Genomic DNA, 54,518 nt, shown 5'->3' with positions numbered 1-54,518 from the left:
GCTTTACTCCTGGACAATTTTGGTCGCCTCGCGCGACCTGTTCTGAGACAGGTCCTGGCGGGCATGAGTTCTGTAGTGTAACGGCAGCGGCCACAAAAAAGGGCGGCCAAAGCCACCCTTTTTATACTTGCTGCGACGGATTAATCGAGCGTTAACATTGTGCGAGACAACTGCCCTGCACAACGCTCGATCCGTGGGCCTTAGTGCAGACCCTGGATGTAGCTGGAGACCGCGGCGATGTCTTCGTCGCTCAGCCGTTTGGCGATGGTCTGCATGGTCATGGTGTCGCCGTCGTTGGTACGGCCGCCTTCTTCCTTGCGGAAATCGGTCAGTTGTTTTGCGATGTATTGAGCGTGCTGGCCACCCAGATGCGGGAAGCCGGCGGCTGCGTTGCCGGCGCCGTTCGGCGAGTGGCAGCCGATGCAGGCTGGCAGGCCCTTGGCCAGGTTGCCGCCACGGAACAAGTCTTCACCGCGCTTGACGATCTTCGGATCGGCGGCGCCGACGCTGCCTTTCTGGCTGGCGAAGTAGGCGGCGATGTCGGCCAGATCCTGGTCGCTCAGGTTGGTCAGCAGGCCGGTCATTTCCAGAACGGTGCGCTTGCCCGACTTGATGTCATGCAGTTGCTTGGTCAGGTAGCGTTCACCCTGACCCGCCAGTTTTGGAAAGTTTGGCGCCATGCTATTACCATCCGGGCCATGGCAGGCTCCGCATACGGCGGCTTTCGCCTGGCCTGCTGCTGCATCACCTGCAGCATGGGCCATGCCGGATATTCCCACGGTCAACAGCAGACTCACGATCAATTTGTTCATCAGCTAATCCAACTACGGCTAAGGGTTAAGAGTTATGGACCGGGCTTACTCGCTCATCCAAAGGATGATGGCTTGGTAATCCTCGGCACTGCAGTCCATGCACAAACCACGCGGCGGCATCGCCTTGAAACCCTGGGTCACGTGTTGCACCAGCGTCTCCATACCTTTCGCCAACCTCGGCGTCCAGGCTTCCTGATCGCCTCTTTCGGGCGCCGTAGGGAGCTGGCCGGAATGACAGGCACCACAAACACGGTTGTACACGGCTTCCGGTTCTTGTGTAGCCTGCACGCCATAAAGTGGCATCAAGAGTCCGGCAGCCAGCAGCCATTTCGTCATAAAACGACCTTTTCAGGGTTGAGAGCGTTCTGCGTTCTAGTGCGCAATGAAGGTCTGTCGCTCTCGTGTACTTCATCCTTCGCTGGGACAAAGCACACACAAAATCTGCGGCATTATATACTGGCGTCACTGAAACGGAAGCGACACCGCGTTCCGCGCCCAATCCCGGCGCCGCCCACATCGGAAATCCCATGCAACTCAAGAATCCCATCCTCGGCCTGTGCCAACAGTCCACATTCATGCTCAGTGCCGCCAAAGTCGATCAATGCCCTGACGACGAAGGCTTCGAAGTGGCGTTCGCCGGTCGCTCCAACGCCGGTAAATCCAGCGCACTGAACACCCTGACTCACGCCAGCCTGGCGCGCACCTCGAAAACTCCGGGTCGCACACAGCTGTTGAACTTCTTCAAGCTAGACGATGAACGGCGTCTGGTCGACCTGCCGGGCTACGGTTATGCAAAAGTACCGATCCCGCTGAAGATGCACTGGCAGCGTCACCTTGAGGCTTACCTCGGTGGCCGCGAGAGTTTGAAGGGTTTGATTCTGATGATGGACATCCGTCATCCAATGACCGACTTCGACCTGCTGATGCTTGATTGGGCTGTTGCAGCCGGCATGCCGATGCACATCCTGCTGACCAAAGCGGACAAGCTGACTTACGGCGCAGCCAAGAACACGCTGCTGAAAGTGCAGTCGGAAATCCGCAAGGGTTGGGGTGATCACGTCACCATCCAGTTGTTCTCGGCGCCGAAACGCATGGGCCTGGAAGACGCCTACACTGTGTTGGCGGACTGGATGGAATTGGCTGACAAGGGCACCGAGGCGGCAGCCGAGTAAATCGGGATATGGAAATTTGTTTGTAGTGTGTTCAGGCAAGGCGAAAGCGCAGTGAAAAGCGGAGTTTAGGGAACCTAAATGAGCATTTGAGCTGTGCTTTCAACGCAGCATGAACGCGCTACAGACAAATTTTGGGCAAAAAAAGCCCCGGATTTCATTGGGGAGGGAGAAATTCCGGGGTTCAAGTTCCGAACCGCTAGGGCGGGGTTCAGATATCTGCCAACACTTAACACAACATAGGAGCATCGAAGGGCTTCACCAGCCATTCAGTAACTCTGAGTAGTGGGTTGTCAGATTAGTTCAGAATTTTTTCAAAAAGCTTTGGAATAACCTCAAGAGCGTTTCAATCTAAGGTCGTTTCAAAGGGTTTGCCGCGACACCGTGTCGCGGCAAAATCCCGTGCCAGACGCCTTAGTGCGCCTCATCCCAGTTGTTGCCGACGCCGACTTCCACCAGCAACGGCACATCCAGTTGCGCCGCTTCGCTCATGTGCTGGCGAATTTCTTTGCTCACCTGCTCGACCAGGTCTTCGCGAACTTCCAGTACCAATTCATCGTGCACCTGCAGGATGACTTTGGCGTCCAGCCCGGACGTGCTCAGCCAGTTATCCACAGCCACCATGGCTTTCTTGATGATGTCCGCAGCGGTGCCCTGCATCGGCGCGTTGATCGCGGTGCGTTCGGCGGCGGCGCGTTCCTGCGGCTTGTTGGAATTGATTTCCGGCAGATACAGGCGACGACCGAAGAAGGTTTCCACGTAGCCCTGATCCGCTGCCTGAGCGCGGGTGCGGTCCATGTACTCACGAACACCCGGGTAACGGGCGAAGTAGGTATCGATGTAGGCCTTGGCGGTCTTGGTATCGACGCCGATGTCCTTGCCGAGTTTCTGCGCGCCCATGCCGTAGATCAGGCCGAAGTTGATCGCCTTGGCGCCGCGGCGCTGGTCGGAGGTCACTTCGTTGAGCTCGACCTTGAACACTTCGGCTGCGGTGGCGGTGTGCACGTCCAGATTGTTGCGGAAGGCATTCATCAGGCCTTCGTCCTTGGACAGGTGCGCCATGATCCGCAGTTCAATCTGCGAATAGTCCGCCGCCAGCAGTTTGTAGCCTTTCGGCGCGACGAACGCCTGACGAATGCGGCGACCCTCGGCGGTGCGCACCGGGATGTTCTGCAGGTTTGGATCGCTGGAAGACAAGCGCCCGGTCGAAGCCACCGCCTGATGGTACGAGGTGTGGATGCGCCCGGTGCGCGGATTGATCTGCTCCGGCAAACGGTCGGTGTAGGTGCTTTTCAGCTTGCTCATGGAGCGGTGCTCCATAAGCACTTTCGGCAAGCGGTGATCGTCTTCGGCGAGTTTCGCCAGCACTTCTTCGGCAGTCGACGGCTGGCCCTTGGCGGTCTTTTTCAGCACCGGCAGACCAAGTTTTTCGTAGAGGATCACGCCGAGCTGCTTCGGTGAGCCGAGGTTGAACTCTTCCCCGGCGATTTCGAACGCTTCGCGCTCCAGTGCGACCATTTTCTCGCCCAGTTCAATGCTCTGCACGCCGAGCAATGCGGCATCGACGAACGCGCCCTGACGCTCGATGCGTGCCAGCACCGGCACCAGCGGGATCTCGATGTCGGTCAGCACGCTGGCCAAGGTCGGGATTTCGCTGAGTTTCGCGAACAGGGTCTGATGCAGACGCAGGGTAATGTCGGCATCTTCGGCGGCATACGGACCGGCCTGCTCCAGAGCGATCTGGTCGAAGGTCAGCTGTTTGGCGCCTTTGCCGGCGATGTCCTGGAAGCTCACGGTGGTGTGATCCAGGTACTTCTGCGCGAGGCTGTCCATGTCATGCCGAGTTGCGGTGGAATTGAGCACGTAGGACTCAAGCATGGTGTCGAAGGCGACGCCGCGCACGGTGATGCCATTGCTCTGATCACCACCGATGGCGCAGTTGGCCAGAATGTTCATGTCGAACTTGGCGTGCTGACCGACCTTGAGCTTGCTCGGGTCTTCCATAATCGGCTTGAGCGCGCGCAGCACGGTGTCGCGATCCAGTTGCTCCGGCACGCCGATGTAGGAGTGGGTCAACGGGATGTAGGCGGCTTCGTTGGCCTGTACGGCGAACGACAGGCCGACCAGTTGCGCCTGTTGCGCGTCGATCCCGGTGGTTTCGGTGTCGAAAGCGAACAACTTGGCGTTGTTGAGTTTCTCCAGCCAGACGTCGAAGCGTGCCTGATCGAGGATGGTTTCGTAAGCGGCTTCAGCGGGGGCGGCAGGAGCTTCGGCTTCAGGTGCGCTGAACAGATCGGCGGCTGGCGCGGGCGCGGCGGCGCTGCTCAGTTCCAGACGTTTGGCGTCGCGATCCAGATCGTTGATCCAGCTTTTGAATTCGAGCAGGGTGTAGAGCTCGTAAAGCTTGGCCGGGTCTTCCGCACCCATCTGCAAGTCGTCGAGTTCGACGTCCAGCGGCACGTCGATCTTGATCGTCGCCAACTGATAGGAGAGGAACGCCATCTCCTTGTGTTCTTCAAGCTTCGCCGGCAGGTTCTTGGCGCCGCGAATTGGCAGGGTCGGGACGATGTCGAGCTGCTCGTAAAGCTCCTTCAGGCCGCCGTTGACGCCCACCAGCAGGCCGGAAGCAGTCTTCGGGCCGATTCCCGGAACGCCCGGAATGTTGTCGGAAGAGTCGCCCATGAGGGCCAGATAATCGATGATCTGCTCCGGTGCGACGCCGAATTTCTCCTTCACGCCTTCCACGTCCATCGAACTACCGGACATGGTGTTGACCAAGGTAATGTGGCCATCGACCAGTTGCGCCATGTCCTTGTCGCCGGTGGAGATGATTACCGGACGGTCAGCGGCGGCACTACTGCGCGCCAGGGTGCCGATCACGTCATCGGCCTCGACGCCTTCGACGCACAGCAGCGGGAAGCCGAGGGCGATCACGCTCTGGTGCAGAGGCTCGATCTGCACGCGCATGTCGTCGGGCATGCTTGGGCGGTTGGCTTTGTATTCGGCGTACATCTCATCGCGAAACGTCCCGCCCTTGGCGTCGAACACCACGGCGAACGGGCTGTCCGGGTACTGCTTGCGCAGACTCTTGAGCATGTTCAGCACGCCTTTGACCGCACCGGTCGGCAGGCCTTTGGAAGTGGTCAGTGGTGGCAGTGCATGAAAGGCGCGGTACAGGTAAGACGAACCGTCCACCAGGACGAGGGGGGCTTGGCTCATGAGCAGGATCAACCTTTTCGGCGGGTCCGGCGCTAGAATAGCGGGACCGTTGACGACAAAGGGACAAGGTTATCATGCGTACGTTAAATCGCTTGCTGCTGGTCAGTTTGATTGCAGTCTCACCATTGGCCGCGTTCGCTGCCGACGGTGCGCCGTCATCAGAGCCGGAAGTTACCATTAACACGCACACGGAAGGCGACAAGGTCATTCAGGAATACAGCCGCAGTGGCTTCGTGTATGCGATCAAGGTCACACCGAAGGGCGGCAAACCGTATTTCCTGGTGCGCGCTGATGGTACGGATGCGAACTACATCCGCTCCGACCAGCCGGATATGTTGATTCCGTCGTGGGAAATTTTTACCTGGAAGTAAGTTTCCCGACTTTTAATCGGCGCCGCGCGCAAGCGGCGCCCGAACTGAGCAGTTTTTAACCATGTCTGTGTTCACTCCCCTGGCTCGGCCCGAGCTGGAAACCTTTCTCGCCCCATACGGGCTTGGCCGTCTGCTTGATTTCCAGGGGATTGCCGCTGGCAGCGAAAACACCAATTTCTTTATCAGCCTGGAGCAGGGCGAGTTTGTTCTGACCTTGGTCGAGCGCGGGCCAGTGCAGGAGATGCCGTTCTTCATCGAGCTGCTCGATGTACTGCACGAAGCCGATCTGCCAGTACCTTACGCGCTGCGCACCACCGACGGCGTGGCTCTGCGTGAACTGAAAGGCAAACCGGCGCTGCTGCAACCGAAACTCGCCGGCAAACACATCAAGCAGGCCAACGCGCAGCATTGCGCGCAAGTCGGTGAGTTGCAGGCGCACCTGCACCTGGCGACCCAGGGCGAGAACATGATCAAGCGCAAGACCGATCGTGGTCTGGACTGGATGCTGGAAGAGGGCACGCAGTTGCTCTCGCACCTGGCGGATCAGCCGCGTGCCTTGCTGCAAAAGGCTTTGGACGAAATCACCGAGAAGAAAGACAAGATCCTCGCGCTGCCACGGGCGAACATCCATGCTGACCTGTTCCGCGACAATGCGATGTTCGAAGGCACGCACCTGACCGGGCTGATCGACTTCTACAACGCCTGCTCGGGGCCGATGCTCTACGACGTGGCGATTGCCTTGAACGATTGGTGCTCGGACGATGACGGCCTGATCGACGGGCCACGCGCCCGGGCATTCCTCGGCGCTTATGCGGCGTTGCGGCCGTTCACTGCGGCGGAGGCTGAGTTGTGGCCGACGATGCTGCGCGTGGCGTGTGTGCGGTTCTGGTTGTCGCGATTGATTGCAGCCGAATCGTTTGCCGGGCAGGACGTGTTGATTCACGATCCGATGGAGTTCGAGCAGCGGTTGGCGCAGCGGCAGACGGTTCATACGCCTTTGCCTTTCGCTCTTTAGAAGCATCGCGAGCAGGCTCACTCCTACAAGGGATCACCTAACCCCTGTAGGAGTGAGCCTGCTCGCGATTGAGGCGAAGCCGAATTGCCTTAAAGCGATTCCAGGCACCCGGCCAGATCATTACCCAACTTTTCCAATACCTGCTCATAGCCCTGAGCCGTCGCCGGGGTGTAACCGCCCAGCGCATCCAGCTCGGCGAGTTTCACCGGCAGCCCGGACACCAGCGTTTCCGCCAGGCGCGGACGCAGTGGTGGTTCGCTGAATACACACGTCTTGCCGACTTCCTGCAAACGCTTGCGCATTGCAGCGACGTGCTGCGCACCCGGCTGCACTTCGGCCGCCACGCTGAACACGCCGGTATGTTTCAGGCCGTAAGCGTCTTCGAAGTAATCAAACGCCTCGTGAAACACGAAGTAGGGTTTGCCCTCAACGCCCGCCAGACGCTTCTTCAAGCGCAGATCCAGTGCATCCAGACGCTCATCGAACGCTTTGGCGTTGCTTTGATAGCGCTCGGCATTCGCTGGGTCGGCCGCGCTCAGGTCAGCAGCCATTTTGTCGGCAATAACCCGCGCGTTGACCGGCGATAGCCACAAATGCGCATCAAGTGTGCCCGGGCGGTGATCGTGATCATGCTCGTCGGCGTCTTCTGCGTGGGACTGGCTGTCTTCAGCGAAATGGCGCAGCTTCATGCCCGGCAGATCCTGCACCGCGACGCTCGGCAGCGTACGACCGTTCAGCACGCGCGGCAGGAAGCCTTCCATGTCCGGACCGATCCAGTACAGCAAATCGACCGATTGCACCTTGCGCACGTCGGAGGGGCGCAGCGCGTAGTTATGCGGTGATGCTCCCGGCGGCAGCAGCACCTCGGGAATTGCCACGCCGTCCTGCACGGCCGCGGCAATCAACTGCAACGGTTTGATGCTGGTGAGGACTTTGACCTCGGCCTGAGCCGAACCGATCAGCAGAAAACTGGCGACAAAAGCCACAGAAACAGAAAAAAGTCGGGACACGATGAGCACTCAAGGAGGCGAGAACGGGTAACATAATAACGTCTCTATCAAAACTCGTCGCCGCCCATGCCTAATACACCGATTGCCAGCCGTCCCCACGACCACTCTCATTGCGTGCACAGCGCTCTGTCCGAGGCCGATGTCCTGTGTGCCCAGAAAGGCCTGCGCCTGACTGCGTTGCGCCGTCGGGTGCTGGAACTGGTGTGGCAAAGCCATAAGCCGCTGGGCGCCTACGACATTCTGGCGGTGCTCAGCGAGCAAGACGGCCGCCGCGCCGCACCACCGACCGTGTACCGCGCGCTGGATTTCCTGCTGGAAAACGGCCTCGTGCATCGGATTTCCTCGCTCAACGCCTTCGTCGGCTGCAATCACCCGGAACACGCGCATCAGGGCCAGTTCCTGATCTGCCGCGAATGCCATGCCGCCATCGAGCTTGAGCAAAAGAACATCAGCGACGCGATCGTCTTCAGCGCCCGCGACGTCGGTTTCATTGTCGAAGCGCAGACCGTCGAAGTGGTCGGCCTGTGCTCCGGTTGCCAGGGGGCTTGATGAGCAACGCGCTGATCCGACTGGAGCAGGTCGCCGTCACGTTCGCCGGGCAGAAGGTGCTGGACAACATCGACCTGAGCGTCGAGCCGGGGCAGATCGTCACCCTGATCGGCCCCAACGGCGCGGGCAAGACCACGCTGGTACGCGCGGTGCTCGGCCTGTTGAAACCGGACAGCGGCAGCGTCTGGCGCAAGCCGAAGCTGCGCGTCGGCTACATGCCGCAAAAACTCCATGTCGATCCGACCTTGCCGCTGTCGGTGCTGCGCTTCCTGCGTCTGGTGCCGGGTGTCGACCGTCCTCGTGCACTGGCTGCACTGAAGGAAGTCGGCGCCGAGCACGTCATCGACAGCCCGGTGCAAAGCGTTTCCGGCGGCGAGATGCAGCGCGTGCTGCTGGCCCGCGCTCTGCTGCGCGAGCCGGAACTGCTGGTGCTCGACGAGCCCGTGCAAGGCGTCGATGTCGCCGGGCAGGCCGAGCTCTACAGCCTGATCACCCGTTTGCGTGACCGCCATGGTTGCGGCGTATTGATGGTGTCCCACGATCTGCATCTGGTGATGAGCACTACCGATCAAGTGGTGTGCCTCAACCGCCACGTCTGCTGCTCCGGGCATCCCGAGCAGGTCAGCGGCGATCCGGCATTCGTCGAGTTGTTCGGCAAGAACGCGCAGAGTCTGGCGATTTATCACCACCACCATGACCACGCCCACGATCTGCACGGGTCGGTGGTCAAGGCGCCCGTTGCGGGCCAACCCCACGTTCATGGAGATAGCTGCAAGCATGGCTGATTTTCTGTTGTATGCCCTGCTTGCAGGTCTGGCGCTGGCGATAGTCGCGGGGCCGTTGGGCTCGTTCGTGGTCTGGCGGCGCATGGCGTATTTCGGCGACACCCTGTCCCACGCCGCATTGCTCGGCGTAGCGCTGGGCTTTCTGCTGGATGTAAGCCCGACCGTTGCGGTGACCGTCGGCTGCCTGCTGCTAGCGGTGTTGCTGGTGACGCTGCAACAGCGCCAGCCACTGGCTTCCGACACTCTTTTGGGGATTCTCGCGCCAAGTACCCTCTCTCTCGGGCTGGTGGTACTAAGCTTCATGCATGAAGTACGGATCGACCTGATGGCCTATCTGTTCGGCGACTTGCTGGCGATCAGTCCGACCGATCTGGCGTGGATTCTCGGCGGCAGCGCGGCGGTGCTGGTATTGCTGGTGACGCTGTGGCGGCCGCTGCTGGCGATCACCGTGCATGAAGAGTTGGCCAGAGTCGAAGGCCTGCCGGTGGCCGGTCTGCGCATGGCGCTGATGTTGCTGATTGCGGTGGTGATCGCGGTGGCGATGAAAATCGTCGGGGTTTTGCTGATTACTTCGCTGTTGATCATCCCGGCGGCTGCGGCACAACGTCACGCCCGTTCGCCGGAGCAGATGGCACTGGGCGCGAGCCTGCTGGGCATGCTCGCGGTGTGTGGTGGCTTGGCGCTGTCGTGGTTCAAGGACACCCCGGCCGGGCCGTCAATCGTTGTGACGGCAGCCGCACTGTTTCTCCTGAGTTTTGTTCTGCCCCGTCGAGGGGTGTAGACTTGCTCGTTTTTTGCGCAAATAGAGAGTCGCAGGAATGAAGCCGTTCGCCTCCCGTTATCTGCTCCTTGTCGCATTTTCAGTGCTGCTGGGCGCCTGCCAAAGCACGCCGCCGGTGGTTGAAACCCCCGACGCCCGCGCTACGGCCATCGCGCAGCTGGAGCAAAGTCTGGCCAGCAGCGAACTGGCCACCGCCGAAGATCAATTGGCGGCATTGCAGACCGAAACACCTAACGATCAGTCCCTTGAGCAATACCAGCGGCAACTCGCCGAAGCCTATCTGCGCCGCAGCCAGATCGTGTTGCAGAAGGGTGATGTGAATGCTGCCGCTACCGCGCTGAGCCGTGCCCGCGCCCTGATGCCCAAGGCTCCGGCGCTGACCGGTGGCGTCAACGGCGCAATCTCCGAAGCGCGCAAGGCTGAACTTGAGAAGGCCGAAGCGGCGTTACTTGCGGCGGAAGCCAAGCCTAAAGCCAAGGTGATCGACCCGACTGCCGAGAGCACCACCGTTGCGCTGAATATCACCGATAGTCGTAAATTACGTCGACAACTGGATGCGATCGCCGCCGATGTGGTGAATTACGATTGTGCCGTGAGCATTCAGGCGCCGCGTACCAATGATTATCCTTGGCTGGCGACTTTGCTGACCAAGCGGGTGAAAAAGCTGAATCCGGATTTCGATCTGAAAATCGAAAGGCAGATTCTGCGCACAGTGCCGGCGCAGATGGTTCTTATCCCGGCTAAACCCTAAAAAGCATCGAGAGCAGGCTCACTCCTACAGGTACAGCGTGATCTCTGTAGGAGTGAGCCTGCTCGCGATAGCGTCTTCTCAGTCAGAGCAGATCCTTAAGCCGGAATTGCCTTGGCCTTCGGCTCCCGATCCCAAACCCGATGCTGCCCAATCGCGGCAATAAACGCCTTGGCCAACTTCGCGTCGGCACCCACGATCAACCCGGCATCCGCCTCAAGCTTCAACACATCGAGCAACTGCTTCGCTTCTCCCTGCAAGGCAATCGCCTTCAAGTGCTTGTACGCCTCAAGCAGGTAGTGCAACGCCACGCCATCGCCACTCAATGCCTTGATCGACGCCGCACCACCCGGCACAAACACCGCGTCGAACGCCACCGAAGGCAGGCCTTCCATCGATGCATCCACCGCCAGGCTCTTGCCGTCAGCGGTTTTCACTGGCGCCGAAGTCGGGCCGAGCAATTTCGCGTGCGCTCCTTCGGCCATGAGGGCCTTCTTCATCGCATCAATCGCCGCACCATCGACGCCGTTCGCCGCAAGAATGGCTACTTTTCGCGTCTTGATGTTTTCCGGCAACAGATTCGCCTGACTCAGTGCCGGTGAGTGATCCGGCGAAGTTTTGCGCACTTCGACCGTGCCTTTGGTCGGCACCGGCAAGCCCAGGTTCTGCGCCACGCGTTTGGCCAGTTCCAGGTCAATGTTGGCCAGGATCTCATTCACCTGACGAGCGCGGATGAACTCTCGCTCGACCTTGCCCAGCTCGAAGCTATAGGCCGAGATGATGTGTTCCTGCTCGTGCTTGCTCATGCTGTGGAAAAACAGTCGCGCCTGAGAGAAGTGATCGCTGAACGACTCGCTGCGTTGACGGATCTTGTTGGCGTCGATGCGTTCCGGATAGCTCTCGAAACCGCCGTCCTGTGCCGCTGGCGGGGTTTCCTTCGGCCAGCCACCGTCAATCGAGTTCGGCTCGTAAGACGCACGGCCCTTGTCGATCACCGTTCGGTGCTGAGCATCGCGCTGGCCGTTGTGAAATGGCGCTACAGGGCGATTGATCGGCAGCTCATGAAAGTTCGGCCCGCCGAGTCGGCTGATTTGCGTATCGGTGTAGGAAAACAGCCGACCTTGCAGCAGCGGGTCATTGGAGAAGTCGATGCCCGGCACGATGTGGCCAGGGCAGAACGCAACCTGCTCGGTCTCGGCAAAGAAATTGTCCGGGTTACGGTTGAGGGTCATTTTGCCCAACGGGGTGATCGGCACGATTTCTTCAGGGATCAGCTTGGTCGGGTCGAGGATGTCGAAATCGAAGTCGTGCTCGTTTTCCTCCTCGATGATCTGTACGCCGAGTTCCCATTCCGGGTAATCGCCCATCTCGATGGCTTCCCAGAGATCGCGGCGGTGGTAATCGGTGTCTTTACCGGCAAGCTTCTGCGCCTCGTCCCACACCAGCGAGCAGGTGCCTGCGGTCGGGCGCCAGTGGAATTTGACGAAGCGCGATTTGCCCTCGGCGTTGATCAGCCGGAAGGTGTGAATCCCGAAGCCCTGCATGCTGCGCAGGCTTTTCGGGATCGCCCGGTCGGACATTGCCCAGATCACCATGTGCGCCGATTCCGGCACCAGCGAAACGAAATCCCAGAAAGTGTCGTGGGCCGAGCCGCCAGTAGGAATCTCGTTATGTGGTTCGGGTTTTACCGCGTGGACGAAGTCGGGAAACTTGATCGCGTCCTGAATGAAAAACACCGGCATGTTGTTGCCGACCAGATCGAAGTTGCCCTCGTCGGTAAAGAACTTCACGGCGAAACCACGCACGTCACGCACGGTGTCCCCGGAACCGCGTGGCCCCTGCACCGTGGAAAAGCGCACGAACACCGGGGTCTTTTTCCCCGGGTCCTGCAGGAAACCGGCTTTGGTCAGCGCCGCGTGATTCTCGTAGCTCTGGAAGAAGCCGTGGGCGCCGGTGCCGCGAGCGTGGACGATGCGCTCCGGAATCCGCTCATGGTCAAAGTGCGTGATTTTCTCACGCATGATGAAGTCTTCCAGCAGCGAAGGCCCGCGGGCGCCGGCCTTGAGGGTGTTCTGGTTATCGGCGACCTTCACACCTTGATTGGTGCGCAGGGCCTGGCCGGTGGCGTCGGAGCGAAACTTCTCCAGACTGTCGAGTTTGGCATTGCTGTTGGCGCGATCCGGGGTGTCGGTTCCGGCCATCTGGCTCTTGTCGGTGACGGGTTTCTTGGTACTCATCAGACGTAAACTCCTCGTTTGACCCCTTTACCTTCCGGGGCTCCTGGGCATTTCCCGGGCACGGCACCCAGGGTTTTCAAGTCGCTTACTTAGTGACTGATGAGGCTTTTGGGCGTTCCTTTTTTATGACCTTTGATCTTGTTATTGCCAAATCGAAGGTTAATTGCGAAATAAATGCTAAGAACCTCTATACGGACAGGCTAAAATGCGCGCCCGGCTAACCGCTGATCCTTTTCTAACGCGCCCCACAAGGTTCGCTACGTGATCGAGTTTCAAAACGTCCACAAGACTTACCGCGTCGCCGGTAAGGACATCCCCGCTCTGCACCCGACCAGTCTCTCGATTGAGAACGGTCAGGTCTTCGGCCTCATCGGCCATTCCGGTGCGGGAAAAAGTACCCTGCTGCGTCTGATCAATCGCCTGGAGCAGTCCTCTGGCGGCAAGATCATCGTCGATGGCGAAGAAGTCACCGCGCTGGACGCCAACGGCCTGCGCCGTTTCCGTCAGCAGGTCGGGATGATCTTCCAGCACTTCAACCTGCTGGCCTCGAAGACCGTTGCCGACAACGTCGCGTTGCCGCTGACTCTGGCTGGCGAGCTGTCGAGCAGCGAGATCAATCAGCGCGTGGCCGAGTTGCTGGCCCGCGTGGGTCTGGCCGACCACGCGAAGAAATACCCGGCGCAATTGTCCGGTGGCCAGAAGCAGCGCGTCGGCATCGCCCGCGCCTTGGCGACCAAGCCGAAAATCCTGCTGTGCGACGAGGCCACCAGCGCTCTCGACCCGCAAACCACGGCATCGGTCTTGCAACTGCTGGCCGAGATCAATCGCGAATTGAAACTGACCATCGTCCTGATCACCCACGAGATGGACGTGATTCGTCGCGTTTGCGATCAAGTGGCGGTGATGGATGCCGGCGTGATCGTCGAGCAAGGTCCGGTGGCCGATGTGTTCCTGCATCCAAAACACCCGACCACCAAGCGTTTCGTGCAGGAAAGCGAGCAGGTCGACGAAGGCGAACAGCGTGATGACTTCGCCCACGTCCCAGGCCGCATCGTGCGTCTGACCTTCCAGGGCGAAGCGACCTACGCGCCGCTGCTCGGCACTGTCGCCCGGGAAACCGGCGTCGACTACAGCATCCTTGCCGGTCGCATCGACCGCATCAAAGACGTTCCTTATGGGCAATTGACCCTCGCCGTCACCGGTGGCGACATGGAGGCGGCCTTCGCCCGCTTCACCGCCGCTGACGTTCACATGGAGGTATTGCGCTAATGGAAGACCTGATCAGTTTCTTCACCAATATCGACTGGTACGAAATCTGGCTGGCCACCGGCGACACCATGCTGATGCTCGGCGGTTCGTTGCTGTTCACCGTGTTGCTCGGCCTGCCGCTGGGCGTGTTGCTGTTTCTCTGCAGCCCGCGTCAGTTGCTGGAAAACCGTGGCCTGTACGCGGTCATGTCGCTGGCGGTGAACATTCTGCGTTCGTTGCCGTTCATCATTTTGTTGATCGTGATGATCCCGTTCACCGTGCTGATCACTGGCACGTCGCTGGGCGTGGCCGGTGCGATTCCACCACTGGTGGTCGGGGCTACGCCGTTCTTTGCGCGTCTGGTGGAAACCGCACTGCGTGAAGTCGATCGCGGCATCATCGAAGCGACCCAGTCGATGGGCGCGACCACGCGACAGATCATCGTCAACGCCTTGCTGCCGGAAGCCCGCCCGGGCATCTTCGCAGCGATTACGGTGACGGCGATTACACTGGTGTCCTACACGGCGATGGCCGGTGTGGTCGGCGCCGGTGGTCTGGGTGACCTGGCGATTCGTTTCGGTTACCAGCGTTTCCAGACCGACGTGATGATCGTGACCGTGGTGTTGCTGTTGATTCTGGTGCAGGTGTTGCAAATGGTCGGTGATCGACTGGTCGTGCACTTCTCGCGCAAGTAATCCGGATTTGTAAAAAGACATGAGCCGGCCATTCGCTGGCAGGCGCCAGACGGGCGCCTCAAAAGGAGTTAGCTGAATGAAAAAACTGATCGTTGCCCTGGCTGCAGTTGCAGCTTTTTCGGCCCACGCCGACGAAACCCTGACCGTTGCTGCCACTCCGGTGCCGCACGCGGAAATCCTCGAATTCGTGAAGCCGGCACTGGCTAAAGAAGGCGTGGATCTGAAGGTCAAGGTATTCACCGACTACATTCAGCCGAACGTACAGGTCGCTGAAAAGCGTCTGGACGCCAACTTCTTCCAGCATCAGCCGTACCTTGATGAGTTCAACAAGGCCAAGGGCACCAGTCTGGTGGCGGTGACCGGCGTGCATCTGGAACCATTGGGCGCGTATTCGAGCAAGTACAAGAAGCTCGATGAGCTGCCAGGCGGCGCCAATGTAGTGATTCCGAACGACGCCACCAACGGCGGTCGTGCGCTGTTGCTGCTGGCCAAGGCTGGCGTGATCACCCTGAAGGACCCGACCAACATCCTGTCGACTGTCAAAGACATCGCGCAGAACCCGAAAGACCTGAAAATCCGTGAACTGGAAGCCGCGACCATCCCGCGCGTGCTGACCCAGGTCGATCTGGCGCTGATCAACACCAACTACGCGCTGGAAGCCAAGCTCGATCCGTCCAAGGATGCGCTGGTCATCGAAGGCAATGACTCGCCGTACGTGAACATCCTCGTGTCCCGTGCGGACAACAAGGACAGCGACGCGATGCAGAAACTGGCTGCTGCCCTGCACAGCCCGGAAGTGAAGAAATTCATTCTCGAGAAGTACAAAGGCGCGGTACTGCCGGCGTTCTGATTGATTGCTGCAATGAAAAAGGGGACGCCATGGGCGTCCCCTTTTTTTGTACCCGAAACACCTCGGTAGGAGCGCGGTTTTGTGGTGAGGGGATTTATCCCCGTTGGGCTGCGAAGCAGCCCCAAAACCTGCAATCGGGATTTATCAGGTAGACCGCGTGCGCTGGGTTTACGACTGCTGCGCAGCCGAACGGGGATAAATCCCCTCGCCACGATGGGTTTTCCGGTGCTATCAGGGTGGTTACTTGCGGTTAAGCATCACCGGCAACTGCGCAATCAACTTGGCGTTATTCAACGGCGCCCGAATAAACCCGCGCTGCGTGCCGTCCGGCCCGATCACCGCCAGATTACCGCTGTGATCAACCGTGTAATTCGGCTTGCTGGTATCGGCCGGAATAAACGGAATGCTCACCGCGTTGGCGACTTTCTGCAGCTCTTCAATCGACTTCGGCGTCAGGCCGATGAATTGCGGATCGAAGTAACCCAGGTACTGCTTCAACTGCTTGGGGTTATCGCGGTTCGGGTCAACGCTGACCAGCACGATCTGCAACTTGTCCACAGCGTCCTTCGGCAGTTCACTCTTGATCTGCCGCAGTTGCGCGAGGGTGGTCGGGCAGATGTCCGGGCAGAAGGTGTAGCCGAAGAACAACAGACTCCACTTACCCTTCAACTCATTGATCGTGACCGGTTGGCCGTCCTGGTCGGTCATCGTCACGTCCGGCAGATTGCGGCTCTGCGGCAGCAGGATGATGCCGGCGTCGATCAGCGCGGTCGGGTCGCCCTGGCCCTTGCCGCTCAGCACTTTGTTGACGGTCAGGCCGAGGATCAGCGCGATCACGGCGACGAGGATGAAGACGGTTTTCTGGGTTCGAGTCATAGGTTCAACAGTAAGTAGTGGTCTACGAGCAGGGCGATGAACAGCAGGAACAAGTAGTAAATAGAGTACTTGAAGGTGTTGATCGCCGCGTGCGGCCGAGTGCCACGGTACAGCACCACGGCCCATTGCAGAAACCTTGCGCCCAGCGCGAGGGCACAAATCAGGTAGAGCACGCCGCTCATGTGGATCACATACGGCAGCAGACTCACCGCCAGCAGCGCGAAGGTGTACAGCAGAATATGCACCTTGGTGTAGTGCTCGCCGTGGGTCACCGGCAGCATCGGAATGTCGGCCTTGGCGTATTCCTCTTTGCGATGGATCGCCAGCGCCCAGAAGTGTGGCGGGGTCCAGGCGAAGATGATCAGCACCAGCAGCAACGGTTCGGCGCTGACGTGGCCGGTCGCAGCGGTCCAGCCGAGCAGCGGTGGCGCGGCGCCGGCGAGGCCACCGATGACGATGTTTTGCGGCGTCGCGCGTTTGAGGAAACCGGTGTAGACCACCGCGTAGCCGAGCAGCGAGGCCAGGGTCAGCCACGCGGTCAGTTGATTGGTGAAAGTCAGTAGCAACGCTTGGCCGAGCAGCGCCAGCACCAGTGCAAAGGTCAGCGCCGCAGCGGGCGACACCCGGCCCTCGGCCAGCGGTCGTTTGTGGGTGCGCGCCATCACCGCATCGATACGCCGGTCCACCACATGGTTGACTGCCGCCGCGCCGCCGGCGCACAGGGCAATCCCCAGATTGCCGAACACCAGCACCGTCCACGGCACCCCGGCGCGGGTCGCGAGAAACATCCCGACCAGCGAGGTGATCAGCATCAGCACCACGACTTTCGGTTTGGTCAGTTCCAGATAATCGCGCCACAGCGCCTGTGCGGGACGTTCGCCGGTCAGAATCGCCATGGCGTTTCTCCTTTTATTGTTATGGGCGCGGCGGAATGTTTACGCGGGCTCAGGCGCCAGCGGGTGAGCATCGGCTGTTTCACCCGCACCAGACTGGTCCGTGCGTGGTAATTGACCAGCACCATGGTCAGCAACAGCGCGGCGCCGCCCGCGTTATGCGCGACGGCCACCGGCAGCGGCAGATGGAACAGCACGTTGCTGATGCCCAGCGTGATCTGGGCGGCGAGGGCGATCAGCACCAGCCCGGCCAGTCGGGTCATGCCGACCACTTTCAGTTGCCAGGCCAGACCGAGCAGCACCAGCGTCACCAGCAGCGCGCCGATGCGGTGAGTCAGATGAATCGCCGTGCGTGCATCGCTGTCGAGTTGGCCGCCGAGGTAATTGGGGCCGATGTGTTGGGTCAGGTGAAAACCGTTGGCGAAGTCTGCCGCTGGCAGCCATTGGCCGTGGCAGGTCGGGAAGTCGATGCAGGCGACAGCCGCGTAGTTGGAACTGACCCAACCGCCCAAGGCGATCTGGCCGATCACCAGCAACAGGCCGGCAGTCGCCCAATATTGCAGACGTTTGGGCACGGTCAGCGCCGGCAGCACGCCGGACAATCTCAACGTCAGCAGAAACAGCAGACTCAAGGTCGCAAAACCACCGAGCAAATGCCCCGTCACCACTTGCGGCCAGAGCTTGAGCGTCACCGTCCACATGCCGAACGCCGCTTGCGCGAACACCACCGCCAGCAGAAACAGCGGCAGCTTCAACGGCTGCCCCGGATCGCGGCGATTGACCCACGCCCGCCCGGCCAACACGGCGATGAGCATGCCGAGGGTGCCGGCGAAGTAACGGTGGATCATCTCGTTCCAGCCTTTGTGCGCAACCACTGGCGAGTCGGGGTAATGCAGTTCGGCATGGGCCAGTTGGGCTTCGCTTTTCGGCACGCTGATAAACCCGTAGCACCCCGGCCAGTCTGGACAGCCGAGGCCGGCGTGGGTCAGGCGCGTATAGGCGCCGAGCAACACGACAATCAGTGCCAGCAGGGTGGCAAACAGCGCGAGGCGAAATCCAGGTTTGGCCATGACGATGCCCTTATCCGATGTTCGACAGTTTCAGCAGATGGCGCAGGTCGTTAAGCAGATCCTTGCCTTTGACGTTCGGGTCGTAACGCAGCACCAGATTGCCGTGAGGGTCGATGATCCACAGTTGCGGCGTGGCTTTGTCGCCGGTGGTCTTGCTGAACGTGGTGACATCCAGTGGATAGCGTTGCAGTTGCGGGTATTCGCGGGTCAGTTTGGCATCGTAATCCGCGGCCAAAGGCTGTGCGGCGGCCAAGGCGTGGCTGGCGCGACTGGCATCCCGACCGAGGCCGATCTGAATCTGTCGCGCCAGATACACCAACTGCTGGCAATCGACGGCGCAATCCTTGGGCGCAGTCACCAGCATCTGCCAGCGATCTTCATCGGCGACCACACCGAGGTCGGCGCGGGACTGACCGTTGCCAATCAATTCGCCGTGGTAGCTGCGGCCGTCCGGCACCCAGAACTGCAATTTGTACATGCCGGTGGCGAGGATCATCGGACCGATCACGCCGAGCAGGATCAGCAGCAGTTGAATGCGTCCGCGACGGCGACTGGCGACGGGTTTCGCTTCAGACATGCTGGGTGGATTCATGGCCGTTCCCATGGTGTTTCTCCTTTGCGTTGTGCCAGCCGAGATAGACATAAAGACCGAACAGGGCGATGGCCATGGCGAACCACTGCACGGCGTAACCGAGGTGTTTTTCCGGGCCCATGGCGACCACTGGCCAGTCGGCCTCGTAGCTGGCCGGGCCTTGTTCTGCGCGCACTTCGTAGGCGAAGCCGTCGCGGTCGAGGGTTTTCCACAGCTTGGCCGGCTCGACGGCAGTGATGGTTTGCGGCCAGGTGCTGCTGACCGGATCGGCATGCAACTGGAAGGTCGCGCCGGGAGCGACATAGACCCAGGCATCGATACTCAGCGCCTCGGCGGGTGTGCTGAATTGTGGTGCTACGCGGCGATCCGGCCACGGCAGCCAGCCACGATTGACCAACAGCCACAGTCCGGTGGCCCGATCCTGAAACGGTTGCAGCAGTTCCACGCCGACCTTGCCGTTACGTTGGCGATTGTCGAGCAGCAGGCTGTGCGCGGCATCGAACTGGCCATGCAGGCGCACCCGGCGAAACGCCGGATCGGCGCTGTGCAACAATTCGCTGCTGGCCATCGGCTCGGCGGCGCGGCGTTCGGCGTAGTTGGCGAGGAGGGCGGTTTTCTCCGCGCCACGGCTCAGTTGCCAGAACCCCAGCGACACCAGCAGCGGCAACAGCAACGCCACCACCAATGTCGGTACGACGCCCGGCCGAAAGCGCTTCATGGCCGCGCCAATAAGTCAGTCGTCTGGGTCGCTATACTCAAATGCATCGCCTGTCCCCCGGAGTCTTCCCATGCTCAAAGCAGCCATCGTTCTGCTGCTGATTGCCACGGTGATCAGCCTGTTCAGCGGCCTGTTTTTCCTGGTCAAGGACGACAGCCATTCAAATCGCCTGGTCATCGCCTTGAGTGTTCGGGTGGCATTGGCCGCTGCAACCGTCGGCTTGATCACCTGGGGTTTTTACAGCGGCCAACTGGTGTCACACGCGCCGTTCTAGCGGGCGCTTAAAGTACGTAAACAAAGATGAACAAGCCGATCCACACCACATCGACGAAGTGCCAATACCAGCTCGCCGCTTCGAAGCCGAACTGGTGCTCGTTGTCGAAATGGCCCTTCATGATCCGCATCAGCATCACGAACAGAATGATCGTGCCGATGGTCACGTGGGCGCCGTGGAAACCGGTGAGCATGAAGAACGTCGCGCCATAGATGCCGGAACCGAGGGTCAGCCCCAGTTCGTGGTAGGCGTGCATGTATTCCTCGGCCTGCAAGGCGAGGAAGCCGCAGCCCAATAGCACGGTGATCGCCAGCCAGATCTTCAGCGCGCCGCGATGGCCCTTCTTCAAGGCGTGGTGGGCGATGGTGATGGTCACGCTGGAGCTGACCAGCAAAATCGTGTTGATCAGCGGCAAGCCCCAAGGGCTGATGACTTCCTTGGGTGGCGGGAACAGTTTCGGGTCGGGTGTGTGCAGCAGCGGCCAGGTGAACTGGAAGTTCGGCCAAAGCATGTGCGCGATGCCTTTCGGGCCTTCACCACCAAGCGCCGGGCCGGAAATGTGCCGCACGTAGAACAGCGCACCGAAGAACGCGGCAAAGAACATCACTTCGGAAAAGATGAACCAACTCATGCCCCAGCGAAACGAGCGATCCAGCTGCGGGCTGTACAACCCCGCACGGCTTTCCTTGATCACCGTGCCGAACCAGCCGAACAGCATGTACGCCAGCAGCAACCCGCCGACGAAAAAGATGTACGGGCCGTGGGATTCCGGGCGCGCAGCCTTCAGATCGTTGAACCAGGTGGCGAGGCCGTACACGGTGATGACCATGCCGAGTGTGGCGATGATCGGCCACTTGCTCTGGGCCGGAACGTAATAATGCTCATGAGTTGCCATTTATTGTTCTCCTTATCGGGCACGCTTAACCGCCAGTATTTGCAGCCACTGGTGGATGACGGGCGGTGATATCGAACAGCGTGTAGGACAGCGTCAGGTGCTTCACATCCTTGGGCATGTCGCGGTCAACAATGAAACGCACCGGCATCTCGATCTGCTGACCGGGCTGCAGCACCTGCTGGGTAAAGCAAAAACATTCGGTCTTGTGGAAATACGCCGCCGCCTCGCTCGGGGCGATGCTTGGCACGGCCTGGGCGCTCATCGGTTTGTCGGTCGGGTTGCGGGCAATGAAGATCATCTCGTTGACCCCGCCCGGGTGGGCGACCAACTCCTCACCCTTGGGATAGAACTCCCACGGCATGTCGGCATTGTTCATCGACAGAAACTGCACGCGCACCTGCCGCGTGTTATCGACGACTTGCTCGCCTTCGTACTGCCCGGCGGTCTTGCCGTTGATGCCGAAGGCTTTGCACATCACGTCGTAGATCGGCACCAGGGCAAAACCGAAAACGAACATCGCCACCACTACGCCGAGCAGGCGGGTGACCAGTTTCTTCAGCGAGATCTCAGCCATTTTTTTCAGCCTCTACGCCCAACTCTGTGGGAGCTGGCTTGCCAGCGATGGCTGCCTGCCTGACACACCGCACTGGCCCCATCGCTGGCAAGCCAGCTCCCACAGGAGTTTCAGCAATGCGGAAAATGTTCATTTCACTTCCGGCGGCGTAGTGAAGGTGTGATACGGCGCGGGGGAGGGCACGCTCCATTCCAGGCCTTCGGCGCCATCCCACGGTTTGGCCGGTGCTGGCGGGCCGCCGCGAATGGTCTTGATCACGATGAACAGGAAGAACAGCTGCGTGGTGCCGAACATGAACGCGCCAATCGAGGAGACCATGTTGAAGTCGGCGAATTGCAGGTTGTAGTCCGGAATCCGTCGCGGCATCCCCGCAAGCCCCACGAAGTGCATCGGGAAGAAGGTCAGGTTCATGCCGACGAAGGACAGCCAGAAGTGCAGCTTGCCGAGGGTTTCGTCGTACATATGGCCAGTCCATTTCGGCAGCCAGTAGTAGGTAGAGGCGAAGATCCCGAAGATCGCACCCGGCACCAGTACGTAGTGGAAATGCGCGACCACGAAGTAGGTGTCCTGATACTGGAAGTCCGCCGGGGCGATGGCCAGCATCAGCCCGGAGAAACCGCCGATGGAGAACAGAATCACGAACGCCACGGCGAACAGCATCGGTGTTTCGAAGGTCAGTGAGCCTTGCCACATGGTGCTGGCCCAGTTGAACACCTTCACCCCGGTAGGCACCGCGATCAGCAAGGTCGCGTACATGAAGAACAACTCGCCCACCAGCGGGATGCCGACCACGAACATGTGGTGCGCCCAGACGATGAACGACAGGAACGCGATGCTCGCCGTGGCGTAGACCATCGAGGTGTAGCCGAACAACGGCTTGCGCGAAAACGTCGGGATGATCGAGCTGACCGCGCCGAACGCCGGCAGGATCATGATGTACACCTCGGGATGCCCGAAGAACCAGAACACATGCTGGAACAGTACCGGGTCACCGCCACCGGCGGCACTGAAGAAACTGGTGCCGAAGTGGATGTCCATCAGCATCATCGTCACGCAACCGGCCAGCACCGGCATCACCGCGATCAGCAGGAACGCGGTGATCAGCCAGGTCCAGACGAACAGCGGCATTTTCATCAACGTCATGCCCGGGGCGCGCAGGTTGAGAATGGTCGCGATCACGTTGATCGCGCCCATGATCGAGCTGATGCCCATCAGGTGGATGGCGAAAATGAAGTAAGTCACGCTTTCCGGCGCGTAAGTGGTGGAGAGCGGGGCGTAGAACGTCCAGCCGAAATTCGGCCCGCCACCGGCGGTGAACAGGGTCGAAACCAACAGCAGGAACGCCGCCGGCAGCAGCCAGAAGCTGAAGTTGTTCATCCGTGGCAGGGCCATGTCCGGCGCGCCGATCATCAACGGGATCATCCAGTTGGCGAGGCCGACAAACGCCGGCATCACCGCACCGAAGACCATCACCAAGCCGTGCATGGTGGTCATCTGGTTGAAGAACGCCGGTTCGACGATCTGCAATCCGGGCTGGAACAGTTCGGCGCGAATCACCATGGCGAACGAGCCACCGAGCAGGAACATGGAAAACGCGAACCACAGGTACAGCGTGCCGATGTCCTTGTGGTTGGTGGTCAGCACCCAGCGCATCAGGCCTTTGGCGGGGCCGTGGGCGTGGTCGGCATGACCGTGGTCATCGATTACAGCGCTCATGGCCTGTCTCCTGTAAACGAGTGAGCTGGGCGGACCGGGGCGCGATGTCCCGTCCGATGAATTACCTGCGCGATAGACCGGGTCATTTGCTTTCCGCCTGTTTCAGCTCCAGCACTTCTTTTGGCGTGACCATGTCGCCCTTGTTGTTGCCCCAGGCGTTACGTTCATAGGTCACGACCGCCGCGATATCGACTTCCGACAACTGCTTGCCGAACGCTGCCATCGCAGTGCCGGGCTTGCCGAAGTACACGCGGTGCAGGTGGTCGGCTTTCGGTCCGGTGGCAATCGGCGAGCCTTTGAGTGCCGGGAACATCGGCGGCAGACCCTGGCCTTCGGCCTGGTGACAGGCGACGCACGTGGTGTGGTAGATCTTGTCGCCACGTTCCTTGAGCTCGTCGAGGGTCCATTCCTTGCTCGTCAGCTCTTTGAGTTGTGCGGCTTCGGCTTTGCGGTCGGCGAGCCATTTTTCGTAGTCGGCTTTCTCTTTGACTTCGACCACGATCGGCATGAAGCCGTGATCCTTGCCGCACAGCTCGGCGCACTGGCCACGGTAGATGCCGGGTTTGTCGACACGCGTCCAGGCTTCGTTGACGAACCCCGGGATCGCATCGCGCTTGACCGCAAAGGCTGGCACCCACCACGAGTGGATAACGTCGGCCGAGGTCACGAGGAAACGCACCTTGGCGCCGGTCGGCAGCACCAGCGGCTTGTCGACCTCTAGCAAGTAGTGCTCGCCCTTGGTTTCCTTGTTGTGGATCTGCTCGGCGGGAGTGGCCAGGTTGCTGAAGAACTCGACGTCCTGGCCCAGGTATTTGTAATGCCACTTCCACTGATAACCGGTGATCTGGATATCGATATCCGGCTCACTGGTGTCGTACATCTTGATCAGGGTGGCAGTCGCCGGAACGGCCATCGCCACCAGAATCACGAACGGCACGATGGTCCAGAGGATTTCGACGGTGGTGCTTTCGTGGAATTTTGCGGCGACCTGCCCGGTCGAGCGGCGGTGCACGATCATCGACCAGAACATGGCGCCGAAGACGATGATGCCGATCACCACACAGATCCAGAAAATGGTCATGTGCAGGTCGAATACTGCGTGACTGATTTCAGTCGCTCCAGGCGCCATATTTACAGTCCAGGCCGCGTTGGCCTGGCTGAAAATCGACCACAACAGGAGGCCCATCCAGACGTGTGGATGTCGCATCATTGCGGGTTCCCCTTATCGTTCTTGTTATCCCGCCGGCTTTCGCCTGCGGCAAGGGAGCGGCTGCATCAGACTACGAACTTGATTTGCCGTGCCTTGCTGCGGGTGCAGTCGGGCGTCATCAGCTAACTCCATTCATTGGCGAGTATAGACAGCGACTGGAAATTGCAATGCGCGGACGTAAATCATCTGAAACAGCTGGTACTTGCGTTCCATGGCCCGAATGGAGAAGGATGCAGACGAGTGGTGGCAAATCGATATAACGCAGGTGCATCAAGGATGAAATAATTATGACAAATGCGTCTTAGCATTTTTCGTAAGCCAGCTAACTTATGTCTTCCCTATTTCATTGCCTTGTTTCCTGGAGTTTTCATGAACACCGCCGCATTGCGCGAGCAGATCCAAAAAGCCCGACAAACCGAGCAAGAAACCGGACGGCTGACGCGTCAGCTGCAAGCCAAACTGCCTCATTTACACTCGGCAATCCAATTGCCTGAAACCGATCGTGAAGGCGTACTGACACGTTTTGTCTCCGCCTATATCGACGAAGTACCGGACCTGCTGGACGCAGCCAATGAAGTCGCCAGGGAAGCGGGAATCGAGTCGCAGATCAAACCGGTGCTGAAAATCGCCGAGCAGTACTTTATCCAGCCGCCAGTAGGCCTGGACAGTCTGCTGGACGAAGCCTATCTGGCGCACCGCTTTGTCGAAGAGGTCAACGACCTGTACATCAAGCATTTCGGCCAGCCACTGATCCCCTTGGACATGACGGTCGCCAATCTGATTGCTCACCAATTGCTCGGTGAGGAATTTGCCAACAAACTGGACGAAGTGGTGCACCACGCGGTGGACAGCATGCTCGACGACGACAGCTTTGCGCTGGAGTCGGTCGAAGCCTACCGCGAAAAACTCAGCAGCCCGGACACCGGCGCCGCGTGGAAACGCTGGCCGTGCATGGGTCGCCGCCTGGGTGTAGGTCTGGAGCTGGATCAGCCAGCCGCGTAATGCAGAGTCACCTTTAATACCTGTGGGAGCTGGCTTGCCAGCGATTACGGTAGGTCATCAACATCTCTGTTGACTGATTCACCGCTATCGCTGGCAAGCCAGCTCCCACAGGGTTTTGGGGGATTTAGCCCGCCGCACCGATCCCGGTATTGGTCCGAACCCGCCCTTCAAGCCGTCGCTTCAACCCTCGCGACTCGATCACCAGTTTCGACCCCTTGGCCGCATTCGCCCGGCCCCACTCTTCCAGTAACTCCAGACACGAATGGTCGATGTAGCTCAGATTATTGAGCGGCACGTGCACCGTCGTTCCCGTTGGAATGCTGCCGAGCACCTGAGTCAGCGCCGGCACCTTGAGGAACGTCGCCGCTCCCACCAGCCGTAGTTCCATCTCACCGTCCTGCGGCAGATCGATCAGACTGATCTTCAATCGCGAAGCCTTGAACGCCAGTTTCACCAATGTCAGGCCGAAGCCGATCAGCACGCCGGTCAACAGGTCAGTGAAGATGATTGCCAGCGCTGTGGCGGCGTAGGTGAACATCGGCATCCGCCCATAGCGACTCAGGCCACGGAACGCCTTGATATCGACCAGTTTGAAACCGGTATAGACCAACACCCCCGCCAGGCTCGCCACCGGAATGCTTTGCAGCACACTCGACAGCAACAGCACGAATGCCAGCAGCCACAGACCATGGAAGATCGTTGAATAGCGCGTAGTCGCACCGGCCTGCACGTTGGCCGAGCTGCGCACGATCACCCCGGTCATCGGCAGCGCGCCGACCAGACCGCAGAGCATATTGCCGACACCTTGTGCCGACAGTTCACGGTCGAAGTCCGAACGCACGCCGTTGTGCATGCGATCCACCGCTGCCGCCGACAGCAGGGTTTCGGCACTGGCGATAAACGCCACGGCGAAGGCCGCGATCAGCAGCGTCGGGTCAGCCAGACTCAGCAGGTCGGCAGGCTTCAGCCAGTCGATGGCTTCCGCCAGATTGGCCGGCACCTCGACCCGTTTCACCTGCAACGCCAACAGCAGACTGGCACCTGTCGCCAGCCCGACTCCAAGCAACGCCCCGGGAATAAAGCGCAGCTTATGTGGGCGGAATTTCTCCCACAGCCACATCACTGCAATGGTCGCCAGCCCGAGCAATCCGGCCTGCCAGCCAAGCGATGGCAGTGCCTGCGCCACCGCAGCGGGGAACGCGGTGAGGTTATCCAGCCCGGAGGGTTTTGGCGCCGCGTCGAGCATCACATGCACCTGCGACAGCACGATCAACACGCCGATCCCGGCGAGCATGCCGTAGACCACCGCTGGCGCGGTAACCCGGAACCAGCAACCAAGCTTCAGACGCCCGGCGACCAGTTGCAGAAAACCCGCCAGCAACAAAATCGGCCCGAGCATCTCGATCCCGTGCTGGCGCACCAGCTCGAAGACCAACACCGCCAGGCCCGCCGCCGGCCCGCTGACCTGCAACGGCGAGCCCGCCAGCCAACCGACCACCAAACCACCGATGATCCCGGTGATCAAGCCTTTGGCCGGTGGCAGCCCTGAAGCAATCGCAATGCCCATGCACAGCGGCAGGGCGACCAGAAACACAACCACCGAAGCCAGCAGCTCCCGTGGCAGAACCGCTTTCAATTGAGCAGCACGCATGGTGATTCTCCCGAAGCTTTCTTCAGGCGTGGCTCCGCCTGGCCGCTGAAACAGCGACCGGCGTCAAACCACACAGATTTTTAGGAAGATTTAGAAGCGCGCTTTGGGCGTCGCCACCGGAATCGGATGGCTGCCATCGAGCGGCAGGAATCGAGCCTGATCCGCGTCGTAAGCTTTGATTTCACTGGTCTTGATGTCGTAGACCCAGCCATGGATGAACAGATGACCGTTCGCCATGCGCGAGGCTACCGAAGGATGGGTACGCAAGTGCTGCAATTGGGCGATGACATTTTCCTCGGTGAGGATATGCATGCTCTCGTTTTCGTCGGTGCAGTTGCAGTTGTCATGCACCATGGTTTTCGCGACTTCGGCGTGGCGTAACCAGGCTTTGACCGTCGGCATTTTTTCCAGGCTGTCGGGATTGAGCACCGCACGCATCGCGCCGCAATCGGAATGGCCGCAGATGATGATGTGCTGCACGCCCAGAGCCAGTACCGCGTACTCGATGGCGGTGGAAACACCGCCGTTCATCTGGCCGTAAGGCGGTACGACGTTGCCAACGTTACGGGTCACGAACAGATCGCCGGGGGAGCTGTGGGTGATCAGTTCGGGAACGATGCGCGAGTCGGCGCAGGTAATGAACATCGCCCGTGGCGACTGGGCCGTGGCGAGTTTCTTGAAGAGTTCTTCCTGCTGCGGAAAGACCTCATGACGAAAATGCAGAAAGCCATCAACGATATGTCGCAGCGCTGCATCGGCGGATTCCGCCCCAGGGACGGCTTGCGCCGACGCAGCCAACGGCTGTTTATCCTTGTCACTCATGATTCATCCTCTTTGGCGGATTCAGGGAGTCTTCCCTTGTATTCCGATATGAAGCCAGTGGCTGTTTAAACCATCCGGGCCATCCAGACCCGTCAGTCACTCGATGAACAAGGTAGCCGTCGAAACTTAACTCAAACTGAATCAAACGCTCTAGAACGTGTGTTCCAGGTCACAAAAAACGTGACTGAGGTATTTCGACGGAAGGATTCCAACCCCTCAACCATAGGTCAATTGTCGCTAAATCAACGACATCTGGCGACCCGGCGGACAGAAGGCTGTGCAGTCGAGGTTGTAGCCCTCCCGATGATTAAGGCCAAGACGCTTGATCGCCTTGGCGAAACGCTGCGCGAGGAGATCGGCGAACGGCCCTTCACCGCGCATCCGCGCGCCGAAACGGCTGTCGTAGAGCTCCCCGCCACGGCTTTGGCGGATCAGGCTCAACACATGCGCCGCACGTTGAGGATAGTGCGCTTCAAGCCATTCCTCGAACAGCGGCGCCACCTCAAGCGGCAGGCGCAACATCATGTACGCGGCACTTTGCGCGCCGGCCGCGTGGGCTTCGGTCAGCAGGCTCTCGATTTCACTGTCGTTGATCATCGGGATCATCGGTGAACACAGCACACCGACCGGAATTCCCGCCTCGCGCATCACCCGGATCGCCCGCAATCGCGCCTTGGGCGCAGCAGCGCGAGGTTCGAGGATACGTTTGAGTTCGTCATCCAGCGTGGTCAGGCTGATCATCACCGCCACCAGCCGTTGCTGCGCCAGTTCCGTGAGCAGGTCGAGGTCGCGCAGGATCAGCGAACCCTTGGTGACGATGGTCACCGGATGTTTATAGCGCAGCAGCACTTCGAGGGTCTGACGGGTGATTTTGTGTTCGCGTTCGATGGGTTGATACGGATCGGTGTTGGAGCCCAGATTGATCGGCGCACATTGATAGCCTTTTTTACTCAGCTGTTCTTCCAGCACCTGCGCTGCGTTGGTCTTGGCGATCAGCCTGGTTTCGAAATCCAGCCCCGGCGACATATCCCAGTAGGCGTGGCTCGGTCGTGCATAACAGTAGATGCAGCCGTGCTCGCAGCCGCGGTAGGGATTGATCGAACGATCAAAGGGCAGGTCCGGAGAAGTGTTGCGGGTGATGATGGTTTTCGCCGTCTCGAACATCACCTCGGTGCCTTGGGTGAGCGGCACTTCCTGATACCAGCCGTCATCCTCGGCCACCGAACGGTTCGGTGCGAAGCGATTGTGCGGATTGGTCGCGGTGCCGCGGCCGCGAGGTGGCAGAGGGGTAGACATGACAACGCCTCGATACTGTTTTTATATACAGTATCGAGGCGTTGTTGATCTGGCTAGTGCCGTCGGGCGATTGCTCAGTTGTGTTGTGTCACCTGACCGAGGTCGTCGCCGGAAGTGTGCTTCATATCATCCTTGCGCAACTCGGCCACATCGCCTGGCTTGACCGGCGCGCCCTTGTTGCCCCAACTGCCACGAATGAAACTCACCACGTCCGCCACTTCCTGATCCGACAACCGCCAGGCGAACGCTGGCATGGTGAAGGTCGACGGTGCGGTGTGCGTGGCCGGCAAAGTCCCGCCCTTGAGCACGATGTTGATCAGCGAGGTCGGGTCTTCCGATTGCAGCACCGGATTGCCCGCCAGCGCCGGGAACACCCGGGTGTAGCCGTGACCGTCGGTACGGTGGCAGGCCGCGCAGTTGTCGATGTACACCGACGCACCGCGTTGGCTGTCGTCGCCGTTCCACAGGGCTTTGGCGGCTTTCTCATCGTATTGATGCGGCTGATCGGCCGGGTCATTGGCCGGCAGCGACTTGAGGTAGCGGGCAATCGCGGTCAGATCGGCGTCGGTCATGTATTGCATGCTGTGGGTGACCACATCGCTCATGCCGCCGAATACGGCACTGCGATCACTGCGCCCGGTCTTGAGGAACTGCACCAGTTGCTCTTCGCTCCAGCCGCCGAGGCCATCCTTGTGGTCGCCGCGCAGGCTCTTGGCGATCCAGCCTTCCAGCGGCGCACTGCCGGCGAGGAAGTTTTTGCCATCGGCCGCGCTCAGGGATTTTTCCTGCATGGTCAGGGCTCGTGGCGTATGGCAGGCGCCGCAATGTCCGAGGCCTTCCACCAGATAAGCCCCACGGCTGATCACCGGATCGTCCGACGTTGCTTTGTAGTCCTCGACCTTTGGCGCAAACATCCAGCGCCAACCCATCAGTGGCCAGCGCATGCTCAGCGGCCAGGGAATGTCACTGGCCTTGTTCTCTTGCGCCACCGGTTCGACGCCATGCATGAAATACGCATACAGCGCTTTCATGTCGTCTTGATTGACGCGGGCGTAGGACGGATACGGCATCGCCGGGTACAGCGTGCTGCCGTTTTTGGCGACGCCATGGCGTACCGCCTGGTCGAAATCCTCGAAGCTGTAATCACCGATACCGGTTTTGTCCGGGGTGATGTTGGTCGAGTAGATGGTGCCGATTGGCGTTTCCATCGGCAGGCCACCGGCAAACGGCTTGCCGTCCTTGGCGGTGTGACAGGCCACGCAGTCCCCGGCACGGGCCAGGTATTCGCCGTGTTTGATCAAGGTTTGATCAGCTTCGGCGCCGAACAAGGATGCACTGCCGAGCAGCGCCAACGTCGCGATAACGAGATTCTTCATGGTCATCGCTCCTTAAGCCTGAACCAGCGGGCCGGGGTTTTTCAGGTATTGCTCGCGGATCGCTCTGGCTGACCAGTACGTCAGTGCAGCGACCAGCCCCGTAGGGTTGTAGCCCAGACCTTGTGGGAAAGCCGACGCGCCCGGCACGAAAACGTTGTGCACGTCCCAGCTCTGCAAGTAGCGGTTCAGAGCACTGGTTTTCGGGTCGGTGCCCATGATCGCGCCACCGTTGAGGTGGGTGGTCTGATAGGACGCGGTGTTGAAGTGGTCGCCGACCTTTTTGCCGATTACAGCAATGGCTTTCGGGCCCATGGCTTCGGCAACCTTGCCCATTTTTTCGACCATGAAGCGGTTCATCTTGATGTCGTTTTCCTGCCAGTCGAAGGTCATCCGCAGCAGCGGCAGGCCGTAGGCATCACGGTAAACCGGGTCCAGATCGAGGTAGTTGCCACGGTAGGACTGATGCGCGCCGTGGGAATCCATCGACACCTGGTGGGTGTAGTAATCGGCCGTCGCGCGTTTCCAGTCACTGCCCCATGCCGGCGTGCCGGGTGGGTTGGAAGTACCGGCAATCGGCCGGCTGCCTGCCTGGTTGACCCACATCGGCGAGCCGCCGACAAAACCATGCGGCCCGTGATCGAAGTTGTCAGCGTTGAAGTCATCGATCGCCACGCCGTTGCCGCCGGCACCGATGAAGTTGTTGGTGTGGGTGTCCTTGTCGAAGAACGCCTTGATGGTGGCCATGTTCTGGTAAGCGAAGTTCTTGCCGACCACGCCTTCACCGCTGATCGGGTCGTACGGTTTGCCGATGCCGGAGAGCAGCATCAATCGCACGTTATGGAACTGGAAGGCACCGAGGATCACCAGATCCGCCGGTTGCTCGATTTCCCGGCCCTGACCATCGATGTAGGTCACGCCCGTGGCCTTGGTCTTGGTGCTGTCGAGATTGACCCGCAGCACATGGGAATTAGCCCGCAACTCGAAATTCGGCAACGGCTTCAGCGCCGGCAGAATGTTCACGTTCGGCGAGGCTTTGGAATACATGTAGCAGACGTAGCCACTGCAAAATCCGCAGAAGTTGCACGGGCCCATCTGTGCGCCGTAGGGATTGGTGTACGGCCCGGAGGTATTGGCGGAAGGCAGGTTGTAGGGTTTGTAACCGACTTCGGTAGCCGCTTTGCCGAACAGCTGTGCGGACACGGTGTTCTTCTGCGCTTGCAGCGGGAACGGGTTGGAGCGATCCGGGGCGTACGGGTTGCCGCCCTTGCCCTGACCGACCAGTTGGCCTTTGACAGTCCAGGCCTGGCCCGAGGTGCCGAAGACTTTTTCGGCGTAATCGAAGAACGGTTCCAGCTCTTCATAGCTGACGCCGAAGTCCTGGATGGTCATGTCCTTGGGAATAAAGCTTTTGCCGTAGCGCTCTTCGTAATGGCTGCGCATGCGCAGTTCGATTGGATCGACACGAAAGTGCACGCCCGACCAGTGCAAACCGGCACCGCCAACACCGTTGCCCGGCAGGAACGCACCCAACTGGCGGTTCGGCAGGGCGATGTCATTGACGCTATGGCGAATGGTGACAGTCTCTTTGGAGATGTCCTGGAAGAGTTTTTTCCGCACGCTGTAGGTCAGTTCGTCGATCACCTGGGGATAGTTGCCGTCAGGGTAGGTGTCCTGCATCGGCCCGCGCTCCAGCGCCAGCACGTTGAGCCCGGCCTCGGTCAGCTCTTTGGCCATGATCGCGCCGGTCCAGCCGAAACCGACGATCACCGCGTCGACCTTTTTCATTACCGTTGCCATGCTCAAGCCCTCTCGCCGCGAATCGAAACTGCCGGGAAGGGGTATTGCTCGTTGCGTTCCACCCAATCCATGAAATCGGCGCGGGCGCCGGGGAAGCCGATCATGGTCCAGCCGACCATGCCTTTATTGCCGCCGTGGATCGGGTCGCAGAAAAACCCTTCCTTGGTGTTTTGCAGTAACAGGTTGAAGAAAATCGTTGCTGGAACGGCATCGAATTGCGGTTTTCCGGCTTCAAGCTGCTTCAGCAGATCGTCTCGGGTAGCGCTGTCTTGCTGCGCAAATGTTTTGCCGTTGAGGGATTTCGTCCACTGATCCGTGGCGGCAATGCCCAGGCGATAGATCTCTTTGGGCACCAGTTTGCTCTGCCAGCCCATCTCGGGTGCGGCGTCGGCATTGAACGGGCCTTGCATGTACCAGAGGGCACCAGCGGCGTACGGGGTGTTCATCTGACGGTCGATGTATTCCGGCACGCCGGCTTCGAGAGCGCCCGGGCCTTGGGCGTCATTAGGGATCAACTGCGCCACGGCGGCATTGATGAACGCCCATTCTTCGGCAGTGAAGTAACTCGGCTGATAAGTGCCGGCGTCGGCGCGAACCGCTTGTGCCTTTGGTGCTGCGGGCGCGGCTTCTGGCGCGGCTTGCAGCATGCTGCTGCCAAGTCCGGTTCCGGCGAGGGTGACCACGGGAATCAGGGTCAGGGATTTGCGTAAAAAATCACGCCGCGGGTTGTCTTGATCTTGATCAGACATGGGGATGCACCTCATCAGGCATTGATGGTTGTCAGCCATTTCTGCGAATGGCTTCAGGGTTATTTGTCGAGACGCGGCCGTGATGACCGGGAAAAGGGGGACACGTCTGCAACATGATGTGACAAATGGTAGCAGGCTACCCATCGTGATGAATCGATTCAGCGGAAAAAAGCCTGAATTTTCGACCAAGTCCCGCTTAATCCGCTGCAATTCACGATTCTTTGACGATTGGCTCACAGGCCTTTGACTGCCCGAGGTCGAAGCTGCGAGCCCATCACTGATGAATCCCATACGGTCACCCCAGCATGTCTCGACTGCGTCTTTTCCCTGCTATCTGTTTGTCGCTTGTTGCAATGCTGCACTTGATGCCGGCCCAGGCTGCTGAGGTCACTCCGCGTCCTGCGGAATGGGCGCAGCCGGTGGAGGCGCAATACAACCTGTTCCAGATGTCCCCAACGTTGTATCGCAGCGCGTTGCCTGACAGCGGCGCCGTGCCGTTGCTGCAAAAACTCAAGGTCGGCACGGTGATCAACTTCCTGCCGGAAGAGGACTCGTCCTGGTTGAAGGCGCCGGATATCAATCAGGTGCAGCTGCCGTATCGCACCAACCATGTGGATGACAGTGATGTGCTCAAGACATTGCGCGCCATTCAGAGTGCCGAGGCTAACGGCCCGGTGCTGATGCACTGCAAACATGGCTCCGACCGTACCGGTCTGATGGCGGCGATGTACCGCGTGGTGGTTCAGGGCTGGAGCAAAGAAGATGCCTTGAGCGAAATGACGCAAGGCGGTTTTGGCGACAGCAGCCACTTCAAGGACGGTATTCGCTACATGATGCAGGCGGATGTCGAAAAATTGCGTACCGCGTTGGCCAATGGTGATTGCAGCACCAGCGCCTTCGCCACCTGCTCGATGAAGAGCTGGTTCCAGTCCAGCAACGTCAAGTGAGTTGAACCTTCCACGGCATTGCGCCGTGGAAGGTTATTTGCCGACTCAGTGTTGCTCGTCAGGTTTTTTCTTCAGTTTCGGATTAGGGAAAAACTGCACCGCCTGGACTTTCTTGTCCGGTGCAGGCTTGAGCGCGCTGGTATTGACCCGCGTGCCCAATTCCTTGGGCACTGACAGCCCCTGTTCATTCAGCGTGTCGGCATAACCGCAAGCCACGCATTCGCGATGTGGCACTGAATCTTCGTTCCACATCATCAGCCGATCCGGCTCGCTGCACGCCGGGCAGACTGCCCCGGCGATAAAGCGTTTCTTGGTAATCACTGGCCCCTCGCTCATGCTGCCGCGTCCTCACTCAGGCCGCTGTGGCGCAAGAGTGCGTCAATCGACGGCTCACGACCACGGAAGTCGACGAACAGCACCATCGGTGCCTGTGAACCACCACGCGCCAGAATCGCTTCGCGGAAGGCGCGACCGGTTTCAGCGTTGAGCACGCCGTCTTCTTCGAATTTCGAGAAGGCGTCGGCCGACAGCACTTCGGCCCACTTGTAGCTGTAATAGCCTGCTGCGTAACCGCCGGCAAAGATGTGCGCGAAGCTGTTCGGGAAGCGGTTGTACGCCGGTGGGCGCATTACAGAGACTTCGTCACGGACGCCTTCGAGCACTTGTGCCACGCTGCGACCGTCACCGTGGGTGGCGTGCAGTTCGAAGTCGAACAGCGAGAATTCCAGCTGGCGCACCATCATCAGGCCGGACTGGAAGTTTTTAGCCGCGAGCATTTTTTCCAGCAGGTCCTGTGGCAGCGGCTCGCCGCTTTCGTAGTGACCGGAGATCAGCGCCAGACCTTCCGGCTCCCAGCACCAGTTTTCCATGAACTGGCTTGGCAATTCGACCGCATCCCACGCCACGCCATTGATGCCGGACACGCCGGCATGCTCGACGCGGGTCAGCAGGTGATGCAGGCCGTGGCCGAATTCGTGGAACAGGGTGGTGACTTCGTCGTGTGTCAGCAGCGCAGGTTTGCCGCTGTCGGCCGGGGTGAAGTTGCACACCAGATTAGCCACCGGGCTTTGCAGTACACCGTCAATGGTGCGGCGACGGTCACGGGCGCCGTCCATCCACGCACCGCCACGCTTGTTGGCGCGGGCATACAGGTCGAAGAAGAAGCGGCCTACGTGCTGGCCGTTTTCCTTGATCTCGAACAGGCGCACGTCCGGGTGCCAGGTGTCGAAGCCTTTCTGTTCGGCGATCTCGATGCCGTACAGACGCTGGACGATGGCGAACAGACCGCCGAGAACTTTATCGATCGGGAAGTAGGCGCGCAGGGTTTCCTGAGCGACGCTGTAGCGTTGTTCACGGAGTTTTTCCCCGTAGAAACCGCTGTCCCAGCTTTGCAGATCGGCGCAACCCTGCTCGGCGGCATAGGCCTTGAGCTGTTGCAGATCCTGCGCAGCGAATGGTTTGCTGCGCTTGGCCAGATCACGCAGGAAGCTCAGCACCTGATCGCTGGACTCGGCCATTTTCGTCGCCAGGCTCAGCTCGGAGAAGCTGGCGAAACCCAAGAGTTTTGCCAGCTCCTGACGCAGGTCGAGGATTTCTTCCATCACCGGGCCATTGTCGTTCTGACCGGCGTTCGGGCCTTGATCCGAGGCGCGGGTGCAGTAGGCGGCGTAGACCTCTTCGCGCAGTGCACGGTCGTTGGCGTAGGTCATCACCGCGAAGTAGCTGGGGAATTCCAGAGTGATCAGGAAGCCTTCGAGGTCTTTCGCCTGTGCGGCGGCAGCCATTTGCGCCTTGGCCGAATCAGTCAGGCCGGCGAGTGCCGCTTCGTCGGTGACGTGTTTGGTCCAGGCCTGGGTGGCGTCGAGCAGTTGGTTGGAGAAACGGCTGCCCAGCTCCGAAAGTTTGCTCTGCACTTCGGCGTAGCGTTTCTGTTCGGCTTCCGGCAGATCGATACCCGACAAACGGAAGTCGCGCAGGGCGTGTTCCAGAATAGTCTTCTGCGCCACGTCGAAACCGGCAGCTTCCGGGCTGTTGGCCAGTGCTTCATAAGCCTGGAACAGCTCGCGGTTCTGGCCCATCTCGGTGGAGTAGGCGCTCAGGGCTGGCAGGCACGACTCGTAGGCCTCACGCAGCTCGGCGCTGTTGCGCACGGCGTTGAGGTGGCTGACCGGGCTCCACGCGGCGCCGAGGCGGTCATTGAGTTCGTCCATCGCCAGGACCAGGCCGGCCCATGTAGGGTTCTGCACTTGGGTCTTGAGGATTTCGGCGATGGCGGCGCGGTTGTCAGCCAGGATGGTTTCGATGGCCGGCAATACGTGTTCGGCACGGATCGTGGAGAACGGCGGCAGGTCGTAGGACTGCAGAAGAGGGTTGTTCACGCTCACGGTTGGCACCTTGGCTGGAAGAAACATGCGCCCATCTTAATTACAATCGACACTCACCGCAGCTATCGGCGACAGAGAGAGAACTAATCGTGTCCCTTCGCAAATACCAGAACCACACCCCGCAGTTGAGCAAAGGCGCGTTTGTCGACGGCTCGGCAGTGGTGATCGGCGACGTTGAAATCGGTGAAGACAGCTCCGTCTGGCCGCTGACCGTGATCCGTGGCGACATGCACCGCATCCGTATCGGTGCGCGCACCAGCGTGCAGGATGGCTGCGTGCTGCACATTACCCACGCTGGCCCGTTCAACCCGGACGGTTTTCCGTTGTTGATCGGCGATGACGTGACCATTGCGCACAAAGTCATGCTGCATGGTTGCTCGGTCGGCAGCCGCGTGCTGATCGGCATGGGCAGCATCGTCATGGACGGTGCGGTGGTTGCGGACGATGTGATCATCGGCGCTGGCAGCCTGGTGCCGCCGGGCAAGCGTCTGGAGAGTGGCTTCCTTTATGTCGGCAGTCCGGTGAAACAGATCCGGCCACTGACCGACAAGGAAAGCGCCTTTTTCACCTACAGCGCGGCGAACTACGTGAAGCTCAAGGATCTGCATCTGGCCGAAGGCTACGACCAGCTCTGAATCGACTTACACCTGCTCAGGATTTCTCATGCATTACCAGACCGTACTGTTCGACCTCGATGGCACCCTGACCGACCCGCGTGAGGGCATTACCCGCTCCATTCAGTTCGCCTTGGGCAAACTGGGTATCGATGAGCCGGACCTGACCAAACTCGAACACTTCATCGGCCCGCCGCTGTTGCAGGCGTTTATGCAGTTCTATGACTTCGACGAGGCGAAGGCGTGGGAGGCGGTGAATTTCTACCGTGAGCGCTTCAAGGTCACTGGTTTGTACGAGAACCGTGTGTTCGACGGCGTCACGCCGTTGCTGGAAACCCTCGCCGGCCAGGGGCGGCAGTTGTACATCGCCACTTCCAAACCGTGGGAGTTCGCCCGGGAAATCGCCCGGCATTTTGATTTTGCCCGGCATTTCAAGGTTATTTACGGCAGCGAGCTGGATGGCACTCGCACCAACAAGGTCGAGCTGATTGCGCACCTGATGGCGGAAGAAGGACTGGACCCGGCTAAAACGTTGATGATTGGCGACCGCAAACACGACTTGATCGGTGCTCGCAGTAACGGGCTGGATGCGGCGGCTGTTGGTTACGGGTTTGGTAGCCATGAAGAGCTGAGCGCCGAGGCACCGGCTTATCACTTTGAAACGCTGGCCGAGTTGCATCAGGCATTTTTGCAGCGCTGATCAGTACGTTATCGCGAGCAGGCTCACTCCTACAGGGGATTTGTGGCGAACACCGATCCAATGTAGGAGTGAGCCTGCTCGCGATGAGTCCCTATCAACTGCCGGAGTTCTGCGAATCTGCCAAAGCTTTCAATTTCGCTTTGCGCTCCCCGACCGTCAACCCGCCCAGCTTCTCGACCTCGGCAAAAAACCTCACCCAATCCCCATCCACCTGCCTGAACAACGCCGCAAACGCCGGCACCCATTGGTCATACAGACCAAACGGCAACAGCCGCGCATTGTTCAGCGGTGCGTTGACCCAGGCGTCGTAACGCTTGTCCCCGCCCCACTGACTATCACGCATCGCCCGGTAGTCCTGCCGGAACCGTTCGAACTCCGCCGCTTTGCGCTCGCGCATCTGCGGCGCCGGCAGCGGTTGTGCATAAAGCTTTTCCAGCCGTGAACGGGTCGCCAGCACCAGCTCGATAAACTGATCGCGCTGGATCATCTGCGAGCCGTTGTCCGGCGGCAGCCCGCGAAACGCTCGCCATTGGCGCGTACCTTCCTGCTCGACGAAGGTGGCGAAGGACTCGTTGAACTCGGTGTCGTCCTTTACATAAAAGCGCTGATGCCCCAACTCATGAAAAATCAACGTGGCGACACGCTCATCGCCCCAGCCCAGCATCGTGTTGATGATCGGGTCGTTGAACCAGCCGAGGGTCGAGTAAGCCTCGACTCCGCCAATCGACACGTCCATCCCCTGCAAGTGTTGAAGCGCCGCCTCACCTCGCGCCCCGCTCTGGCTGTAGTAGCCGCGATAGGCCACACACCCGGCAATCGGGAAGCAATGGTTTTGCGGGGTCAGGGAAAACTCTGGCGTAGCGAAGACATTCCACACCACAAACGGTCGGCCAATGTCGGCGTACAAGCGATAACTCTGGTTGTCCGGCAGGTGCAAATGCTCGCTGGCGAAATCCCGGGCTTTTTGCGACTGGACCAGATGCGCACGCAATTTTGCATCGCGGCTCGGGTCGGCGATCACCTTCGTTACCGGCTCACGCGCCCGCAGCAATTGCAGCTGACCGTCAGCCAACTGGCTGTAGTAGCTGACGCTGGAGCAACCGTTGAGCAGCAAAAGCATCACACCCGGAAACAAAATCCGAAAAACGCGATCAAGTAACCGATGGCTTGGAAGCGGCCTGATCAAAATAAAAAATTCCCTGGAGAGTCTGCCCGCAAGACTATCCCGCCAAATGGAGCTCCGCTATGCGCAAGTTGCTACTGACCACGGGCCTGCTGACGCTGACCGGTTGTGCCGGGTTCGGTATGCCCGCACCTGACCCGACGCAAGCCTGGATCGATCTGGATGCCCGGCAGCAGGACACCGCGCTGCAAGCGCTGGAGGTCGATGACAAAGCGGCTGTGGACAAGCGTTATTTCGAAGTGCAGCCCGGTAGCCATCAACTGACCGTGCGTTATCAGTTCCCGGTGCAGGCGACCAATATCGGCCCCGACGCCGAACCGCTGTGGCGCGATTGTCAGATGAATCTCAAATTCAAGGATTTCAATGCCGGGCAGCGTTATCAGTTGCAGGCGGGAAGTATCGGTTTCAGGCCTTGGGCCAAGCTCTACGATGAGCAGCGCAACGTCGTGGGCCAAGGCACACCGGCAGGCTGTCAGCGCACCTGATCGGCGTTATGCTGGATGTCCGAATCATGGGACATTCAACATGCGCAAGTTGATGCTGTTGCTCGCGGTCGGCGTGATTGCCGGTTGCCAGACGCCGTTGCCACCGGTCGATCCGCAAATGGCCTGGGTCGATTTCTCGACGCCGACGCCGGGCGGCAAATTGCTCATGGCTGAACGCCTGGACAATGTACGTTTGAACGACGGGCGGTTCTTTCAGGTCACCCCCGGTAGCCATGAGCTGCGGGTGCGTTTCGACTTCGAAGTGTTCGGTGGCGGTGGCGGTTTGATGACCGGCCCCGTTGAGCGTCTGTGCTATCTGTACATTCGCTATGACCATTTCGAGGCCGGGCAGCGCTATACGCTGGAAGGTCGTTCTCTGGCGTTCACGCCGAGCGCCCGACTGTACAACAGCAAGCGCGAAATCGTCGCCGAGGATCGCGACGTCAATTGCATCATCTGAGCCGAATCAGTTGCCGTTCTTCTGATAGATGATCGCTTTGGTGCCGTAGTCGCAGGTACCGACAACCATCGCCACGTCGTGTTTGTCCGCCTCTTCCTTGCTCACGATCTCAAGGGTGTAGGAGGGCACGGCGTTGGCCTGAATCTTTACTTCGATCTCGTTCTTCAGTTCTTCGCAGTCTTTGGGTGCCGCAAGAACCGATGTGGCCAATGCACTGCACAGAATCGCCAAGCCAATACGTTTCATGGTGAAGCTCCCTGGAAGCAGCGCGCATGATCATGCGCTGAAACTGCTGGTGCTTATTCGAGCATATTTTGGCTGAGCGGGTGCTGACTTTGCTCACATCTTTAGCTGACAATTTCAAGCATTGTGGTGGTTGTCAGATTGCCTTCGCGGGCAAGCCCGCTCCCACATGGATCGTGTCTGGCGCAAATCCCTGTGGGAGCTGGCTTGCCAGCGAAGGCGTCAGCGCTGGCAACGCCTTATTCAAAGTGTCCGAAAATCAACTGACCAGCGTCGCTTCCAGGCTGATCTGCGCATTCAGCACCTTGGACACCGGGCACCCTTCCTTGGCCTTTTTGCTCAGCTCATCAAACTGCGCCTGGGTCGCCCCCGGAATCTTCGCTTTGAGAATCAGCTTCACCGCGGTGATCGCAAAGCCGCCTTCAACCTGATCCAGAGTGACCTCGGCGTTGGTGTCGATCGACTCGGCCTTGAGGCCGGCATCGCCAAGAATCATCGAAAACGCCATTGAGAAACAGCCGGCATGCGCAGCGCCGATCAGCTCTTCCGGGTTGGTGCCCTTGCCGCCCTCGAAGCGCGCCTTGAAGCCGTAGGGTGCTTCTCTGAGGACGCCGGTCTCGGTGGAAATCGAGCCGATACCGGTTTTCAGATCACCAGCCCAATGTGCGGATGCTTTTTTCACGATAGCCATGTGTGCCTCCTCAAGATCTGGCGCGGAACGCCGCACCGTCGTGGTTTTAGCTTGCAAGGCTTCTGAGGATAGACGTGGGAGCAAAGTTCAGCCTGTCTGAATCGTTGACTTTTTTAGTAGGATTTTTCGCTCTGCTATTGAAACTCGGGTATATGCCCTTATTGCAATGAACACGCCTATGAATTCGGCAGGTTTTCGTTCGCAAGAAAAAACCTGCACCCCATTCGGAGAAGCAGGTTCATGAAGCAACTGTCCGACGTTAAGTTTTCTACCCTCGACCTGGTGCCGGTTCGCGAGAACGGCAGCCCCGCGCAGTCGCTGCGCAATTCGCTGGATCTGGCGCAGCATGTCGAGAAACTCGGTTACACCCGTTTCTGGGTGGCCGAGCACCACAACATGGACGGCATCGCCAGTTCCGCGACCTCGGTATTGCTGGGTTATCTGGCTGGCGGGACGTCGAGCATTCGCGTCGGCTCCGGTGGGGTGATGCTGCCCAACCATGCGCCGCTGGTGATCGCCGAGCAGTTCGGCACTCTCGAAAGCCTGTACCCGGGTCGGATCGATCTCGGCCTTGGCCGTGCGCCGGGTTCCGACCAGATGACCGCGCGCGCCTTGCGCCGGGAGCGTTCCGGCAGTGCTGACGATTTCCCCGAAGACGTTGCCGAACTGGTGCGCTTCCTCGGCCCGCGTACCCCGGATCAGCGCGTGATCGCGATGCCGGGCACTGGCACCAATGTGCCGATCTGGCTGCTCGGTTCCAGTCTGTTCAGTGCGCAACTGGCTGGCGAGCGCGGTTTGCCTTACGCCTTTGCCTCACATTTCGCACCGCGCTTCATGCACGAGGCGATTCGCGTCTATCGCAATCACTTCAAGCCGTCGGCAGTGCTCGACAAGCCTTACGTGATGCTCGGCGTGCCGCTGGTGGCGGCGGATACCGACGAGCAGGCTGATTATCTGGCGACCTCGGTGTACCAGCGCATTCTTGCGTTGATGCGTGGACAGAGCCTGGTGCAGCGCCCTCCGGTGAAAACCATGGAGGGTCTGTGGCTGCCGCATGAACGTGAAGCGGTGGGTGATTTCCTCGGGTTGGCGATGGTCGGCAGTCCGCAGAAAATCCGCGCGAAGCTGGAAGTGCTGGTTGACCAGACTCAAGCAGATGAGCTGATCTTTACCTGCGACCTGTATGAGCATGCTGATCGCCTGCATTCCTACGAGTTGTTGGCGCAGGTGATGAAAGGCTGAGGCCACGATTTTTTAGCCCGGTACGAAACATGTAGGAGCTGCGGCACGCTGCGATCCTTTGATCTTGATTCGAAAGATCAAAAGATCGCAGCGTGCCGCAGCTCCTACATGGGAAATCATTGCTCACAAAAAAGCCGACGCATTTGCGTCGGCTTTTGCATTTCAGGCGCGATCAACCGCGTTTGTAGACGATTTCCTTGGCGCCACCTTCGCATTTGCCGACGACCTTGCCGTCTGCTGCTGCACCTTTGTCGGCAATCTCCAGCGAATAACCGGAAACGCCTTTGGCGTCCAGCTTCGCCGCGATCTCGCTTTTCAGCTCTTCACATGGCTTGCCGGCAGCAAACGCACCACCCGCAAGGCTCAACAAACCTACTGCCAATATAAACTTCTTCATCGGTCGCACTCCCTGGTCGGATTAAAAGAGGCGGGCATCGAGTCATCTACCCGATGCGCTCACCCTATAGCGCTTTGCCATTCCTATGGCACTCGGCCAGCGCGCAAGTTCAGAAGCGTAGTTCAATATCAGCTGCTGGCAATCCGGAAACCGACTTTCAGGGTTACCTGAAAGTGTGCGGCCTTGCCGTCCTTGATGTGACCGCGAGTATCGATCACTTCAAACCATTCCAGATGCTTGATGCTCTTGTTGGCTTCGGCCAGCGCGTTGTTGATGGCGTCTTCGATGCTGCTGGGGGATGAACCGACCAGCTCGACTTTTTTGTACGTGTGATGGTCACTCATAACGATCTCCTTGGTGGCTGAATTACAGCCTAGCAGTGATTCCGGGTATTGATTTGGTCGGCCCGCAGCGAGGTGAAGTTCAGAATTTCTGCACTTTCTCAAACCTGCGAAGTCCCAAACAACACACGCCACTCATCACCAATGCAGGAGAGCCACCATGGCCAACACCTCTTTACGTAAAGCCTCGTTGCAAAGCATGGAAGCCGAGATCGAGAGTCTGCTCAAATCGTTGGAAAGCCTCAAAGACGACGCCTCGGACGAGTCGCGCAAGACCCTCAAGGCGCTGAAAGGCAATGCTGAAAGTGCGCTGAAACATTCGCGTCACCTGCTCAGCGATGCTTACGAAGAAGTCAAAGTCAAAACCCGCGAGACCGGGATCGCCACCCGTGATTACGCGCAGGAACATCCGTGGACGACTGCCGGCGTGGCAGTCGGTGCACTGGGGCTGCTGGCCGCTTACTTGCTGTTCAAACGCGGCGAGTGATCCGTCTGGCGCAGCTCTTGTTTGAGCCACTGCGCCAATTGCCGGGCGCGTCCGTCTGCGGCGCGCTTGGGTAGCCACAACGCCAGTTGCGCCGGGGTTTCACAAAAGCCCCACGGCGCAACCAGGCGACCGGCCTTCAAGTCTTCGGTCACCAGCGGCTCAGGGGCAATCGCCACGCCAAGCCCTGCCACCGCTGCCTCCAGCAAATAATACAAATGCTCGAAACCCTGCCCCAACTTCAACGCTTTGGCGTCGAGGTGGTTTTGCTGTGCCCAGCTTGGCCAGGCCTGTGGGCGCGATGTGGTGTGCAGCAACGGTTCGTTGAGCAACGCCTCGGCGGGCGCAGCTTGTAATCGCTGGTAGCCGCTGAACATCGGGCTCATCACTGGGCCGATACGCTCGCTGGCGAGTTCATAGACCTGCATGTCGGCCGGCCATGGCGGTTCGGCGAACAACAGTAACGCATCGAGCCCCGGGCGGCGTGGATCGAGATCGCCTTCTCCCGCGGACAAGTGCAGGCGCAAGTCCGGCAAGTCAGCATTAAGCCGTCCCAAGCGCGGGATGAACCAGCGTGCGAGCAAGCTACCGGAGCAGCCCAGGACGAACGGCGCATCAGCGGTGCTTTGCGTCAGTTCGGCGCAAACACTGCGCAAACGCTCGAAAGCCTCGCCGCTGGCGTCGCGCAATCTTGTGCCGGCATCTGTGAGTTTCAGGCCGCGCCCTTCCTTGACGAACAGGCTGACGCCCAAGTGTTCTTCCAGCACTTTCAGCTGACGGCTGACTGCACCGTGGGTTACGTGCAGTTGTTCGGCGGCCTGGCTGACGCTGTTTAGCCGGGCGGTGGCTTCGAACGCACGCAAGGCGTTCAGCGGGGGAAGGTCGTGGCTCATGAGATCTGTGAGTTTTCCTGACAGGTTGTGGCGATCTTATCGGTTTTCAGCTTAGAAGGTCAGGGGTAGAGTGGGCGTCATTGTCTTCTCATCCGAATTCACCTGGAGCGCCCCATGACCCAGACTTCGAACACTTCCAATCTGCGTAACGGCCCTGACGCCAACGGCCTGTTCGGCGCGTTCGGCGGTCGTTATGTTGCTGAAACCCTGATGCCGTTGATCCTCGATCTGGCCCGCGAATACGAAACGGCCAAGGAAGATCCTGCATTCAAAGAGGAATTGGCCTACTTCCAGCGTGACTACGTCGGACGTCCGAGCCCGCTGTACTTCGCTGAGCGACTGACCGAGTTCTGTGGTGGCGCGAAGATCTACCTCAAGCGCGAAGAGCTGAACCACACTGGCGCGCACAAGATCAACAACTGCATCGGCCAGATTCTCCTGGCGCGGCGCATGGGCAAGAAACGCATCATCGCCGAGACTGGCGCCGGCATGCACGGCGTGGCAACTGCCACCGTGGCTGCACGTTTCGGTCTGGACTGCGTGATCTACATGGGCACCACCGACATCGAGCGCCAACAGGCCAACGTGTTCCGCATGAAGCTGCTCGGCGCCGAGGTGATCCCGGTGGTTGCCGGCACCGGCACCCTGAAAGACGCAATGAACGAAGCGCTGCGTGACTGGGTGACCAACGTCGACAGCACCTTCTACCTGATCGGCACCGTGGCTGGCCCGCACCCGTACCCGGCGATGGTTCGCGACTTCCAGGCGGTGATCGGCAAGGAAACCCGCGAGCAGTTGCAAGCCCAGGAAGGTCGTCTGCCGGACAGCCTGGTGGCGTGCATCGGTGGCGGTTCCAACGCGATGGGCCTGTTCCACCCGTTCCTCGACGACAAGAGTGTCGAGATCATCGGTGTTGAAGCCGCCGGTTACGGCATCGAAACCGGCAAGCACGCAGCCAGCCTCAATGGCGGCGTACCGGGTGTGTTGCACGGCAACCGCACCTTCCTGCTGCAGGATGACGATGGCCAGATCATCGACGCGCACTCGATTTCCGCCGGCCTCGACTACCCGGGCATTGGCCCGGAACACGCGTGGCTGCATGACATCGGTCGCGTCCAGTACACCTCGGTGACTGACGACGAAGCGCTCGATGCCTTCCACAAATGCTGCCGTCTGGAAGGGATCATTCCTGCGCTGGAAAGCGCCCATGCCCTGGCTGAAGTGTTCAAGCGCGCACCGACCCTGCCGAAGGATCACCTGATGGTGGTCAACCTGTCCGGCCGTGGCGACAAAGACATGCAGACCGTCATGCACCATATGGAACAGTCCCAGCAGGAGAAACACTGATGAGCCGCCTGCAAACCCGCTTTGCCGAACTCAAGCAACAGAATCGCGCCGCGCTGGTGACCTTTGTCACGGCGGGCGATCCGGATTACGACACTTCGCTGGCGATCCTCAAGGGCCTGCCGAAAGCAGGTGCCGATGTGATCGAGCTGGGCATGCCCTTCACCGATCCGATGGCGGATGGTCCGGCGATTCAACTGGCCAACATCCGTGCCTTGGGCGCCAAACAGAATCTGCTGAAAACCCTGCAAATGGTTCGCGAGTTCCGCGAGGACAACAGCGACACGCCGCTGGTGTTGATGGGCTATTTCAACCCGATCCACATGTACGGCGTCCCACGTTTCATCGCGGATGCCAAAGAGGCCGGCGTTGATGGACTGATCGTGGTCGACATGCCGCCGGAGCACAACTCGGAGCTGTGCGATCCGGCCCAGGCTGCCGGGATCGACTTCATCCGTCTGACCACGCCGACTACTGACGATGTGCGTCTGCCGAAAGTGCTCAATGGCAGCTCGGGTTTTGTCTATTACGTGTCGGTTGCCGGTGTGACCGGTGCTGGCGCCGCCACTCTGGAACACGTCGAAGAAGCGGTGGCGCGTCTGCGTCGGCATACCGATCTGCCGATCAGCATCGGTTTCGGTATCCGTACGCCAGAGCAAGCGGCTGCAATCGCCCGTCTGGCCGAGGGCGTGGTAGTGGGTTCGGCTTTGATCGATCACATCGCCAATGCCGAGACTCCGGCGCAGGCCATCGATGGCGTGCTGAGCCTGTGTTCGGCATTGTCCGAAGGCGTGCGTAAGGCCCGCGTCAGCTGAAGGTAAAGTTCCTGATACAGAGGAATTAGCGCCTCGCGGCACAGACTAAATGAGCAAGACCGAGGGATTCAGAACCACGTTCTGAATCCCTTTTTGCTGTTAGTGCAGTGAGGAAATACCCGATGAAAATGCCGAAACGTCTGATTGCCAGTCTGGGCGTGCTGATGATCAGCGCGACACCGCTGCTGGCCAGCGCCGATCAGCACAATGATCAACGCGACGATCACGACCACGGCGGCCCGCAACAGGGCCAGCACGACAATCGCGGTGATGATCACCATGACTGGCAAAGCAGTCACCGTGGTGGCCCGCCACCTCGCGATTTTGGCCCGGTGCGCCAGACCATTCATGACAATCATGGCTACTTCGTGCGCGGTGCACCGCCACCTCCGGGTATTCGTCTGGAGCGTGGCCGGCCGCTACCACACGGCTATTACGGCGAGCGGCTGGATGGACGGGCGCTGGGGCGGTTGCCGGTGTATCCGGGCTATGAATGGCGCCGGGCCGGGAGTGACATTGTGCTGATCGCGATCGGTACCGGGATCGTCTATGAAGTTCTGGACGGTGTTCTCAACTGATCGCGTGGCGAGAGGTTGATTAACTGTGGTGAGGGAGCTTGCTCCCTCACCACAGGGGTTTTAAGGCAGTTCCAGCCCACCTGCGGCCTTGTGCAGTTTGCGCAAGTGTTCGCCGATCTGTTTCACGTTGGCCTCGTTGGCGGCAATCTCCGCAGCCCGCTTGGGTTCCAGCAACGCTCTTACTTCCTTGTCGAGATCCCCGGACAGCGCCAGAAGTTGTTTCTGGCGCTGGCTGCTTTCGGCTTCCAGTCGGCTTGACTCGCTTGGCTGCGGCAGACCATAACCCCGCGAATCCAGAAGCTCCGCCGGGCGGCTGAGGAAGCCGCTGTTGGCGAGGATTTGCTGCAAGGTCGCGTTGGCCTTGTCCATGCCGCCGTTCTCCAGTTCCCGGGCACCGAGGTAACGCTGTTTGACCTCATCTTGGGCCAGCAACAATTGCCGGCGGAAGCTCGCTTGCTCCAGCAGCAATAGCGCGGCACTGGTGCGCAGGTCGGCGCGTTCGAACCATGGGCGGCGTTCCTCGGCCGAGAGTGAAAGCCATTCCTCGACGCTGTTCTGCTTGATCGGCAATTGCTTCTTCAGCACATCAAACATCGCCTGATAGCGATCACGGAAAGAGTCGAAGCGGTAGCCAAGTCGCAGCGCTTCCTTTGGATCGTCCAGCACGCTGGTATCAGCAAGCCCACGGCCCTTGAGCACTTCAAGCAAACCATTGGGCATGATGCTGTCGAGGCCGGTGAGCTGAGCGTTGTTGCTGCCGCTGCGCAGTAGTTTCAGGCTTTCCACTGCGCAGTTGTTGGACAGGAAGAAGTAGTTGCCGTCGTAGCTCCAGTGCATCTCGGCGGCGTGTTCGACCACGTCTTCGATCTCACTGCGCGACAGGTTCAGCGGTACGGAAGCGAGGCTGCGCAATTCGGTTTTGGTGTATTCGTCGATCACCTGCGCCAGCGGCAGTACGAACAGTCGCGACGGGTATTTGCCGACCAGTCCGTCCCAACTCGATAGCTGCACATCGCCGACGAAGGCGCGGTAGGACAGCACCAGATGTTGATCCAGATCGAGCCGGCAGTCCGGGCCCCGTGGCCTGCCCGGTGCACAGATCACCAGACGCAACATGCTGTGGCCCCAGCGGCTGACCCAGTTCTGATTGGCTTCGGCCAACAGATAATCGACGGCATAAACCCGTTCCGGATCGACCTGGCCCAAGGGCTGTTTGGCGAAATCGTTACCAGCATTCAGAAACGCGAAGGTCTTGCTGCAGGTGTCCTTGGCGGGCGGCGCCCAGCCGAAGCGTTCCTTGTAATAGCGATACAGCGCCGGGCGGCGGCAGGCGTAACTCGGGTCGAGGAGGAAATACTCCATGTTGACCGCGACAAATTCTTTCGGACTGGAGATCTCGTACAAGTCCGGGCTGCGGGCGATTTGCCGGTTGTGCTGTTCACGTTCGCCACGACGCCCGACGTATTGCTGCCAACCGGCGAGGTCGAGCAGGCGCGGATCATCGCTGAGGGTAAAGCGGCGGTCATTCTGGCCGCGGCATTCGTCGGGGATGCCGACCAGTCCACTGCTGGCGTTGCGCCGGGTACAGCGCTGGATCAGCGTACGTTCGGCAGCGGGCCACAGTCGTGCACGGTCGTAAATGTGGGTGAGTTCGTGCAGCACCGTGGCGAGCATTTCCTGACGCACGGTGCCGTGGGGGCGATTGGTTTTTTCTTTGGCGGCGCTGCCATCGGTGAGGCTGGCGAGCAATTTGCGATTCAGATCGAGTTCGGCGACCAGTGTTGCCTGGCCGTAGGCGTTGCTCGGCATGTCGTCGGTCCAGCCGACATCGATGCGCCGATCCAGTTGCTCGATAAAGCGCGGCGGCAACTTTTGCATCGCTTCATCAAGCAGCGCCTGGCTGGCCTGTTGTTGGGCGGGGCTCAGACCGTCGGTCTTGAGCCGCAGTTGCAGGCTGGCGTGGGCACTGTTGCCAAGCAGCAACAGCGTCCCGGCCAGCAGCCAGGCACCGAGTGACTTCACAGCGCGAGAATGGCTTCGGCGAGTACCTGATCACTGGCGTCGCGGGCTTCCGGAACGCGGGTGCGCAAGGTGTTCAGCGCGGCTTCCAGATGCGCGCCACGGATATCGCCGTTGGTGGCAACGAAGCTGGCGGCATCGTCGTGGGCTTCACGGATGATTTTCGAGTCGCGGATCGACGTGGTGGTATCGGAGGTGAAATCGATAGTGCGCTGGGAGGCACGGACGATGATGTTACTGGTGGCTACCAGGGTGTGTGCCTGGGCCATATCGGCCAACAACAAAAGGCCAAGGGCGGCAGCAATCAGCGGGCTACGCATGGAACGACTCCGAAGGGACAAAGACAGGGATAACTATTGGACGAGAATTGCCTGTGCCAGTTCAAGGTCGCTGACATGAAGTTTTGGACGGGTCTTGCGCAGGTAATGCAGCGCGGATTCGAGCTGCGAGCCTCGCAGTTGACCGTCACTGGCAACAAACGCCGCCGCGTCATCGTGAGCGGCGAGCAACAGTTTACGGTCGAACGGCGCGGAAGACACCATGCTGGTGGCGTAACCGGTGACAACGACGTTTTGCGTCGACACGTCAAAGGCGTCGACCGAGGTCGCCCAGCAGGTGGTGATCAAGACAGAGGGGATAAGCAGATGTGTAAGAAAACGCATGAGACTCGGTAACTGTTAGCGAGCCCCAAGGCTAGCGCAATGCCCGGGCCAGAGCCAGCGCCGAAACATCGGGACACGACAGGCGTGTCCCGCAGTGCCGCATTGTTTAGATCGTCAGAATGGCTTGTGCCAACTGTGCATCGGTCGCATTCAGCTGTGGTGCCTGATGGCGGATGTGATCCAGAGCGCTTTCCAGTTTCACGCCACGGATCTCGCCTTCGCTGGCCACGAAGCTGGCAGCGTCGTCGCGAGCAGCGAGAACGATCTTGTCGTCACGGAACGACGAGGAAACGTCGGAAGTCGCGTCGGAGGAAGACTTGAGTGCGCCGACGACGGCGTCGGTGGTCACGATGAAACTGGTAGCGCTGGCGTTGGCAGCCACGGCCAGCAGGGCGGCAGCACTGAGCAGGCGAAGACGGGACATGGTGTAACTCCTGTGAATAAACCGGATGGAGAGGTGGCTCGATGTCTGAGGAGTCAGACGCCGGTCGCAGAGCATTCGCCACGTTCTGCGTGGATATTAGGCTTGTGCGTCCGGTTCGCCCAGTGGGCAAAGTGCTAGCGCCAGAAGGGTTTATCCAGTTCATTGAGCCGGTCAACGCTGCTCAGGCCCAGATCGGCAAGATCCCGACCATCGAGCTGAGCCAGCAGACGTCGCGTTCTTGCGCGCTCCAGGCTATGCCAGAAGCGCCGAAACAAACGTCGCAGAACGTTTTTGCGGGCCGGCAGTGAAATTGAAAGCGCTGAAACATCCTGCAAGTCATTCATGACGTATTCCTTCTGCCAATGGAGGCGGAAGGTCATGTTGAGCCTGAGACAGCGGCCGAGGCAGATACACCGATGCAAAATTGTACTGGTTCAGATCAATTTGTTTTAAAACTGTATAGGTGCTTCACAGCGGTGCCTGTACCGGAGGTTTTCAGCCTTAAAAACGACAAAACCCGTCGTGGTTTCCCACGACGGGTTTTGTTTGTTCAATTCGGGTTGCTGGCGGTGGGTCTAACGACCAGAGCCAGCGACGCTACTTAGCGCCAGAACGGCTTGCTCAGCTCTTCGTAGCGTTGTGCTTCGCTAATCCCGGCATCAGCCAGCAGACGCGAGTCCAGACGAGCCAGTTGGTGGCGGCTGGAGATGCGGCGCTGCCACAACATCAGGTTGGCGATAACGCGCAAAGGCATGGAAGCCTGGGTTTTTGCAGCTTTGTCTTCGAAGAACAGTTCGGAACTGAGTGTACGTTCCATGGTTGACATCCTTCCGCTTGTGGCGGGATCAGGTAGTGGTTTGACTGGTGCCCATGATCCTCTCGTTTGCCTAGTCTCTCTAGATACAGTTCAACTGTATTGTGAGTGACCAGTTAACTGTTTATAGGGGGTGTACGGGTCAAAATTGCGCAAACTGTACCTGTAAGCCCTTATTTGGTGCATTTTTGTTCAATTCGACGGAATTGGTAGGTAAATGCTGTAGGAAATGACCGGTACAGCAGTACAGTTTTTGGCGGAGACGGGGTTTTCGAGATTCCGCTGACGCAAATTGTGTTTGCGCCAGCGGTCTGTCTGTGCGGATTACGCCTTCAGCATGCGGCCGGTTTCTTCCAGATTGATGTGCCAGCTCAGCGCATCACGCAGGATGTGCGGGGTGTGACCACCGATTGCACAGGCTGCGGTGAAGTAATCATTCAGTGCCTGGCGATAGTCCGGGTGCACACAGTTGTCGATGATCACCCGCGCGCGCTCGCGTGGCGCCAGGCCGCGCAGATCGGCCAGGCCGACCTCGGTCACCAGAATGTCGACGTCATGCTCGGTATGGTCGACATGGCTGACCATCGGCACCACGCTGGAAATCGCGCCGCCCTTGGCAATCGATTTGGTGACGAAGATCGCCAGGTGCGCGTTACGGGCGAAGTCACCGGAACCGCCGATGCCGTTCATCATCCGCGTACCGCAGACGTGAGTGGAGTTGACGTTGCCGTAGATATCGAACTCCAGAGCCGTGTTGATGCCGATGATGCCCAGGCGCCGCACGACTTCCGGATGGTTGGAGATCTCCTGCGGGCGCAGCACCAGTTTGTCTTTGTACTTCTCCAGGTTGCCGAACACATCGGTGTTGCGGCGCTCGGACAAGGTGATCGAGCTACCCGAAGCGAAGCTCAGCTTGCCGGCGTCGATCAGGTCGAAGGTCGAATCCTGCAGCACTTCGGAGTACATGGTCAGGTCTTCGAACGGCGAGTCGATCAGGCCGCACATCACCGCGTTGGCGATGTTGCCGATCCCCGCCTGCAACGGACCGAGCTTGTTGGTCATGCGCCCGGCGTCGACTTCCTGTTTGAAGAAGGTGATCAGGTGATCGGCGATGGCATTGGTGTCGACGTCCGGCGACGACACGGTGGACGGCGAATCCGGCTGCTGAGTGATGACGATGGCGACGATCTTCTCCGGCGGGATCGGGATCGCGGTGCTGCCGATGCGGTCGTCGACTTTTACCAGCGGGATCGGCGTGCGCGTCGGGCGATAAGTCGGGATATAGATGTCATGCAGACCTTCGAGGTTGGCGTTGTGCGCCAGGTTGATCTCGACGATCACGTGTTTGGCGAAAATCGCGAAGCTCGCCGAGTTGCCCACCGAGGTGGTCGGTACGATGTGGCCTTGTTCGGTGATGGCCACGGCTTCGATCACCGCAATGTCCGGCAGCTTCAGTTGTTGGTTGCGCAGTTGTTCGACGGTTTCCGAGAGATGCTGGTCGATGAACATCACTTCGCCGGCGTTGATCGCCTTGCGCAAGGTGCTGTCGACCTGGAACGGCATGCGCCGCGACAGTACGCCGGCTTCGGTCAGTTGCTTGTCGAGGTCGTTGCCCAGACTGGCGCCGGTCATCAGGCTGATTTTCAGCGGCGTGACCTTGGCTCGCTCGGCCAATGCGTGAGGGACAGCCTTGGCTTCGCCGGCGCGGGTGAAACCGCTCATGCCGACGGTCATGCCGTCCTCAATCAGTGCGGCGGCGTCGGCGGCGCTCATCACTTTATCCAACAAAGAAGGCAGGCGAATACGGTCACGGTACATGAATTAATATCTCGGGAAGCGAGTAGCAGGATGCGCAGTCTAGTGAATTAGGCGGGCGCCTGTCCCGCTACCAAGGTCGCAAACGAGGCGTCTATTTAGCGGGTTTCAAGTAAAACACCGTTACTGGATCGGTAACAACGCGGCATATTGTCCGACGTTTTGCACAAACAAAAACGCCCCGACAAGTCGGGGCGTTGGCTCAAGCGGCGAGGGTTACTCGACGGCTTTGACCATGTCTTCGATGACTTTCTTCGCGTCGCCGAAGACCATCATGGTCTTGTCCAGATAGAACAGTTCGTTGTCCAGACCGGCATAACCGCTGGCCATCGAGCGCTTGTTGACGATGATGGTCTTGGCCTTGAACGCTTCGAGGATCGGCATGCCGGCAATCGGCGATTTCGGATCGTTCTTGGCGGCCGGGTTGACCACGTCGTTGGCGCCGAGCACCAGTACCACGTCGGCCTGACCGAACTCGGAGTTGATGTCTTCCATCTCGAACACCTGATCGTAAGGCACTTCGGCCTCAGCGAGCAGAACGTTCATGTGCCCCGGCATCCGACCGGCAACCGGGTGGATCGCGTACTTCACGGTCACGCCACGATGGGTCAGCTTCTCGGTCAGCTCTTTCAGCGCGTGTTGTGCGCGGGCCACCGCCAGACCGTAGCCCGGCACGATGATCACTGTGTCGGCGTTGGTCAGCAGGAAGGTTGCGTCGTCAGCCGAACCGGATTTCACCGGACGAGCTTCTTTCGCACCGGCCGGACCCGCGTCGGCCGTGTTGCCGAAACCGCCGAGCAGTACATTAAAGAAGGAACGGTTCATCGCCTTGCACATGATGTACGACAGAATCGCGCCGCTCGAACCCACCAGCGAACCGGCAATGATCAGCATCGAGTTGTTCAGCGAAAAACCGATACCCGCCGCTGCCCAGCCGGAATAGCTGTTGAGCATCGACACCACCACCGGCATGTCGGCGCCGCCAATCGGGATGATGATCAGCACGCCCATCACGAACGCCAGCGCGAGCATCAGGGCGAAGGCGCTGAGGTTGCCGGTGAACATGAAGATCAGACCAAACACCAGTGTCGCCAGGCCCAGTACTGCATTCAGTTTGTGCTGACCGGCGAACTGTACCGGTGCGCCCTGAAACAGGCGGAACTTGTACTTGCCCGACAGCTTGCCGAACGCGATCACCGAACCGGAGAAGGTGATTGCACCAATCGCCGCGCCGAGGAACAGCTCCAGACGGTTACCCGTCGGGATCGAGTCGCCCAGCTGTTTGACGATGCCCAGCGACTGCGGCTCAACGACTGCGGCGATGGCAATGAACACCGCTGCCAGACCGATCATGCTGTGCATGAAGGCGACGAGCTCCGGCATCTTGGTCATTTCAACGCGCTTGGCCATGATCGAACCGGCGGTGCCGCCGACCAACAGACCGACGATCACGTAACCGATGCCCGCAGTGGCCAACTCAGCGCCAAGCTTATAGATCAGGCCGACGGTGGTCAGAATGGCCAGCGCCATGCCGAGCATGCCGAACAGGTTGCCGCGGCGCGACGTGGTCGGGTGCGACAGACCTTTGAGGGCCTGGATAAAGCAGATCGACGCGATCAGGTAGAGCGTCGTGACGAGATTCATGCTCATTACTTCGGCGCCTCTTCTTTTACTTTCGGGGCTTTCTTCTTGAACATCTCAAGCATGCGGCGGGTCACCAGGAAGCCACCGAACACGTTGACCGCGGCCAGTGCCACGGCGAGGGTGCCCATGGTCTTGCCCAGCGGCGTGACGGTCAGTGCAGCGGCAAGCATGGCGCCAACGATGACGATTGCGGAGATCGCGTTGGTCACCGCCATCAGCGGGGTGTGCAGTGCAGGTGTAACGTTCCAGACCACGTGGTAACCGACATAAATCGCCAGCACGAAGATGATCAGGTTGTAGATACCGGGGGAGATAAGCTCTTCCATCGTCTGAATCCCT

59 protein-coding genes are annotated in these 54,518 nt (G+C 59.6%); 22 read left to right on the top strand and 37 right to left on the bottom strand.

Annotation, left to right across the window (positions count from 1 at the left end; translation table 11 throughout):
• Positions 1-200 precede the first annotated feature (200 nt).
• Complete coding sequence (locus ACIOZM_RS18505; protein WP_401216245.1) at positions 201-812, bottom strand: c-type cytochrome; 612 nt, start codon at positions 810-812, stop codon at positions 201-203.
• Between the two features lie 45 nt (positions 813-857).
• The gene (locus tag ACIOZM_RS18500) at positions 858-1,148 is read right to left on the bottom strand and encodes a c-type cytochrome (RefSeq protein ID WP_401216244.1); all 291 of its coding nucleotides are present in this window, start codon (positions 1,146-1,148) and stop codon (positions 858-860) included.
• A gap of 191 nt (positions 1,149-1,339) precedes the next feature.
• On the opposite strand from ACIOZM_RS18500, the gene yihA reads away from it, so the two are divergent.
• The gene (gene yihA / locus ACIOZM_RS18495) at positions 1,340-1,984 is read left to right on the top strand and encodes a ribosome biogenesis GTP-binding protein YihA/YsxC (RefSeq protein WP_401216243.1); all 645 of its coding nucleotides are present in this window, start codon (positions 1,340-1,342) and stop codon (positions 1,982-1,984) included.
• A 411-nt stretch (positions 1,985-2,395) separates the two neighbouring features.
• Here the strand turns inward: yihA and polA are convergent, their stop codons facing one another.
• Positions 2,396-5,200 carry a DNA polymerase I gene (gene polA, locus ACIOZM_RS18490; protein WP_401216242.1) on the bottom strand — a complete coding sequence of 935 codons (2,805 nt, stop codon included), beginning with the start codon at positions 5,198-5,200 and terminating at the stop codon, positions 2,396-2,398.
• 74 nt (positions 5,201-5,274) lie between these two features.
• Between polA and ACIOZM_RS18485 the strand changes: the two genes are divergently transcribed.
• Positions 5,275-5,571, top strand: a complete 297-nt coding sequence (locus ACIOZM_RS18485; protein WP_401216241.1) for a DUF2782 domain-containing protein — start codon at positions 5,275-5,277, stop codon at positions 5,569-5,571.
• A gap of 61 nt (positions 5,572-5,632) precedes the next feature.
• Positions 5,633-6,586: a homoserine kinase gene (locus tag ACIOZM_RS18480; RefSeq protein WP_401216240.1), complete on the top strand. Its 954-nt coding sequence runs from the start codon at positions 5,633-5,635 to the stop codon at positions 6,584-6,586.
• A gap of 89 nt (positions 6,587-6,675) precedes the next feature.
• Here ACIOZM_RS18480 and ACIOZM_RS18475 read toward each other — a convergent pair whose 3' ends face one another.
• On the bottom strand, positions 6,676-7,596 hold the full coding sequence (locus ACIOZM_RS18475) for a zinc ABC transporter substrate-binding protein (RefSeq protein WP_401216239.1): 921 nt from the start codon (positions 7,594-7,596) through the stop codon (positions 6,676-6,678).
• 66 nt (positions 7,597-7,662) lie between these two features.
• Here ACIOZM_RS18475 and ACIOZM_RS18470 point away from each other — a divergent pair, with 66 nt between their 5' ends.
• The 4 genes from ACIOZM_RS18470 to ACIOZM_RS18455 are packed head-to-tail and all read left to right on the top strand — an operon-like array spanning position 7,663 to position 10,462.
• Entirely contained in the window at positions 7,663-8,145 is a 483-nt protein-coding gene (locus tag ACIOZM_RS18470; protein ID WP_401216238.1) for a Fur family transcriptional regulator, read from the top strand.
• Positions 8,145-8,930 (top strand): zinc ABC transporter ATP-binding protein ZnuC, encoded by a 786-nt coding sequence (gene znuC / locus ACIOZM_RS18465; protein ID WP_401216237.1) that lies wholly within the window; start codon positions 8,145-8,147, stop codon positions 8,928-8,930. Before ACIOZM_RS18470 ends, znuC begins: the two co-directional genes overlap by 1 nt.
• Complete coding sequence (gene znuB / locus ACIOZM_RS18460; RefSeq protein ID WP_150595857.1) at positions 8,923-9,711, top strand: zinc ABC transporter permease subunit ZnuB; 789 nt, start codon at positions 8,923-8,925, stop codon at positions 9,709-9,711. The genes znuC and znuB overlap by 8 nt, the downstream gene beginning before the upstream one ends.
• 37 nt (positions 9,712-9,748) lie before the next feature.
• Positions 9,749-10,462, top strand: a complete 714-nt coding sequence (locus ACIOZM_RS18455) for a PA5502 family lipoprotein (protein WP_401216236.1) — start codon at positions 9,749-9,751, stop codon at positions 10,460-10,462.
• Positions 10,463-10,557: 95 nt separating this feature from the next.
• On the opposite strand, the gene katE is transcribed toward ACIOZM_RS18455, so the two are convergent.
• Positions 10,558-12,696, bottom strand: coding sequence for a catalase HPII (katE, locus tag ACIOZM_RS18450; protein ID WP_401216235.1), 2,139 nt, complete (start codon positions 12,694-12,696; stop codon positions 10,558-10,560).
• Between the two features lie 261 nt (positions 12,697-12,957).
• Between katE and ACIOZM_RS18445 the strand changes: the two genes are divergently transcribed.
• The 3 genes from ACIOZM_RS18445 to ACIOZM_RS18435 all read left to right on the top strand — a co-directional run bounded on the left by ACIOZM_RS18445 (position 12,958) and on the right by ACIOZM_RS18435 (position 15,489).
• On the top strand, positions 12,958-13,965 hold the full coding sequence (locus ACIOZM_RS18445) for a methionine ABC transporter ATP-binding protein (RefSeq protein WP_401216234.1): 1,008 nt from the start codon (positions 12,958-12,960) through the stop codon (positions 13,963-13,965).
• On the top strand, positions 13,965-14,639 hold the full coding sequence (locus ACIOZM_RS18440) for a methionine ABC transporter permease (RefSeq protein WP_401216233.1): 675 nt from the start codon (positions 13,965-13,967) through the stop codon (positions 14,637-14,639). The genes ACIOZM_RS18445 and ACIOZM_RS18440 overlap by 1 nt, the downstream gene beginning before the upstream one ends.
• Positions 14,640-14,715: 76 nt before the next feature.
• Positions 14,716-15,489: a MetQ/NlpA family ABC transporter substrate-binding protein gene (locus ACIOZM_RS18435; RefSeq protein WP_401216232.1), complete on the top strand. Its 774-nt coding sequence runs from the start codon at positions 14,716-14,718 to the stop codon at positions 15,487-15,489.
• 240 nt (positions 15,490-15,729) lie between these two features.
• Here ACIOZM_RS18435 and ACIOZM_RS18430 read toward each other — a convergent pair whose 3' ends face one another.
• From ACIOZM_RS18430 to ACIOZM_RS18410, 5 genes are read right to left on the bottom strand one after another with little or no spacing between them, the layout of a single operon-like run.
• Positions 15,730-16,365: an SCO family protein gene (locus ACIOZM_RS18430; RefSeq protein WP_401216231.1), complete on the bottom strand. Its 636-nt coding sequence runs from the start codon at positions 16,363-16,365 to the stop codon at positions 15,730-15,732.
• Positions 16,362-17,261: a heme o synthase gene (gene cyoE, locus ACIOZM_RS18425; RefSeq protein WP_401216230.1), complete on the bottom strand. Its 900-nt coding sequence runs from the start codon at positions 17,259-17,261 to the stop codon at positions 16,362-16,364. Before cyoE ends, ACIOZM_RS18430 begins: the two co-directional genes overlap by 4 nt.
• Positions 17,249-18,328: a heme A synthase gene (locus ACIOZM_RS18420; RefSeq protein WP_401216229.1), complete on the bottom strand. Its 1,080-nt coding sequence runs from the start codon at positions 18,326-18,328 to the stop codon at positions 17,249-17,251. Before ACIOZM_RS18420 ends, cyoE begins: the two co-directional genes overlap by 13 nt.
• A gap of 10 nt (positions 18,329-18,338) precedes the next feature.
• Positions 18,339-18,932 carry a hypothetical protein gene (locus ACIOZM_RS18415; protein WP_401216228.1) on the bottom strand — a complete coding sequence of 198 codons (594 nt, stop codon included), beginning with the start codon at positions 18,930-18,932 and terminating at the stop codon, positions 18,339-18,341.
• A complete protein-coding gene (locus ACIOZM_RS18410; RefSeq protein WP_401216227.1) occupies positions 18,898-19,638 on the bottom strand; it encodes an SURF1 family protein in 741 nt (246 codons plus the stop codon). The genes ACIOZM_RS18415 and ACIOZM_RS18410 overlap by 35 nt, the downstream gene beginning before the upstream one ends.
• A gap of 70 nt (positions 19,639-19,708) precedes the next feature.
• On the opposite strand from ACIOZM_RS18410, the gene ACIOZM_RS18405 reads away from it, so the two are divergent.
• Positions 19,709-19,912: a twin transmembrane helix small protein gene (locus ACIOZM_RS18405; RefSeq protein WP_401216226.1), complete on the top strand. Its 204-nt coding sequence runs from the start codon at positions 19,709-19,711 to the stop codon at positions 19,910-19,912.
• Positions 19,913-19,919: 7 nt separating this feature from the next.
• Here ACIOZM_RS18405 and ACIOZM_RS18400 read toward each other — a convergent pair whose 3' ends face one another.
• The 4 genes from ACIOZM_RS18400 to coxB form a co-directional block, all read right to left on the bottom strand.
• The gene (locus tag ACIOZM_RS18400; RefSeq protein WP_401216225.1) at positions 19,920-20,807 is read right to left on the bottom strand and encodes a cytochrome c oxidase subunit 3; all 888 of its coding nucleotides are present in this window, start codon (positions 20,805-20,807) and stop codon (positions 19,920-19,922) included.
• Positions 20,808-20,832: 25 nt separating this feature from the next.
• Positions 20,833-21,381, bottom strand: coding sequence for a cytochrome c oxidase assembly protein (locus ACIOZM_RS18395; RefSeq protein WP_401216224.1), 549 nt, complete (start codon positions 21,379-21,381; stop codon positions 20,833-20,835).
• A gap of 129 nt (positions 21,382-21,510) precedes the next feature.
• The gene (gene ctaD / locus ACIOZM_RS18390) at positions 21,511-23,097 is read right to left on the bottom strand and encodes a cytochrome c oxidase subunit I (RefSeq protein ID WP_401216223.1); all 1,587 of its coding nucleotides are present in this window, start codon (positions 23,095-23,097) and stop codon (positions 21,511-21,513) included.
• A gap of 82 nt (positions 23,098-23,179) precedes the next feature.
• Complete coding sequence (gene coxB / locus ACIOZM_RS18385) at positions 23,180-24,307, bottom strand: cytochrome c oxidase subunit II (RefSeq protein WP_401216222.1); 1,128 nt, start codon at positions 24,305-24,307, stop codon at positions 23,180-23,182.
• A 369-nt stretch (positions 24,308-24,676) separates the two neighbouring features.
• Between coxB and ACIOZM_RS18380 the strand changes: the two genes are divergently transcribed.
• A complete protein-coding gene (locus ACIOZM_RS18380; RefSeq protein ID WP_401216221.1) occupies positions 24,677-25,309 on the top strand; it encodes a hypothetical protein in 633 nt (210 codons plus the stop codon).
• 124 nt (positions 25,310-25,433) lie between these two features.
• Here the strand turns inward: ACIOZM_RS18380 and ACIOZM_RS18375 are convergent, their stop codons facing one another.
• The 6 genes from ACIOZM_RS18375 to ACIOZM_RS18350 all read right to left on the bottom strand — a co-directional run bounded on the left by ACIOZM_RS18375 (position 25,434) and on the right by ACIOZM_RS18350 (position 33,000).
• Positions 25,434-26,960 (bottom strand): SulP family inorganic anion transporter, encoded by a 1,527-nt coding sequence (locus tag ACIOZM_RS18375; protein ID WP_401216220.1) that lies wholly within the window; start codon positions 26,958-26,960, stop codon positions 25,434-25,436.
• A 90-nt stretch (positions 26,961-27,050) separates the two neighbouring features.
• A complete protein-coding gene (locus ACIOZM_RS18370) occupies positions 27,051-27,782 on the bottom strand; it encodes a carbonic anhydrase (RefSeq protein WP_401216219.1) in 732 nt (243 codons plus the stop codon).
• Between the two features lie 237 nt (positions 27,783-28,019).
• Entirely contained in the window at positions 28,020-29,078 is a 1,059-nt protein-coding gene (locus ACIOZM_RS18365) for a PA0069 family radical SAM protein (RefSeq protein WP_401216218.1), read from the bottom strand.
• Positions 29,079-29,152: 74 nt separating this feature from the next.
• Positions 29,153-30,454: a c-type cytochrome gene (locus ACIOZM_RS18360; protein WP_401216217.1), complete on the bottom strand. Its 1,302-nt coding sequence runs from the start codon at positions 30,452-30,454 to the stop codon at positions 29,153-29,155.
• A 12-nt stretch (positions 30,455-30,466) separates the two neighbouring features.
• Entirely contained in the window at positions 30,467-32,251 is a 1,785-nt protein-coding gene (locus ACIOZM_RS18355; RefSeq protein ID WP_401216216.1) for a GMC family oxidoreductase, read from the bottom strand.
• Positions 32,252-32,253: 2 nt separating this feature from the next.
• The gene (locus tag ACIOZM_RS18350; protein WP_401216215.1) at positions 32,254-33,000 is read right to left on the bottom strand and encodes a gluconate 2-dehydrogenase subunit 3 family protein; all 747 of its coding nucleotides are present in this window, start codon (positions 32,998-33,000) and stop codon (positions 32,254-32,256) included.
• 305 nt (positions 33,001-33,305) lie between these two features.
• Between ACIOZM_RS18350 and ACIOZM_RS18345 the strand changes: the two genes are divergently transcribed.
• Positions 33,306-33,947, top strand: coding sequence for a dual specificity protein phosphatase family protein (locus ACIOZM_RS18345; protein ID WP_401216214.1), 642 nt, complete (start codon positions 33,306-33,308; stop codon positions 33,945-33,947).
• Positions 33,948-33,992: 45 nt separating this feature from the next.
• Here the strand turns inward: ACIOZM_RS18345 and ACIOZM_RS18340 are convergent, their stop codons facing one another.
• Positions 33,993-34,283 (bottom strand): YheV family putative zinc ribbon protein, encoded by a 291-nt coding sequence (locus tag ACIOZM_RS18340; protein WP_401216213.1) that lies wholly within the window; start codon positions 34,281-34,283, stop codon positions 33,993-33,995.
• Positions 34,280-36,358: an oligopeptidase A gene (gene prlC / locus ACIOZM_RS18335; RefSeq protein ID WP_401216212.1), complete on the bottom strand. Its 2,079-nt coding sequence runs from the start codon at positions 36,356-36,358 to the stop codon at positions 34,280-34,282. Before prlC ends, ACIOZM_RS18340 begins: the two co-directional genes overlap by 4 nt.
• A 62-nt stretch (positions 36,359-36,420) precedes the next feature.
• Between prlC and ACIOZM_RS18330 the strand changes: the two genes are divergently transcribed.
• On the top strand, positions 36,421-36,966 hold the full coding sequence (locus ACIOZM_RS18330) for a gamma carbonic anhydrase family protein (RefSeq protein WP_401216211.1): 546 nt from the start codon (positions 36,421-36,423) through the stop codon (positions 36,964-36,966).
• Positions 36,967-36,994: 28 nt separating this feature from the next.
• On the top strand, positions 36,995-37,645 hold the full coding sequence (locus ACIOZM_RS18325) for an HAD family hydrolase (protein ID WP_401216210.1): 651 nt from the start codon (positions 36,995-36,997) through the stop codon (positions 37,643-37,645).
• A gap of 94 nt (positions 37,646-37,739) precedes the next feature.
• Here ACIOZM_RS18325 and ACIOZM_RS18320 read toward each other — a convergent pair whose 3' ends face one another.
• Positions 37,740-38,831: an aminopeptidase gene (locus tag ACIOZM_RS18320; RefSeq protein WP_401216209.1), complete on the bottom strand. Its 1,092-nt coding sequence runs from the start codon at positions 38,829-38,831 to the stop codon at positions 37,740-37,742.
• A gap of 59 nt (positions 38,832-38,890) precedes the next feature.
• Here ACIOZM_RS18320 and ACIOZM_RS18315 point away from each other — a divergent pair, with 59 nt between their 5' ends.
• Complete coding sequence (locus ACIOZM_RS18315) at positions 38,891-39,313, top strand: hypothetical protein (protein ID WP_401216208.1); 423 nt, start codon at positions 38,891-38,893, stop codon at positions 39,311-39,313.
• Positions 39,314-39,353: 40 nt separating this feature from the next.
• Positions 39,354-39,773 (top strand): hypothetical protein, encoded by a 420-nt coding sequence (locus tag ACIOZM_RS18310; RefSeq protein WP_401216207.1) that lies wholly within the window; start codon positions 39,354-39,356, stop codon positions 39,771-39,773.
• Positions 39,774-39,779: 6 nt separating this feature from the next.
• Here the strand turns inward: ACIOZM_RS18310 and ACIOZM_RS18305 are convergent, their stop codons facing one another.
• Complete coding sequence (locus ACIOZM_RS18305; RefSeq protein WP_401216206.1) at positions 39,780-40,019, bottom strand: DUF1161 domain-containing protein; 240 nt, start codon at positions 40,017-40,019, stop codon at positions 39,780-39,782.
• Positions 40,020-40,275: 256 nt separating this feature from the next.
• Entirely contained in the window at positions 40,276-40,707 is a 432-nt protein-coding gene (locus ACIOZM_RS18300; protein WP_401216205.1) for an OsmC family protein, read from the bottom strand.
• Between the two features lie 240 nt (positions 40,708-40,947).
• Between ACIOZM_RS18300 and ACIOZM_RS18295 the strand changes: the two genes are divergently transcribed.
• Positions 40,948-41,949 carry an LLM class flavin-dependent oxidoreductase gene (locus ACIOZM_RS18295; RefSeq protein ID WP_401216204.1) on the top strand — a complete coding sequence of 334 codons (1,002 nt, stop codon included), beginning with the start codon at positions 40,948-40,950 and terminating at the stop codon, positions 41,947-41,949.
• 172 nt (positions 41,950-42,121) lie between these two features.
• Here the strand turns inward: ACIOZM_RS18295 and ACIOZM_RS18290 are convergent, their stop codons facing one another.
• Together ACIOZM_RS18290 and ACIOZM_RS18285 are read right to left on the bottom strand one after the other, a co-directional pair.
• A complete protein-coding gene (locus ACIOZM_RS18290) occupies positions 42,122-42,346 on the bottom strand; it encodes a DUF1161 domain-containing protein (protein WP_401216203.1) in 225 nt (74 codons plus the stop codon).
• A gap of 128 nt (positions 42,347-42,474) precedes the next feature.
• A complete protein-coding gene (locus tag ACIOZM_RS18285; RefSeq protein ID WP_401216202.1) occupies positions 42,475-42,690 on the bottom strand; it encodes a dodecin in 216 nt (71 codons plus the stop codon).
• A 157-nt stretch (positions 42,691-42,847) separates the two neighbouring features.
• Here ACIOZM_RS18285 and ACIOZM_RS18280 point away from each other — a divergent pair, with 157 nt between their 5' ends.
• A complete protein-coding gene (locus ACIOZM_RS18280; RefSeq protein ID WP_401216201.1) occupies positions 42,848-43,174 on the top strand; it encodes a YqjD family protein in 327 nt (108 codons plus the stop codon).
• Here ACIOZM_RS18280 and ACIOZM_RS18275 read toward each other — a convergent pair.
• Complete coding sequence (locus ACIOZM_RS18275) at positions 43,147-44,064, bottom strand: LysR family transcriptional regulator (protein ID WP_401216200.1); 918 nt, start codon at positions 44,062-44,064, stop codon at positions 43,147-43,149. The genes ACIOZM_RS18280 and ACIOZM_RS18275 overlap by 28 nt on opposite strands.
• A gap of 114 nt (positions 44,065-44,178) precedes the next feature.
• Between ACIOZM_RS18275 and trpB the strand changes: the two genes are divergently transcribed.
• From trpB to ACIOZM_RS18260, 3 genes are all read left to right on the top strand, one after another.
• Positions 44,179-45,411 (top strand): tryptophan synthase subunit beta, encoded by a 1,233-nt coding sequence (gene trpB, locus ACIOZM_RS18270; RefSeq protein WP_401216199.1) that lies wholly within the window; start codon positions 44,179-44,181, stop codon positions 45,409-45,411.
• Complete coding sequence (gene trpA, locus ACIOZM_RS18265; protein ID WP_401216198.1) at positions 45,411-46,223, top strand: tryptophan synthase subunit alpha; 813 nt, start codon at positions 45,411-45,413, stop codon at positions 46,221-46,223. Before trpB ends, trpA begins: the two co-directional genes overlap by 1 nt.
• 122 nt (positions 46,224-46,345) lie before the next feature.
• Positions 46,346-46,801, top strand: coding sequence for an anti-virulence regulator CigR family protein (locus tag ACIOZM_RS18260; protein ID WP_401216197.1), 456 nt, complete (start codon positions 46,346-46,348; stop codon positions 46,799-46,801).
• Positions 46,802-46,861: 60 nt separating this feature from the next.
• Here the strand turns inward: ACIOZM_RS18260 and ACIOZM_RS18255 are convergent, their stop codons facing one another.
• From ACIOZM_RS18255 to ACIOZM_RS18215, 9 genes are all read right to left on the bottom strand, one after another.
• Positions 46,862-48,823 (bottom strand): DUF4105 domain-containing protein, encoded by a 1,962-nt coding sequence (locus ACIOZM_RS18255; RefSeq protein WP_401216196.1) that lies wholly within the window; start codon positions 48,821-48,823, stop codon positions 46,862-46,864.
• Entirely contained in the window at positions 48,820-49,140 is a 321-nt protein-coding gene (locus tag ACIOZM_RS18250) for a DUF2388 domain-containing protein (protein ID WP_401216195.1), read from the bottom strand. Before ACIOZM_RS18250 ends, ACIOZM_RS18255 begins: the two co-directional genes overlap by 4 nt.
• Before the next feature lie 33 nt (positions 49,141-49,173).
• Positions 49,174-49,482 carry a DUF2388 domain-containing protein gene (locus tag ACIOZM_RS18245; RefSeq protein ID WP_401216194.1) on the bottom strand — a complete coding sequence of 103 codons (309 nt, stop codon included), beginning with the start codon at positions 49,480-49,482 and terminating at the stop codon, positions 49,174-49,176.
• A 106-nt stretch (positions 49,483-49,588) separates the two neighbouring features.
• A complete protein-coding gene (locus ACIOZM_RS18240; protein WP_401216193.1) occupies positions 49,589-49,906 on the bottom strand; it encodes a DUF2388 domain-containing protein in 318 nt (105 codons plus the stop codon).
• Positions 49,907-50,040: 134 nt separating this feature from the next.
• Positions 50,041-50,250, bottom strand: coding sequence for a DUF1127 domain-containing protein (locus tag ACIOZM_RS18235; RefSeq protein WP_401216254.1), 210 nt, complete (start codon positions 50,248-50,250; stop codon positions 50,041-50,043).
• Between the two features lie 257 nt (positions 50,251-50,507).
• Positions 50,508-50,723, bottom strand: coding sequence for a DUF1127 domain-containing protein (locus tag ACIOZM_RS18230; RefSeq protein WP_161752288.1), 216 nt, complete (start codon positions 50,721-50,723; stop codon positions 50,508-50,510).
• Positions 50,724-51,044: 321 nt separating this feature from the next.
• Positions 51,045-52,538, bottom strand: coding sequence for an acetyl-CoA hydrolase/transferase family protein (locus ACIOZM_RS18225; RefSeq protein ID WP_401216192.1), 1,494 nt, complete (start codon positions 52,536-52,538; stop codon positions 51,045-51,047).
• Between the two features lie 213 nt (positions 52,539-52,751).
• Positions 52,752-54,185 (bottom strand): NAD(P)(+) transhydrogenase (Re/Si-specific) subunit beta, encoded by a 1,434-nt coding sequence (locus ACIOZM_RS18220; protein WP_401216191.1) that lies wholly within the window; start codon positions 54,183-54,185, stop codon positions 52,752-52,754.
• A complete protein-coding gene (locus ACIOZM_RS18215) occupies positions 54,185-54,505 on the bottom strand; it encodes an NAD(P) transhydrogenase subunit alpha (protein WP_003187417.1) in 321 nt (106 codons plus the stop codon). Before ACIOZM_RS18215 ends, ACIOZM_RS18220 begins: the two co-directional genes overlap by 1 nt.
• Positions 54,506-54,518: the final 13 nt, after the last annotated feature.

The organism is Pseudomonas sp. NPDC087346 (genome assembly GCF_044744235.1).
In the GTDB taxonomy this organism is placed as follows: Bacteria; Pseudomonadota; Gammaproteobacteria; order Pseudomonadales; family Pseudomonadaceae; genus Aquipseudomonas.
The sequence above is the reverse complement of the archived record's forward strand: the minus strand, read 5'-3'. Positions and strand labels throughout refer to the sequence as shown.

What these genes read in the sequence shown, in the direction of transcription:
- ACIOZM_RS18345 (WP_401216214.1), top strand. Translation starts at nt 33,306, where the DNA reads ATGTCTCGACTGCGTCTTTTCCCTGCTATCTGTTTGTCGCTTGTTGCA.
- ACIOZM_RS18260 (WP_401216197.1), top strand. Translation starts at nt 46,346, where the DNA reads ATGAAAATGCCGAAACGTCTGATTGCCAGTCTGGGCGTGCTGATGATC.
- ACIOZM_RS18505 (WP_401216245.1), bottom strand. Translation starts at nt 812, where the DNA reads ATGAACAAATTGATCGTGAGTCTGCTGTTGACCGTGGGAATATCCGGC.
- ACIOZM_RS18410 (WP_401216227.1), bottom strand. Translation starts at nt 19,638, where the DNA reads ATGAAGCGCTTTCGGCCGGGCGTCGTACCGACATTGGTGGTGGCGTTG.
- ACIOZM_RS18405 (WP_401216226.1), top strand. Translation starts at nt 19,709, where the DNA reads ATGCTCAAAGCAGCCATCGTTCTGCTGCTGATTGCCACGGTGATCAGC.
- ACIOZM_RS18435 (WP_401216232.1), top strand. Translation starts at nt 14,716, where the DNA reads ATGAAAAAACTGATCGTTGCCCTGGCTGCAGTTGCAGCTTTTTCGGCC.
- ACIOZM_RS18235 (WP_401216254.1), bottom strand. Translation starts at nt 50,250, where the DNA reads ATGAATGACTTGCAGGATGTTTCAGCGCTTTCAATTTCACTGCCGGCC.
- ACIOZM_RS18305 (WP_401216206.1), bottom strand. Translation starts at nt 40,019, where the DNA reads ATGAAACGTATTGGCTTGGCGATTCTGTGCAGTGCATTGGCCACATCG.
- prlC (WP_401216212.1), bottom strand. Translation starts at nt 36,358, where the DNA reads ATGTTTCTTCCAGCCAAGGTGCCAACCGTGAGCGTGAACAACCCTCTT.
- ACIOZM_RS18400 (WP_401216225.1), bottom strand. Translation starts at nt 20,807, where the DNA reads ATGGCAACTCATGAGCATTATTACGTTCCGGCCCAGAGCAAGTGGCCG.
- ACIOZM_RS18290 (WP_401216203.1), bottom strand. Translation starts at nt 42,346, where the DNA reads ATGAAGAAGTTTATATTGGCAGTAGGTTTGTTGAGCCTTGCGGGTGGT.
- ACIOZM_RS18300 (WP_401216205.1), bottom strand. Translation starts at nt 40,707, where the DNA reads ATGGCTATCGTGAAAAAAGCATCCGCACATTGGGCTGGTGATCTGAAA.
- ACIOZM_RS18285 (WP_401216202.1), bottom strand. Translation starts at nt 42,690, where the DNA reads ATGAGTGACCATCACACGTACAAAAAAGTCGAGCTGGTCGGTTCATCC.
- ACIOZM_RS18275 (WP_401216200.1), bottom strand. Translation starts at nt 44,064, where the DNA reads ATGAGCCACGACCTTCCCCCGCTGAACGCCTTGCGTGCGTTCGAAGCC.
- ACIOZM_RS18395 (WP_401216224.1), bottom strand. Translation starts at nt 21,381, where the DNA reads ATGGCTGAGATCTCGCTGAAGAAACTGGTCACCCGCCTGCTCGGCGTA.
- znuB (WP_150595857.1), top strand. Translation starts at nt 8,923, where the DNA reads ATGGCTGATTTTCTGTTGTATGCCCTGCTTGCAGGTCTGGCGCTGGCG.
- ACIOZM_RS18315 (WP_401216208.1), top strand. Translation starts at nt 38,891, where the DNA reads ATGCGCAAGTTGCTACTGACCACGGGCCTGCTGACGCTGACCGGTTGT.
- ACIOZM_RS18420 (WP_401216229.1), bottom strand. Translation starts at nt 18,328, where the DNA reads ATGGCCAAACCTGGATTTCGCCTCGCGCTGTTTGCCACCCTGCTGGCA.
- trpB (WP_401216199.1), top strand. Translation starts at nt 44,179, where the DNA reads ATGACCCAGACTTCGAACACTTCCAATCTGCGTAACGGCCCTGACGCC.
- ACIOZM_RS18360 (WP_401216217.1), bottom strand. Translation starts at nt 30,454, where the DNA reads ATGAAGAATCTCGTTATCGCGACGTTGGCGCTGCTCGGCAGTGCATCC.
- trpA (WP_401216198.1), top strand. Translation starts at nt 45,411, where the DNA reads ATGAGCCGCCTGCAAACCCGCTTTGCCGAACTCAAGCAACAGAATCGC.
- ACIOZM_RS18350 (WP_401216215.1), bottom strand. Translation starts at nt 33,000, where the DNA reads ATGTCTGATCAAGATCAAGACAACCCGCGGCGTGATTTTTTACGCAAA.
- ACIOZM_RS18455 (WP_401216236.1), top strand. Translation starts at nt 9,749, where the DNA reads ATGAAGCCGTTCGCCTCCCGTTATCTGCTCCTTGTCGCATTTTCAGTG.
- ACIOZM_RS18230 (WP_161752288.1), bottom strand. Translation starts at nt 50,723, where the DNA reads ATGGAACGTACACTCAGTTCCGAACTGTTCTTCGAAGACAAAGCTGCA.
- ACIOZM_RS18370 (WP_401216219.1), bottom strand. Translation starts at nt 27,782, where the DNA reads ATGAGTGACAAGGATAAACAGCCGTTGGCTGCGTCGGCGCAAGCCGTC.
- ACIOZM_RS18485 (WP_401216241.1), top strand. Translation starts at nt 5,275, where the DNA reads ATGCGTACGTTAAATCGCTTGCTGCTGGTCAGTTTGATTGCAGTCTCA.
- coxB (WP_401216222.1), bottom strand. Translation starts at nt 24,307, where the DNA reads ATGATGCGACATCCACACGTCTGGATGGGCCTCCTGTTGTGGTCGATT.
- ACIOZM_RS18240 (WP_401216193.1), bottom strand. Translation starts at nt 49,906, where the DNA reads ATGTCCCGTCTTCGCCTGCTCAGTGCTGCCGCCCTGCTGGCCGTGGCT.
- ACIOZM_RS18500 (WP_401216244.1), bottom strand. Translation starts at nt 1,148, where the DNA reads ATGACGAAATGGCTGCTGGCTGCCGGACTCTTGATGCCACTTTATGGC.
- ACIOZM_RS18340 (WP_401216213.1), bottom strand. Translation starts at nt 34,283, where the DNA reads ATGAGCGAGGGGCCAGTGATTACCAAGAAACGCTTTATCGCCGGGGCA.
- ACIOZM_RS18480 (WP_401216240.1), top strand. Translation starts at nt 5,633, where the DNA reads ATGTCTGTGTTCACTCCCCTGGCTCGGCCCGAGCTGGAAACCTTTCTC.
- ACIOZM_RS18280 (WP_401216201.1), top strand. Translation starts at nt 42,848, where the DNA reads ATGGCCAACACCTCTTTACGTAAAGCCTCGTTGCAAAGCATGGAAGCC.
- ACIOZM_RS18245 (WP_401216194.1), bottom strand. Translation starts at nt 49,482, where the DNA reads ATGCGTTTTCTTACACATCTGCTTATCCCCTCTGTCTTGATCACCACC.
- ACIOZM_RS18310 (WP_401216207.1), top strand. Translation starts at nt 39,354, where the DNA reads ATGCGCAAGTTGATGCTGTTGCTCGCGGTCGGCGTGATTGCCGGTTGC.
- ACIOZM_RS18430 (WP_401216231.1), bottom strand. Translation starts at nt 16,365, where the DNA reads ATGACTCGAACCCAGAAAACCGTCTTCATCCTCGTCGCCGTGATCGCG.
- yihA (WP_401216243.1), top strand. Translation starts at nt 1,340, where the DNA reads ATGCAACTCAAGAATCCCATCCTCGGCCTGTGCCAACAGTCCACATTC.
- ACIOZM_RS18380 (WP_401216221.1), top strand. Translation starts at nt 24,677, where the DNA reads ATGAACACCGCCGCATTGCGCGAGCAGATCCAAAAAGCCCGACAAACC.
- ACIOZM_RS18295 (WP_401216204.1), top strand. Translation starts at nt 40,948, where the DNA reads ATGAAGCAACTGTCCGACGTTAAGTTTTCTACCCTCGACCTGGTGCCG.
- ctaD (WP_401216223.1), bottom strand. Translation starts at nt 23,097, where the DNA reads ATGAGCGCTGTAATCGATGACCACGGTCATGCCGACCACGCCCACGGC.
- polA (WP_401216242.1), bottom strand. Translation starts at nt 5,200, where the DNA reads ATGAGCCAAGCCCCCCTCGTCCTGGTGGACGGTTCGTCTTACCTGTAC.
- katE (WP_401216235.1), bottom strand. Translation starts at nt 12,696, where the DNA reads ATGAGTACCAAGAAACCCGTCACCGACAAGAGCCAGATGGCCGGAACC.
- ACIOZM_RS18375 (WP_401216220.1), bottom strand. Translation starts at nt 26,960, where the DNA reads ATGCGTGCTGCTCAATTGAAAGCGGTTCTGCCACGGGAGCTGCTGGCT.
- ACIOZM_RS18415 (WP_401216228.1), bottom strand. Translation starts at nt 18,932, where the DNA reads ATGGGAACGGCCATGAATCCACCCAGCATGTCTGAAGCGAAACCCGTC.
- ACIOZM_RS18225 (WP_401216192.1), bottom strand. Translation starts at nt 52,538, where the DNA reads ATGTACCGTGACCGTATTCGCCTGCCTTCTTTGTTGGATAAAGTGATG.
- ACIOZM_RS18365 (WP_401216218.1), bottom strand. Translation starts at nt 29,078, where the DNA reads ATGTCTACCCCTCTGCCACCTCGCGGCCGCGGCACCGCGACCAATCCG.
- ACIOZM_RS18250 (WP_401216195.1), bottom strand. Translation starts at nt 49,140, where the DNA reads ATGCGTAGCCCGCTGATTGCTGCCGCCCTTGGCCTTTTGTTGTTGGCC.
- ACIOZM_RS18440 (WP_401216233.1), top strand. Translation starts at nt 13,965, where the DNA reads ATGGAAGACCTGATCAGTTTCTTCACCAATATCGACTGGTACGAAATC.
- ACIOZM_RS18215 (WP_003187417.1), bottom strand. Translation starts at nt 54,505, where the DNA reads ATGGAAGAGCTTATCTCCCCCGGTATCTACAACCTGATCATCTTCGTG.
- ACIOZM_RS18470 (WP_401216238.1), top strand. Translation starts at nt 7,663, where the DNA reads ATGCCTAATACACCGATTGCCAGCCGTCCCCACGACCACTCTCATTGC.
- cyoE (WP_401216230.1), bottom strand. Translation starts at nt 17,261, where the DNA reads ATGGCGATTCTGACCGGCGAACGTCCCGCACAGGCGCTGTGGCGCGAT.
- ACIOZM_RS18355 (WP_401216216.1), bottom strand. Translation starts at nt 32,251, where the DNA reads ATGGCAACGGTAATGAAAAAGGTCGACGCGGTGATCGTCGGTTTCGGC.
- ACIOZM_RS18220 (WP_401216191.1), bottom strand. Translation starts at nt 54,185, where the DNA reads ATGAGCATGAATCTCGTCACGACGCTCTACCTGATCGCGTCGATCTGC.
- ACIOZM_RS18325 (WP_401216210.1), top strand. Translation starts at nt 36,995, where the DNA reads ATGCATTACCAGACCGTACTGTTCGACCTCGATGGCACCCTGACCGAC.
- znuC (WP_401216237.1), top strand. Translation starts at nt 8,145, where the DNA reads ATGAGCAACGCGCTGATCCGACTGGAGCAGGTCGCCGTCACGTTCGCC.